We start from the raw sequence: 57,671 nt of genomic DNA, 5'->3' as shown, positions 1-57,671 counted from the left end.
TGGGGTAAATAATTAAATTATAATTTTATTGTGTTAATTAGTACTGTCTACTATTTTAAACGTATGTCTATACTTCACGCTACAATCTTAACAGTTTTTCCTGAAATGTTTCCTGGTACTCTGGGGTATTCTTTAGCAGGGCAAGCCCTGCATAAAAATATTTGGTCATATGATGTTATCAATATTCGGGATTTCGGCCTAACTAAGCATAAAAATGTCGATGATGAAGCTTACGGCGGTGGTGACGGGCTTATAATACGTCCTGATGTTTTAGGCAGTAGTATAGATCATGCCCTTTCTTTAAATCCTAATGCTGAAATTTACTATCCTTCACCTCGCGGTAGAGTTTTTACTCAAAGCTTTGCTAAGGAGATGTTAAAAAATAAAAACCTTATATTCTTATGTGGACGTTACGAAGGGATTGACGAACGTGTGATTGAAGAGTATAATGTTAAAGAAATTAGTGTAGGCGACTACATTTTGTCCGGCGGAGAAATACCTATCCTTACCATTCTCGATTGCTTAATTAGACTACTGCCAGGTGTTTTAATGAACCAAAATACCTTATCTTCCGAGTCTTTTGAAGAAGACGGGGAATTTAAGGGCGGGCTTGAATGCGGTCTATATACAAGACCTGAAATTTGGCGTGATCGAGCTGTACCGAGTGTTTTATTATCTGGTAACCACAGGCTAATTAATGAGTGGAAAAAAGAGCAATCACGTATGATTACTAAATTACGCCGTCCGGAATTACTTAAAGATTTATAGAGTTAAGGAGTTAAAAAAATGAATATTATTGACCGCTTTGAACAGGAAAATATTTCAAAGCTTACTGCAAATAAAAAAAATCCTGATTTTGAAGCCGGTGATACAGTTAAGGTAACTGTTAAAATTATTGATAGATCGATTGAGAAAGACGGTAAGGAAAAATTAACGGAAAGATTTCAAGCTTATGAAGGTGTAGTTATCGCAAAAAGAAATCGCGGTATTACTTCATCTTTCTTAGTACGTAAAATTAGCCATGGTGAAGGTGTCGAAAGACGCTTTATGACTTACTCGCCGATAGTACACTCTATTGATGTAGTAAAATATGGGGTAGTTCGTCGTGCTAAACTTTATTATTTAAGAAATAGAAGCGGTAAGTCTGCTAGAATTAAAGAGAGACATATCCCTATTGCTAAAACTAAGGCAGCAAAAGCTTAAGTATAATGGGTGTCATACCGTGGCTTGACCACGGTATCCAGAAAACAATAAAAAATACTAATAATTTTAGTATTTTAAACTGGAATCCATGATCGAGCCGGTGTTGTTGCATGGATCGTTTTATGTTATTCCCGCGGAAGCGGAAATCCAATAAAACCTATAAAAAACTTGTTTTTTTAGGTTTATTTTTATAAGTTATTTTTCTGGATTCCCGCTTTTAGCTAGGAATGACATTGGCAGCTGAGCATAATTCTACATTTTCCTCGCAATGACATATGACTCAAATCCCTAAAGTATCTCTATAAAGTTCAAGCATAGCATCCTGCTCGGCAAGTTTATCTTTATCCAATTTCTTTAGTTTCAATATAGATTTCATAGCTTTAACATCAAATCCATGTGAATAAGCATCTTGGAAAATATCTTTTACTTCTTGAGATAAATCAGCTTTTTCTTGTTCTAATCTTTCTATTTTGCTTATATATTGCTCTAATTGTTCTTTTACTACTACTTCTGACATAAAAAATCGTTTAACCTTTTTGAATTTACTATATAATACAAATATACTGCTTATCTTTCAAGAATTGTTCTTTCATTTTATCAAGGATTCGCATCCTCACCTATTAAGTATAGGCTGCGGGTGCTCACCTCTCAAAATAAAATGATGATTCTTGAAATACAAGCAGTATATAACTTTTATTCAACGAAATATTAATAATGCAAATTTATCCTTTAAGACTTTTACCTAATAAAATCGATTTTGATTTTATGAACTTTAAAAAAGTCAGCTACACTTTCTCAATTATTTTATCACTCATTAGCTTTATTTGGATCGGTATATATAAATTTAATTTCGGTATTGATTTTGCCGGCGGTATAGTTATTGAAGTAAGGCTTGATCAAGCTCCTGATTTGCCAAAAATGCGGTGGGTTCTAGGTGAGCTTGGAATAGGTGAGGTGGTCTTACAGAATTTCGGTAGTGAGCGTGATTTATCGATTAGATTCGGTAGTAGTAGCGAAGAAAATCTCATGAAAAATATTGAGTTAATTAAAGCATCTTTGCAAAGTAATTTTCCGTATAAGTTTGAATATCGTAAGGTAGATTTTGTCGGTCCGCAAGTCGGTAGGCAGCTAATAGAAGCGGGGGCTATGGCGATGCTATTCTCTTTCTTAGCTATTATGGTTTATATTTGGGTGCGTTTTGAGTGGTATTTCGGTCTTGGTATACTTATCGCCTTAGTGCATGACGTAATACTCGCTCTTGGGTTTATGAGTATGACAAAGCTTGATTTTAACTTAAGCACTATTGCCGCAGTGTTAACTATTATAGGTTATTCCGTTAATGATTCGGTAGTAATATATGATAGGATTAGAGAAAATTTATGTAAATATCATAAAAAAAATATCATGGAAATTATAAATTTAAGTATCAATGAGACTTTATCAAGAACTATTTTAACGGTAATTACTACACTACTTGCCAATTTAGTCCTTATTCTTTTTGGTGGTGAGGCAATCCGTAGTTTTAGCGTCCTTGTATTTTTGGGGATAATAGCCGGTACTTATTCATCAATTTTTATATCCGCTCCAATACTTACAATGTTCGCTAATAGAAAGTTTGATAAGAAGAAATAAAGAGTGTTATATGTCATTCCCGCGTATGCGGGAATCCAGCATAAAGCGAGACAAGTCGAGATTTTAATTGTAAAAGCTTACAGTGTTTATGCTTTTTATTACTGGATTCCCGCATACGCGGGAATGACATAAACGTACATACCGTAATTTCTAAGAGAGTTTATGCTAAAAGAAGAAGACAAAATTTTTACTAACCTACATGGGCAGCAAAGCCATGATTTGAAATCTAGCAAGAAGCGAGGCGATTGGGATAATACTAAAGTTTTGCTTGATAAAGGTAGAGAGTTTATTATTGAAGAGGTCAAGAAATCAGGGCTTAGAGGGCGAGGCGGTGCCGGGTTTTCTACAGGCATGAAATGGTCGTTTATGCCCAAAAATTCAGAGAAGCTTTGCTATTTAGTAGTAAATGCTGATGAGTCTGAGCCAGGTACTTGCAAAGACCGTGATATATTAAGGTTTGAGCCGCATAAATTAATAGAAGGTTGCTTGCTTGCAAGCTTTGCTATAGGAGCAAATAATTGTTATATCTATATTAGAGGTGAGTTTTATAATGAAGCTTCTAATATTCAGTGTGCCTTAGATGAAGCTTATAAAGACGGGTTAATAGGAAAGAATGCTTGTGGTTCGGGTTTCGATTGTAATATTTATTTACACCGCGGGGCGGGGGCTTATATTTGCGGTGAGGAAACTGCATTACTTGAAAGCTTAGAGGGTAAAAAAGGCATGCCTCGTTTAAAGCCGCCTTTTCCTGCCGGATTTGGGCTATATGGCTGCCCGACTACTATAAATAATGTTGAGTCTATTGCAGTAGTGCCGACCATTTTAAGACGAGGAGCTAGTTGGTTTGCTTCTATCGGTAAGCCTAACAATACCGGTACTAAGATTTTCTGCATATCGGGGCATGTTAATAAGCCTTGTAATGTTGAAGAGGCAATGGGAATTTCGTTAAAAGAATTGATTGAGAAATATGCTGGCGGTGTTCGAGGCGGTTGGGATAATCTTAAAGCCATAATTCCGGGCGGTTCTTCCGTACCTTTACTTCCTAAGTCATTATGTGAAGTAGATATGGATTTTGATAGTTTGAGAACCGCAGGTTCCGGACTTGGTACAGGTGGTATTATAGTTATGGATAAATCTACCGACATTATTTATGCAATAGCAAGGCTTAGTAAATTTTACATGCATGAATCATGCGGGCAATGTACTCCTTGCCGTGAAGGTACGGGCTGGATGTGGCGAGTTATGATGCGGCTAGTTAAAGGTAATGCCCAAAAATCCGAGATAGACGAACTTCTTAATGTTACGAAAGAAATAGAGGGGCATACTATTTGTGCCTTAGGTGATGCAGCAGCTTGGCCGATCCAAGGGCTGATACGCCATTTTAGAAGTGAGATTGAGGAGAGAATTAGTGTGGGTGTCGTCTCGTAATGTCACCCCGTGGCTTGTCCACGGGGTCTAGTTAAAAATACTAATATTATTAGTATTTTTAGTTATTTTTCTGGATACCGTGGTCAAGCCACGGAATGACACCGAACAGGTTTTTCAAGCCACGTACAAATATTTAAAAATAATTAAGAGATTATGCAAACAGATAATACAAAATCAAATACTAATAAAACAGCTAAGCAAGAGTGGGGGTCTTTTGCTTTTGTAATATGTATCACTTTACTTATTAGAATACTTATTATGGAACCATTTACCGTTCCGACCGGTTCTATGAAAGCAACCATACTTGAGAATGACTATATATTTTCTACGAAATATAGTTATGGTTATAGTAATTATTCTTTATCTTTTTTTGATTTTATTCCTCTTTTTAAAGGACGAATATTTGCTTGTGAACCGGAGCGTGGCGATATTGTAGTTTTTCGTCCGCCTAACGATATGAATGTTAGATATATAAAGCGTTTAATAGGGCTACCCGGCGATAAAATTCAATTGATTGATGACGTAATATATATTAACGATAAAAAAATAGAACGCACGGAAGTTGGAACTTATATAAGCGAAGAGGGAATAAAATATTTGAAGTTTAAAGAAACCTTGCCAAACGGTAGAACATATTTTTCTTATAAGCTTGCTCCTATTTTTGGCGTTATATATAATGATAGATACGGTAACACGGATGTTTTTTATGTACCTGAAGGAAAATATTTCTTTTTAGGGGATAATAGAGATCAGTCAAATGATAGTAGAGTAAATCTTGGATTTGTACCGTTTGAAAATTTTATTGCTAAAGCACAATTTATTTGGTTCTCAACAAAAATAACTTGGTGGGATAATGATATAGGAGTTATTAATCTAGTACTAAGGTTAAAACCATGGGTTGAATCTGTTAGGTTAAATCGAATTTTCAGAAATCTTTATAACACGGATTAGTATACTCGTTTAATTTGAAAAATTGGCGGCGTTACTTTTCGCTTATAATCCTCACGTATTATATATACGCTGCGGTTATAAGCTTCAAAGTGCCTTGCTCTTTTCCAAATTAAATCTCGTCTACATCGGCGTCACATTTATCAGAGGTTTAATGGTAGCATTTGAGAAGTTAGAAAAGCTGCTTGGCTATAGTTTCAAAAATAAAGAGCTTTTAATAGAAGCGTTGAGTCATCCGTCTTTAAGACAACATCATGAGTATAAGGATGATAAAGATTATGAACGATTAGAGTTCCTAGGTGATGCTGTATTAAATTTAGTAGTCACGGAAATTTTATTTAGAAATTTTGCAAATTATAATGAGGGAAATTTAGCTAAAATTAGATCATATTTAGTTTGCAAAGAAACAATATGTGTGGTTGGGACCAAGCTCACTTTAAAAGATTATATAATTATGACTCATGGTGAAGAAGTAGCAGGAGGGCGGGATAATCCTAATAATATAGAAAATGCTACGGAAGCTTTGATTGCAGCTATATATCTTGATAGCAATATTGAAACAACCCGTAATATTATCGGGAAATTATGGGCAGAATTTATAAAAATTCAGAATTTAACGGATTATGATCCAAAAACTGCTTTACAAGAATGGGCTCAAGCGAGTAGCCATCACCTACCTATATACCGTCTGATAAAAAGAGAAGGAGCAGTCCATTCATCAACTTTTACGGTGCTTGTGAAAGTAAAAGATTATGAACAAACAGGCACGGGGCATTCTATAAAAGAAGCAGAGAAAAACGCAGCACGAAGCTTACTGCACAGGCTTAAAAATGACTAATAGACATCTTTCCAAACCAGCTTATAGAGAGGAATTTAAAGGAGACACGGAAGCGCTTGCCACCGCAGCGTACACTTTAGTACGTGAGGATGCGAGTACTGGATCGACGTCTAAATTACCTCTAGAAGCGAAGTGTGGGAAGATGTCTAATCAGAAAACAATTTCGGTTTGTATAATAGGGCGACCTAATAGCGGAAAGTCGACTTTGTTAAATAGAATAATCGGTGAGAAGCTTTCAATCGTTACTCCAAAAGTTCAAACGACTAGGTCAATTATTACCGGTATTATTACCTTAAAAGATACGCAGGTGATTTTATACGATACGCCCGGTATATTTGAGCCGAAAGGGAGCTTAGAGAAAGCAATGGTCAGATGTGCGTGGTCTAGTTTGCATAGTACGGATTTAGTAATGTTAATTATCGATAGTTTAAAACCGTTTGATGATGTAACGCACGATATTTTAGATAAGCTTTGCTCACTTAATATTGTTCCGATATTTTTATTGAATAAAATAGACATCGAATCAAAATATCTAGATGATATTAAAGCTTTTTTAACGGAAAATCATTCTGATAGTTTGCTTTTTCCTATATCTGCTTTATCGGGCAAAAATATTGATGGATTACTTGAATATATAACAGGTAAGGCAAAAATTTCTCCTTGGCTTTATGCAGAAGACGACATAACGGATTTACCAATGCGTTTTATTGCGGCAGAAATTACAAGAGAGCAATTATTTTTTAATTTGCAGCAAGAACTACCTTATAAATTAACCGTACAAACCGAAAAATGGGAAGAACTCAAAGATAAATCCGTAAAGATTAATCAGGTTATAGTAGTTTCAAGAGAGAGCTATAAAACTATAATACTTGGTAAAAACGGCTCTAAAATCAAAGAGATAGGAGCAAAATCTCGAATGCAAATGGAGCGGTTTTTTGGATTTCCTGTTCATTTATTTTTATTTGTTAAGGTACGTGAACTGTGGGAAAATAACCCGGATTTTTATAAGTATATGAGAGTAAAGTGATATGTGGAAATATTCTAAATTTATTCTTTTTATTTTATTATTTATTTCTTCAATAATTACTGAAGCTAAAACGGTTTCTTATACTGAATATTATAATAAAGGTGTCGAATTTTATCAGATAGGTCAATATGAATTAGCTCTTGAGACATTTAGTAAGGGTATTAAGATAAATCCTAATGATACAAATTTATACAATAGTAAAGGAGTTGTTTTAAGTGATTTAGGAAAATATGATTTAGTACTTGAAGCATCTAATAAAGCTATAGAGATGAATTCTAATAATTCAAATTTATATAGTGATCGTGCTAGTGTTTTCGCTGGATTAGGTAAATATAATTTAGCTCTTGAAGATATTAATAGAGCAATAAAATTAAACTCTAGTAATAATCTTGATTTTTATTACAATAAAAGTTTAATTTTACTTAAATTAGGCAAACGGTGATGAAGCACTTAAGGCGATTAATAAGGCACTTGAGCTAAATCCTGATTACGCTGAAGCACAGGGAATGAAAAAATCTTTATTAAAAGAAAAAGCTAAATAATTGTGGTGTTTGCTTGGTACTGGAGTGTGGATAGTATGTCATTCCCGCGTAGGCAGGAATCTAGAAAAAAGCGAAATTATTTGAGCTTTTAATTTTAAAAATTTAGTGTGTTTATATTTTTTAATAACTAGATTCCCGCCTTTGCGGGAATGACATAAAAGCCATGCAATGACGATTTTAGAAAAATAAAATAATAACTATGATAGTACTTGGGATTGATCCGGCACTTGGGAGTCTTGGATGGGCGGTGGTTGCAAAGGATACCGCAAAGCTGAAATATTTAGCTAGCGGTATTATTAAAACAAATAGTAAGGATGAAATTCATAATAGACTTGCCTTTATTAACAGTACATTAGAAAAAGTAATATTAGAATATCAACCAAATATGGTAGCGATTGAAGAAACATTTGTTAATACTAATAGCGTGACTTCGTTAAAGCTCGGCTATGCTAGAGGGGCGATAATGTCGCTAATCGGTAGATATAATTTGGATATGCGGGAGTTTAAGCCGAATACGGTAAAAAAAAACGTGACTGGTTATGGGCATGCAGAGAAAGACCAAATTTTGCATATGATAAAGTTACTTTTGCCTGGAACTTCTATTATTACTAACTCTGATGAAGCTGACGCAGTTGCAATCGCTTATACTTGTCATGTTATGAGGGTTTAAATGAATCCGGTTATAATGTTAGTTGCCCCGCAAATGGGTGAGAATATTGGTGCTACTGCAAGAGCAATGAAGAATTTCGGCTTAAATGAGCTTAGAATCGTAGCTCCAAGAGACGGCTGGCCTAATGAGCAAGCACGTAGTAATGCAGTCGGAGCGGTTAATATTATAGATAATGCAAAAGTTTATGATAGTCTTGAGGATTGTATTAAAGACCTCGAATATTTATATGCTACTACTTGCATTAAAAGGGTTATGAATAAAGATTATGTATTTTCACAAAATTTACCTTTAGATTATCCAAATTCTGCAAAAGTTGGGATAATGTTCGGGAGGGAAAATAACGGGCTTAGTAATGAAGAAATCTCACTTTCCAATAAGATTATCACTATTAATACAACCGAATTTAGTTCATTAAATATTGCTCAAGCGGTTATTATTATATGCTATGAATTATTTCGTAATTCTACGCCTAGAGAAGATATATACAATATTCAAAATTAGCTACTAAAGAAGAAATAGAGCATTTTTTAGCAAATTTATTCGGCAGACTCGATAAAGCCGGCTTCTTCAAAGCTCCTGACAAAAAGCCCGCTATGCAGCAAAATATCACTAATATATTTACACGTACCAATAGCCTCTCTTCCCCTGAAGTTCAAACACTGCAAGGCATTATAAAGTCTTTGAATCAATAGCATCTAGTAACTTCTTAAGTTCAGGAACATAATTTCTTATCCGGCTATAGATTTCATCGGCAAGTTTTTTATCGTAAGTATGAGATGTCATATTACGATCAGTAAGCATATAAATCCATAAACTCTCATCATTTATAATACCGGTAACAAAAGCTTCCCTTATCACTTCTTTAGGATAGTGAAGAACTGTGCCTTTTTGAGAAAAATATTCTTTTAAAAACTTCTAAGCGAGTTCAAAAGTAAATTCAAATCTTTGTATAGTGGCATCAATATAAGCCCTATCTGCTGTGACTGGTTTTAAATAGATATCTTCAAGTGTCATAAAAGCTTTACGAAATTTTTCAAGCTTAAGGTTTATTTTTGACATATATAATTTTTTTCTCTTTTAATATATTTTCATAAAGTTCAGAGCTTGTTTTAGTATTTTCAAACCTTACACAATCTATCTTTAAAAGGGTGTCGGCATTCTCTATAATATCCATAACTTTTAGCCATTCTTGATCTGTAATATTAGGGCAGATAATTGCAATATCAATATCGGAACGCTCATCGTTATCCCCTCTAGCACGAGAACCGAAAAGCCATATTTCTTCAACGAATGATAAAGACTTTAACTTCTCAATAAATATATATGATTTTATATCTTTATCCATATAATTACCAGCTTTTGGTTAAAGATTTAATAATTTTAGCTACTCTTTCTGCTTCATTTAAAGGTTGATAGCTATATTCTTCTAGCATTGTTACGGACTCATCAAAAGTTTTTGCTATTTTCTGCTCTACTAATTGCTTTATAAAAATCTTATGCTTTGAGGAATTAAAATTTGATGGGCAGAATATATAAAGAGGCTTGCCGCTTGATGCTGCTTCACTGCACATTGAAATCGAGTCGGCTGTAGAGATTATATATTTTGCATTGGCAAGCATAGCTATATAAGGATTATAGCCTGTGTCTTCGTTCGGGTCATAAATAATTGTGGAGGATGACATATTATTTTTAATAATTGATTTTACGGCTTGTGGTGTACGTCTACTAAAACTAATAAAAAACGGTATTTGTTGATTAGTATATATTTTATTTAATAATGAAGAAAATAAAACAGCTTCCTCTTCGTTGAAATTAAATTTTTTATTATTCCCACCGATTATCACGGCAATAAAATGTTTAAGATCAGAATAATGTTTTTGGAGTTCCAAGTTCGCCGCAGCGAACTTTTCGGTTACGTTGTTGATAGCTCCGTTGATAGGGATGATGTTTTTGTGCTCGGTGTCATCCCATGGCTTGACCACGGGATCCAGAAAATAACTTATAATACTAATTATTTTAGAATTTTTACTGGATCCCGTGGTCAAGCCACGGGATGACAAGTGACGGCAATCATGATAAGGCAGAATAACGGCATCAAATGTATTATAGGGAAGATTAGGTTGCATTATTTGGATTAGCTTAATATCTTTAAATTTCTTTTTTAAATAAAATGCTAAAACTGCCGTTCTTCTGCCGGCGGTAATTATCATGTCAGGTGAAGGTTTTGCCATAATATCTTGCAATAGTTCACTTTTTATATGAATAGGATAATATTTTAGTAAGAAATTCGGTAGCTTAGCTAAGCAATTATATTGCAATTTAATTAAAGTGTAATCTGTAGCTAATTTTGATATTGTTGCATGGCTCGATTTTTCAGTTGTCATCCCGCGAGCTTGTAGCGGGATCCAGTCTTCTTTAATTTTTTTTTGGATACCGTGGTCAAGCCATGGGATGACACCGAGAGCGTTTTTCGATCCATGCAATAATACCGTTAGTTTTTCTGCAAGTGCAATAACCTGATGCGTGTTGCCTGTTCTATCATCTGCCAATACGTATATTCTCATGATAAATATTCTTTTAAAGGTAATGTTAATAAATCTGTTAGAGGTAGTGATTTATCGCAAGCATAGGCTATTTGCGGCATAATCGGGATTTGAGCGATTAGTGGGATATTATATTTTTGCGATAAATGCCCGCCGCTATTATTTTCAAACATATAACTCATATTCTCAATTATTCCCAAAATAGGTAAATTTAGTTTTTGATATAAATCTATAGAACGTATTACGTCTATTTCCGATATTTTTTGTGGCGTAGTTACAATTATTACGCCGTCTAAATGATAATTCTCTAAAAGGCTTAAATGAATATCACCAGTTCCCGGTGGCATATCGATAATTAGATAATCTAAATTATCCCATTTTGTTACTGATAATAATTGATAAATGGTCTTACTTGCCATAGGACCGCGCCAAATAATTGCCGAATGGTCTTTAACAAAAAAGCCTATAGAAATAACTTGGATGCTTTTTACCGTTATCGGTATTATTCGTCCATCTATTGTTTTCGGTACTTCGTTAATGCCGAATATATACGGAATTGATGGACCGTAAATATCCGCATCCACTATTCCTACTCGGTATTTTTCTAGACTCAATTGCTGAGCAATAAGAGCCGATATTGTAGATTTTCCGACTCCGCCTTTACCTGACGCTACTAAGATAATTTTTTTTACGTTTTCTATAAAATGTTTTGGTTTTTGAGCTTTTTTCTCCATCGGTTTACTTTCGGTAAAAACAATTGTTATTTTATTTATTTCCGAAATCTCATTAAGCTTATCAATTGCTTTAGTTTTTATTTCTTCGCCTTCTAACTTGTTTTTACCTGATATATCTATGGAAAAACCTATATTATTACCCTTAATTATAATATCCGATATAACTTTATTTAAAAAAGTACCGTCTTTAAAGATAATATGCTGAAGTTTATCGATAATTTGCTTTTGGTGTAAATCCGCCATAATTAAATTTCCTTTTTAAGGCTGTTTTAAGTTCGTAACTTGACGTTATATGCTATAATATATATAATCACTTAATCCTTAAAATAATATAAAAAAGCAAATGCTTAGTAAAAAATATAGCTCGATTTTAAAAAAATCCCCATGGAAAGATTTTGATTCTAATAAAGACGATAACATATTCACAAGACCGCGTAAAAATCAATTTAATTTTGATAAATTTCAATTCCAGTTTAATTTCAATGCTAAAACAATAATTTTAGCTGTTGTCGCAGTGATTGCTTTATGGCTTGCTTCGGGTATTTATGAAATAAAAGAAGGTGAAGAAGCAGCGGTAATAAGATTTGGGCGTTTTGTGCGTAAGGGCTACCCTGGGCTTAATTATCATTTGCCTGCCCCTTTTGAAAAGATAATAGTTGAGAAAGTTAAACAATCACGCCGAATTGAGATTGGTTATCGTACAAATAGCTCGGCACGTAGCGGTGGTGATAATACTAAAAATATTGTCGGTGAAAGTATAATGCTTACAGGTGATGAAAATATCGTTGCTTTAAATTGTGACGTAATGTGGCATATTAATAACCTTGAAGATTTTATTTTTAACGTACAAAGACCTGAAGAAACAGTAAAAGCAACGGTAGAAAGTGCTGTTAGAGAAGTAATAGGTAATACTCCTATTTCGTGGGTATTATCTGATCAAAAGCAGGAAATTACTTATAAAATAGAAAAATTAGCACAGAAGATACTGGATAGTTACAATGCCGGTGTTATGATTGAGAAAGTACAATTATTAAAAGCCGAACCGCCTGCCGAAGTAATAGACGCTTATAGAGATGTACAAACTTCAAAAGCAGATAAAGAGAAAGAAATAAATCAAGCTCAAGCCTATAATAATAAGATTTTGCCGGAAGCTAGAGGAGCAGCAGCAAAGATTATACAAGAAGCAGAAGGTTATAAAGAAGAAGTTATATCAAAAGCAGAAGGTGATAGCCAAAGATTTAATGCTATTTATAAACAATATACTATAGGTAGGCAAGTAACTAGAGATAGGTTATATTTAGAAGTAGTCGAAGAGATATTAGGCGGTTCAAATAAAACGATTATTAATAATGCACTACTGCCGCATATGGCTATTACTCGATGAACTTCAAAAATTGGCTGCGTCGTTCTACAAAATCTGCGGTACTCACGTATTAAGTATACGTTGCGTTTCTCGACTTGTGAACTCCTTGCTCTTTTTGAAGTTGATCTTCGTAATATTCATTTTACATAGTGTTCTTTTAAGAATCACTTAATAAGACTAAACAACAAGGAATATTAAATGCAACAAAAGATTTATTATATAATTTTTACAATTGTTTTTGGGCTGATACTGATTTTTAGCTCCTTATTTTCGGTGGACCAACGCCAATCTGCTGTAGTATTCCAGTTTGGTGAAGCAGTTAGAACTATAGAAAATCCAGGGCTAAATATTAAAATCCCGTTTATTCAAAACGTTGAATTTTTTGATAAACGTCTTTTAGATGTTGAGGTTGAGGCAAAAGAATTAACGGCTGCCGACGGTAAACGAGTTATTGTTGATGCTTATGCCAAATTCCAAATTAATAATCCCGTAATGTTTTATAAAACGGTACATGATTATCAAGGCGTGAAAATCAGATTGACTCGTAATCTTGAATCGTCGATGCGTAAGATGATAGGTAAAGTTTCGCTTAGCAGTCTTTTAACACAAGAACGTAGTGATATAATGCTAAATATCTTAAATCAAGTAGACGTAGAAGCTAAAAGCTTTGGTATTGATGTGGTAGATGTTAGAATTTTAAGAGCAGACTTACCGAAAGAAAATAGTGCAGCTATTTATCGTCGTATGCAAACGGCACGTGAAAAGGAAGCAACCCAAATTAGAGCAGAAGGACAAGAAGAAAGCGTGCGTATTCGTTCAAAAGCAGATAAAGAAAGTAAAATAATACTTGCTAAAGCTTATCGAGATGCACAAATTATCAAAGGTGACGGCGATGAGAAAGCGGCAAAAATATATAATTCTGCTTATTCCGTCGATCCGGAATTTTATAAATTTTATAGATCACTTTTAGTATATAAAAATTCTTTAAAGAAAGAAGATACTAATTTTGTAATTTCACCTGAGGCTGAAGTTTTAAAATACCTTAATTTAACTAAGTAGTATAATCGTTTACTTACTGTTCATTTTACTTTGGAGTATATGATAGACCTAAAAATAGTTCTTGTTATAATAGTTTTAATATCAAGTAATATTGTTCTAGCAAAAGAAAATAGTAAATCTTTAAAAGTAGCGGAGCAAGATGAGAATGAATTTACGGCAATAAATTCTGCTCCTTTAAAAGTAAGTGAAGCTGCCCGTTATAGCTTTGCTGATATAGTTGAGCCGTTAATTCCTGCAGTCGTTAATATTTCAACAATAGAATATGTTAATAGTAAGTCGGAAAATGCTAAGAAAGATCCACTGCAAGAAAAAAAGCCTTTAGACTTCATTAATGATTTTTTAGAAAAGCTTAATATACCGCTGAATTTGGAAGAGGTCGATCAAACTCCTAAAAGCGTTCCGCTTGGTTCAGGGTTTATTATTGAGCCTAACGGTTTAATAGTGACAAACTATCATGTAATTGCAAATGTTGATAAAATTAATATAAAACTTGCAGATAATACCGAATTATCGGCTAAATTAATAGGTAGCGATACTAAAACCGATTTAGCGCTCTTAAAAATAGATAGTGAGGAACCGTTACCGTTTGTTGAGTTTGGAGATTCAAATGATGCAAGAATAGGAGACTGGGTTATTGCAATCGGTAATCCATTCGGTAATCTAGGCGGTACGGTGACAAGCGGTATTATTTCCTCTAAAGGGCGGGATATCGATATAGATACGGATAATATAGTCGATAATTTTATTCAAACGGATGCTGCAATTAATAACGGTAATTCCGGCGGTCCTATGTTTAATTTGGATCAAAAAGTAATAGGCGTAAATACGGCAATTTTTTCACCGCTCGGTACTAATATAGGTATTGGTTTTGCAATACCGTCAAATACTGCAAAGCCCATAATCGAACGTCTTAAGAAAGATGGAAAAGTAAGTAGAGGACGCCTTGGAGTAACAATACAAGATTTAACCGAGGAAATTTCTGAAGGGTTAGGGCTTAAAGATACTAGGGGGGTGTTAGTAGCTAAAGTACAAGAAGATGGTCCAGGTGATAAAGCAGGAATTAAAACAGGTGATATAATAATAGAGTTTGCAGATATACCGGTTAAAAATACTAAAAAATTGCGTGTAATTATTGCAGATGCTCCTATTGATCAGGAAGTAAAAGTAAAAATACTTCGCGATAAAAAAGAGCTTGAATTACCTATTAAAATTACTTCAGATAATGAAGAAGTTACCAAAGATTCTACAGAAGAGACCAATAAAGAAGAAATAACAAACAAAGAAGAAAGTAATTTATCTATTACTAAAAATAATATTACTTTTAGTAATTTGACTGAAGAATTAAAACAACAATATAATATTCCGAGCGATAAGGCGGGAATAGTTATAACCAATATTGATGAAGAAGAAAGTAGCTTCAAAATTGGCGATCTGATAACCAATATTAATCAGGAAAGCATAGACAATATAAGTAAGCTAGAAGAATTATATGAAAATGCAAAAAAATCGAATAAGCAAAATATTTTGCTCTTGATTGAAAGGGGCGATACAAGTGTATTTGTACCGTTATCGGTGGTGTGATTAAATGTCATACCGTGGCTTGACCACGGTATCCGATATTTTTTAATTTTTAACTAGATACCGTGGTCAAGCCACGGTATGACACCTAAATAATTTATGAATGAAAAAATAGCAATTTTAAGTGCATATAGTTTTGTTAATATAGAAGAACCGGCGAATTTGATACCGAAACTTTTGCTTATCGGTAAAAAAAAATATGTTAGAGGTACTATTTTATTAGCTAACGAAGGTTTTAACGGTTCTTTTTCAGGCTCATATGAAAATGTAAATCTTGTACTTGAAGAACTAATAAAACTAACCTCTCCCAAAGATGTTAACGTTAAAATAAATTATAGTGATGTTCATCCTTTTCAAAAGCTGAAGATAAGGCTTAAGAAAGAGATTGTAGCGATGAATGTTGAAGATTTGAATGTTGATTTATTTAAAGGTGAGTATATAGAGCCGAAAGATTGGGACGAATTTATCACCAAACAAAATGTTATAGTAATAGATACTCGTAATGATTATGAAGTAGAGGTCGGTACATTTAAATCGGCAATTAATCCTAATACTAAAACATTTAAGCAGTTTCCTGCTTGGGTTCAGCAGAATCAAGAATTGCTCAAAGGTAAAAAAATTGCTATGGTTTGTACAGGTGGTATTAGGTGTGAAAAATCCACCAGTTTACTTAAAAGCATAGGTTATGATGAAGTGTATCATTTAAAGGGTGGTATATTGCAGTATTTAGAAGATACGCAAAATAAGAATAATTTATGGCAAGGTGAATGTTTTGTCTTTGATGATAGAAGAGCAGTTGTGGATGACTTATCACCCGCTGAAGGGCATTGGTTACAGAGATAGATGTCATTGACCTAGTGGTGTATGAACGTATAGGATGTCATTCCATACCTAATCGTCATTGCGAGCAGTCATAGGCTGCGTGGACCATAAAATACATTCGGTGTCATCCCGTGGCTTGTCCACGGTATCCAGTAAAACACCTAAGAATACTAATAATATTAGTATTCTTAACTAGACCCCGTGGACAAGCCGCGGGGTGACAATGGTTGGTTTTACCAGTCCACGCGGGAATGACATAGCCCTTTTTTATTTATTAGAAATATATGACTAAAACTAAACAAGAAATTTATAATAAGCGTCCGACTTCGCCGCATTTAAGCATATATAAGCCGCAAATTAGTTCTACTTTATCGATTTTGCATCGTATGACCGGCGTAGCTCTATTTTTTGCAGTATCGATTTTGGCGTGGTGGTTGATTCTTAGCAAATATGACAATAATTATTTACAACTTGCTAATTGCTGCATTATAAAAATATGCTTAGTAGCAGTAAGCTACGCTTGGTTTTATCATTTATGTAACGGTATTCGGCATTTATTCTGGGATATCGGTTACGGCTTTTCTATAAAAGCAGTTAATATCACCGGTTGGTGTGTAGTTGTATGTTCTATATTATTAACTATGTTACTATGGGTATAAAAGTATAAATAAGAATAATGAAAACCACTTTACCTGAACGTTCTTTAAAGATTGAAGCAAGGCTTAATTTTATAGTGCAGCAAATTTTAGATATTGTACAAGATAAAATTGCCATGATTATCTTGTATGGTTCGTTTGCTAGAGGTGGTTGGGTACGTGATTTACCTAACGGCTATCATAGCGATACCGATATTTTGATAATTCTAAAAAAAGGTAAATATAAAGGACATGTTGCTTTAAGGTTAGAAGATAATATATATAAAAGATTAGAAAAGACGGGCATAATAAAAAATCAGATTATTCCATATGATTCAGAGATATCCATAATTCTTGAATCAATAGACGAGGTAAATAGGCAGTTAGAGAAAGGGCGTTATTTTTTCACTGATATTAAGAAAGAAGGAATTCTTTTATATGATAGCAGCGAGTTTGTTTTAAGCGAAGCTAAAGATTTACCTTGGAGCGAGGTAAAAGAAATTGCTAAAGAAGATTATGAGCAATGGTATGAAAGAGGATATGGTTTTTTAGATGGAGCATATAACTTCCTCGAAAAACAAAAACATGCATTAGCAGCTTTTATGCTTCACCAAGCCACGGAAAGTTTTTATAGTACAATTTTATTAGTTTTTTCTCGTTATAAGCCAAAGTTGCATGATATAAAAAAATTAGGGGGCAAAGCAGAAAACTACAATAGTGAGTTATTGCAAGTATTTCCTATAGCAACGCCGGAGCAAAAAGAATGTTTTGAGTTGCTTCAAAAAGCATATGTTGATGCAAGATATAATAAAAATTATAAAATTACCAAAGAACAGCTTTTATATTTGATTGATAGAATTGAAAAGCTAAAACAAATAACAGAAAAAATATGTTTAGAGAAAATTAATGGTATATGATTTTAAAGCAGAAATTGTAAAAGCAAAAAATAGCGGTTCTGCTAAAAGTGGTTCTCATCATTGGTTATTGCAAAGAGTAACGGGGATTATATTAGCTTTATGTTCTATATGGTTAATATATTTTACGCTAACTAACAAAAATAATGACATAAATATTATTATGTGGGAGCTTAAAAAGCCTTTTAACGTAGTAGCATTGTTAATTACGGTGGCTATTTTGTTGTATCATGCAATGCTTGGTATGCGTGTAGTGATTGAGGATTATGTAAGTTGTCACAAATTACGTAATATATTGATTATAATAGTGCAATTATTTTGTATTGTGACTATTGCAGCTTTTGTAGTAGCGATGTTTTATAGGGGGTAAAAATTGTCATACCGCGGCTTGACCGCGGTATCCAGAAAACAGTTTATAGCATTATTGTGTATTGAATTACTGGACCACGTGGTCAAGCCACGGGGTGACAGGAATATGCAATTCACGTATCAAAATAATAAAAAATTAATTTAATGACCAAAGCGTATAATATCATACATCATAAATTTGATGTAGTAGTTGTAGGTGCGGGCGGAGCTGGGCTTCGTTCTGCATTCGGTATGGCTAAAGAAGGTCTAAATACCGCCTGTATAACTAAGTTGTTTCCAACCCGTAGTCATACTGTGGCTGCTCAAGGTGGAATCAGTGCAGCTCTTGGGAATATGGGCGAAGATGATTGGTATTGGCATATGTATGATACGGTGAAAGGTTCAGACTGGTTAGGTGATCAGGATGCCATCGAGTATATGTGCAAGAATGCTCCCGATGCGATTTTAGAACTTGAGCATTACGGGGTACCTTTTTCAAGAACCGAAGAGGGGAAAATTTACCAACGCCCTTTTGGTGGTATGACAACAGAGTACGGTAAAGGAAAAGCGGCTCAGCGTACATGTGCTGCGGCAGATCGTACGGGGCATGCCATACTTCATACTTTATATCAGCAATCACTGAAGCATAAAGTGCAGTTTTTTGTTGAATATTTTGCTATTGATTTATTGATGGAAGACGGCGAATGTAGAGGTGTAGTTGCGTGGAATTTAGATGACGGTAGTCTGCATTGTTTTAGAGCTCATAATGTAGTGCTTGCAACGGGCGGATACGGGCGTGCTTATTTTTCAGCAACGTCTGCTCACACTTGTACGGGTGACGGAGGTGGTATGGCGATTAGAGCAGGTTTGCCGCTGCAAGATATGGAGTTTGTACAGTTCCATCCAACAGGCATATATTCGGCAGGCTGTCTTATTACCGAGGGAGCTAGAGGTGAAGGTGGATATCTCGTTAATGCAAACGGAGAGCGTTTTATGGAGCGTTACGCTCCAGCTGCAAAGGATTTAGCTTCAAGAGACGTAGTTTCAAGAGCGATGACTATCGAGATTCGTGAAGGGCGAGGAGTCGGCGAGCATAAAGATCATGTATTCCTGCATTTAAATCATTTATCGCCTGAGATTTTACATAGCCGTTTGCCAGGTATTTCTGAGACGGCTAAAATTTTTGCCGGTGTTGATGTCACTAAAGAGCCGATACCGGTACTTCCTACAGTTCATTATAATATGGGCGGGATACCGACTAATTACCACGGTCAAGTCATTATTAAAGATGGTACTAATCATAATAGCGTAGTAAAAGGCCTTATGGCAATTGGTGAAGCAGCTTGCGTATCGGTACACGGTGCTAATCGATTAGGTTCAAACTCTTTACTTGATTTAGTAGTATTCGGTAGAAGTAGTGCTTTAAAAACAGCTGAGCTTATTAGTCCAGCGAGTCCCCATAAGCCTATAAAAGAAGAAAGGCTTGAAAAAATTATAAATAGATTTGATAAAGTCCGTCACGCTAACGGTAATATTTTAGTTGCAGATTTAAGGCTTAAAATGCAAAGAACTATGCAAAGTCACGCTTCGGTATTTAGAACTCAAGAAGTACTAGATGAAGGAGCAGGAATGATTAGCGAAATAAGAAGCGGCTATAAAGATATAAAAATTAACGATAAATCTTTAATTTGGAATAGTGATTTAGTGGAGGCTTTAGAGCTAGATAATCTACTTGATCAGGCTTTGGTAACGGTATATTCGGCAGCTGCAAGAAAAGAAAGTAGAGGAGCTCATGCTAGGGAAGATTATCCTGATCGTAATGATGGAGATTGGATGAAACATACTCTTAGCTCTATCGATGAAGCAGGTAAAGTAGTTCTTGATTATAAACCTGTAACGCTAACCACTTTAACCGATGAGATAAGTGCAATTCCACCGGCAAAAAGAGTGTATTAATGTATATACTCGGTGAATTTCAAAAATTGGCATCGTTGTTTCGTAGATACCAAATCGTCATTGTGAGGAGGCATTGTTGCGTAGACTCCCAGTCGTCATTGCGAGAAGAATTACGTAGTAATTCGACAAAGCAATCCAGTTAAAAAATACTAATTTATAGCATTTTTTGTTTTTTTCTAGATTGCCACGTCGCTTCGCTCCTCGCAATGACGAAAACACCGATCCAAGCAGGAATAAATCTATAATAATTTATGTTTGAGTATTTAATAAAATTTTATCCAAAAATCCTTTTTATTGTAGAGGGGACTTTAGTAACTTTAAAATATAGCGTTATTGCTGTTATATTCGGTTTAGTAATAGGGATGTTGCTCGCTATTTGTAAGGTAAATAAGAATCGTGCTTTAAGGCTTTTTGCAAATTTCTATACTTCTATTTTCAGAGGTACTCCTTTATTAATTCAATTAAGTATTATTTATTTTGCTTCACCTTATATCATAGGCGTTAAATTTAGTGTGTTTATGGCGGGAGCTATTTCTTTTTCCCTTAATTCGGGAGCATATGTTTCCGAAGTAATCAGGGCGGGGATTAATGCAGTTGATAAAGGGCAGTTTGAAGCGGCTGAAGCTCTTGCTATTCCAAAGTTTTTAATAATGAAAGATATAATTCTGCCGCAAGCAGTTAAAAATATTTTTCCGTCATTAGTAAATGAGCTTGTAAATTTGGTTAAAGAATCAGCCATTATTTCTATGCTTGGAGAAATGGATTTAATGCGGAGAGCACAAATTGTATCAATTGAAACATATAATCATTTTTTTCCAATGTTTATTGCTGCGTGCTGTTATTATATTTTAGTGATGTTAATCAGCTTTATAGCAAAAATAATTGAGAAAAAAATGATTGTTAATTAAAACATACTTGCTTTTATGGAAAAAGTAATTATAATTTAAATTTAGTGTAGTTTACAAATTCTTATAATTTGTATTTAGAAATGATTTAAAATAAAGGGTGGAAGTATTTTTTTTCACCCTTTAATTATCGTATATATAAGTTTTTTTTGGAGTATTTTTTTTAATGCCGACATATAATCAATTAGTACGTTTTGGGAGAAAGTCAAAAACTTGTAAGACCAAGTCTCCTGCCTTAGAATCTAATCCTTTTAAAAGTGGTGTTTGCCTAGTTGTAAAAACCGTTACCCCTAAAAAGCCTAACTCTGCACTTCGTAAGATTGCAACGGTGCGTTTAAGTAATAAAAGAACAGTAAATGCATATATTCCCGGTGAAAAGCATAGTGTAAAGGAGCATGATAGGGTATTAGTAAGAGGCGGTCAGGTTCCTGATCTTCCGGGTGTGAAATATCATATCGTACTCGGTGCATATGATATTGCTGGAGTTAAAGGACGTAAGCAAGGTCGTTCACGTTATGGTGCTCCTCGTAAACAAGTTGCAGTTACAAAAAAATAAATTATTAGTTAGAGAGAAAAAATAAAATGTCACGTCGTCACGCCGCCGAAAAGCGAGTAATTTTACCTGATATGAAATATAACAGTATTTTACTGTCAAGATTTATCAATAATATTATGAAAGAAGGGAAGAAAGCCCTTGCAGAGAAAATTGTTTATTCAGCCTTTAATAAAATTGAAAAGAAGCATAGAGTCGATCCGTATCAAACCTTTAATAATGCTATGCATAACGTGAAGCCGTATTTAGAAGTAACTTCAGTTAGGGTTGGAGGAGCTAATTATCAAGTTCCTACGCATGTTGATGAAAGAAGAGGATATGCTCTTGCTAGCCGTTGGATTATTAATGCTGCGTCAAAACGTTCTGAAAAAATGATGATTGATAAACTTGCCGAAGAGCTGTTTGAAGCTTCTAATAATAGAGGCGTCGCGATTAAGAAGAAAGAAGATACTCATAAAATGGCTGAAGCTAATAAAGCTTTCTCTCATTTTAGCCCTAAAAAAATGAAATAAGGTAGGGTATATAATGAGTAAAATAAATAAACTTGAGCATATTCGTAATATAGGGATATGTGCTCACATTGATGCCGGTAAAACCACAACTACCGAACGTATTTTATATTATACCGGTAAATCGCACAAAATAGGTGAAGTTCATGAGGGCGGTGCTACCATGGACTGGATGGAGCAGGAGCAAGAACGCGGTATAACCATTACCTCAGCTGCTACTACTTGTAGATGGCAAGATAAGATAATTAATATTATCGATACTCCTGGACACGTTGATTTTACTATCGAAGTAGAACGTTCACTTCGTGTTCTTGACGGTGCGGTTGCAGTATTTGATGGTGTAGCAGGTGTTGAACCTCAGTCTGAAACGGTTTGGAGGCAAGCAGATAAATATAATGTTCCTAGAATGTGTTTTGTCAATAAAATGGACAGAATGGGAGCAGATTTTTATAGATGCGTTGAAATGATCAAAGATCGTTTAGGAGCAAAACCGCTTGTTATTCAGTTGCCTGTAGGGATTGAAGAAAATTTTAAAGGTATAATTGATCTTGTTAAAATGAAAGCAGTGATTTGGAAAGATGAATCACTTGGTGCTGAGTATTTTGAAGAAGATATACCTGCCGATATGAAAGACAAGGCTGAAGAATATCGTGCTAAATTACTTGATACGGTCGTTGAGTTAGATGATCACATTATGGAAAAATATTTATCAGGTGAAGAAGTAACAGAAGAAGAAATTAAAAGATTAATCAGAAAAGGTACTATTTCAGCAGCATTTTATCAGGTTTTATGTGGTAGTGCTTTTAAAAATAAAGGAGTACAGCCTTTACTTGATGCTGTAGTAGATTTCCTACCTTCGCCTATTGATATAGGTATAGTAAAAGGTATGGAAGTAAGTACCGGTGAAGAAAAAGATTTGCCTATTTCAATAACTGAGCCTTTTTCAGCTTTAGCATTTAAAATTATGAATGACCCGTTTGTCGGCTCATTAACTTTTATTAGAATATATTCAGGGAAAATTACTTCCGGATCAACTGTTATTAATACTGTAAAGAATAAAAGAGAAAAAATCGGCAGAATGCTATTAATGCATGCTAATAATCGTGAAGACGTAAAAGAAGCATCAGCAGGCAATATAGTAGCTTTAGCAGGGCTTAAAGATACTACTACCGGTGATACGTTATCCGATATGGATAAGCAAGTAATCTTAGAAAGAATGGAATTTCCGGAGCCGGTAATTGAGCTTGCGGTAGAACCTAAATCAACAGCCGATCAAGAAAAAATGGGTCTCGCACTTTCTCGTTTAGCAGCTGAAGATCCATCATTTAGAGTTTCAACGGATCATGAAACAGGACAGACAGTGATAAAAGGAATGGGAGAACTCCATTTAGAAATTATCATTGATCGTATGAGAAGAGAGTTTAAGGTTGAAGCAAATATTGGAGCTCCTCAAGTAGCATATCGTGAAACTATAACAAAAGCTTGCGAAATCGATTATACCCATAAGAAACAATCCGGCGGTGCAGGACAATTTGCTCGTGTAAAAATTATTTTTGAGCCTCTAAAAGAGGTAAAAGATCTAAAAGATGAAGATAAAAATAAAACTTTTGTCTTTGAAAGTAAAATCGTCGGTGGTGCCGTGCCTAAAGAATATATACCGGGTGTTGAAAAAGGTTTAAATAATATTAGAGAAACCGGTGTTATTGCCGGTTATCCTATGATTGATTTTAAAGCAACTTTAGTTGACGGTGCGTTTCATGATGTAGATTCTAGTGTACTTGCGTTTGAAATTGCTGCAAAGGCAGCCTTTAGAGAAGGGATGCCGAAAGGTAATCCTAAATTACTTGAGCCTATTATGAAAGTTGAAGTTATCACTCCTGATGAATATATGGGTGATATTATAGGTGATTTAAATAGTCGTAGAGGGCAAATTCAAAGCATGGATCCAAGAGGAAATGCTCAAGTAGTTACTGCGAATGTTCCTTTAGCGGAAATGTTTGGTTATGTTAATACGCTTAGGTCTTTATCTCAAGGTAGAGCTCAGTTTAGTATGACGTTTTCTCATTATGATCAAGTGCCGAGTCAGGTAGCTGATATTATTAAAGCTAAAAAATAATTGATGGATCTAATTAGATATAATTAATGTCATGTTTTGCAAAGATAAATGTTGTTTTACTGTGACAGCTTATAAATTAGAAGTACCGATTATTATAGTAATTTTTTAATAATAACAAATATTTTTAATAAATTTATTGATTTTTTATTAAAAATATGATAGGAGTGTAGCTCAATTGGTAGAGCGCCGGTCTCCAAAACCGGAGGTTGCGGGTTCGATGCCTGTCGCTCCTGCCATTATAGGTTTAGAGCTTTTTTGCTATAAAATATAGAATTTTTACAAAATTTGCTTATAGAGAAAAATTTAAAAGAGATACTTCACCTCGAATCACAACGTACATGCTAGTATGTGAGAATTCCATTGTTGGATCATTGTCTCTAGAAGTAGAATTTTGTAAGAAGTCTAATAAATTACCTAACAAAAATATGTTTAAAGAATATAAAATTTATAAGTTTTTTGAACAAGTTAAACAAGAAACTTATAAGGTAGTTTGGCCAACTAGAAAAGAGCTTGTTGCTTCAACATTAGTAGTGGTAGTAGCAGTTTTTATTTTTAGCCTAATTTGTTTGGTACTTGATTATAGTATACATAACATAATGCAGCTTTTGCTTAATATCGGCAAATAGTATAAGGAATAAATTGTGACAGAACAGAGTATAGATAATATATTGCCTTCTTCTGAAAAAAATGTAAAGCAGTGGTATGTAGTACATACCGCATCAGGAGCAGAGAAACGCATTAAAGAAGATATGCTTAGAAGAATTGCTAAACAGAAAATGACGGATTTTTTTGAAGATATATTAATACCTGTTTTTGGAGTTTCTGAAGTTAAACGCGGTAAAAATGTCAAGGTAGAAAAAAAACTAATGCCGAGTTATATCTTGATAAAGATGAATATGACTGATAAATCTTGGCATTTAGTAAAAAACATACCAGGAGTAACCGGCTTTTTAGGAAGCAAGACCACACCAAAAGCTCTTACGGAAAGCGAAATACAGAATATTTTTAATAATTTGGAAGCAGAAGCTAAAGAAGCAAAGAATTCTAAATTGTATGAAGTTGGTGAAATAGTGACTGTTACAGACGGTCCTTTTGAAACTTTCAGCGGTACGGTAGAAGAAATAGATCAAGAAAAAAATAGGTTAAAAGTTTCAGTATCAATATTTGGTAAAGCAACTCCAATAGAACTAAATTTTAACCAAGTAAAGAAAAACAATTAAAGGTAGTTAGATTTTTATACTAATCAATATATTGTTGCTATTAGCCTAATAAAGATCGCTGATGTCATTCCTGCGAAAGCAGGAATCCAGCACAACTTATAAAACACTTGTTTTTTTAAGATATATTTTATTTTAGATTCCTGCTTTCGCAGGAATGACAAGTTTATACACTATTAATTTAAGAGAAAAATAAGGATATTTATAAATGTCTCAGAAAGCAATAAAAGGTTATATTAACTTGATAATTCTGGCCGGCGGAGCCACTCCTGCTCCTCCTATAGGACCGGCTCTTGGGCAAAGAAAAGTTAATATTAAAACATTTTGTGATGAATTTAATAATAGTACAAAAGATACGGAAAAAGGAGTACCTTTGCCGACTTTAATTACTGTTTATGAAGATAGTAGTTTTTCTTTTAAAATAAAAACTCCTCCTGCCTCTTATTTTTTAAAGAAATATGCTAAAATTACTAAAGGTTCTAGTGCTACTAAGAAAGAAGCCGTAGTAGGTAAAGTTACTATGGATGATTGTCGTGAAATTGCAAAGTTAAAAATGCCTGATTTAAATACAAAAGATATTGAAGCAGCAACAAAAATTATTTGTGGTAGTGCTGCATCTATGGGGCTTGAAGTGGTAGGGAATTAATTATTATGTCAAATAAGAAAGATGTTGCCGTAAAAATTAGCGGCGGTAAAAAAATAAGAGAAGCTAGAGAAAAAGTAAAATCAGATACTTTATATAATTTAACAAATGCAGTTGAACGATTAAAGTCAGTATCATATGTTAAATTTGATCCAACCTTAGAAATAGTTATGAAGCTTGGAATTGATCCTAGGCATTCCGATCAAATGGTACGAGGTGTAGTTAATTTACCTGCCGGTACAGGCAAAACCGTAAGAGTTGCCGTTATTTGTAAAGAAGAAAGAGAAGAAGAAGCTAAAAGTGCCGGGGCAGATTTAGTAAGTTCAACAAATATTATTGATGAAATTAAAGCAGGGAGAATTAATTTCGATGTATGTATAGCTACTCCCGATATGATGGCAGTTATAGGTTCAGTTGCAAGAATTTTAGGGCCAAAAGGTTTAATGCCTAACCCTAAACTTGGTACCGTAACTTTAGATATTAAAAATGCTATTAAAAATGCTAAAAGCGGTCAAGTAGAATATAGAGCAGAGAAAGCAGGTATAATTCATGCAGGGCTTGGAAAATTATCTTTTTCAGACCAAGATTTATTAAAAAATTTAAATGCGTTTATTGAGGCAGTAATTAAAGTGAAACCTGCCGGATTAAAAGGAAGTTATTTAAAAGCAATGTATTTATCTTCTACTATGGGAGCATCGGTACAAATAGATTTAACTAGTATAGCATAATTTTTATAGCCGTTTAACGGTAGCTATTAGTAATAATAAAAAAGCTTTGTTATTTTAAGCATTTGTATCAGTTTAAATATATTAAACTGTGTTATAAAAGGAGAATTAAAAGGTGTTAAGATCAGAAAAACCGGTAGCAGTAGAGGGGATTGTAAATATTTATAAAGAATCGCCCTCCGTAATTATTACTCATTATCATGGGTTAACCGTTAGTCAAGTGAGTTCACTTAGAGAATCACTTAAATCTAAAGAAGCAGGTTTTAAAGTAGTTAAAAATACTTTAGCAAAAATAGCTGCAAATCAAACAGGGCTTGATAGTATTGCTAATTTATTTGCAGGTCCTACTGCTATTGTTTATTCTAAAGAACCGGTTGAGATGGCAAAATTAGTAGTTAATTTTGCTAAGGCTAATGATAATCTTAAGATTATTGGTGGAATAGTCGATAATCACGTATTAGATGAACATTCAATAAAAGAATTTTCTAAGCTACCTTCACTTAATGAGCTTAGAGGTAAAATTGTTGGGTTATTACAAGCACCGGCTACTAAGGTTGTAGGTGTTTTACAAGCCCCGTCTTCGAGTATGGCGAGAGTAATACAAGCACATGCTAGTAAAAATTAATTTAAAGGTTACTGCACTAGAGATTTTAATTGATAATTAAAGAGCTTTTATAGTGAAAATTAATAAGGTTTTTTATAGTAGATTTTCTTATTTTAAAAAAATCTTATAATTTGTAGCAAAAAAGAATTTAATTAACTTTGAAATACCTGATGCAGTAATCTCTCAATATAAAAAAAGTAAAAAGGAAAAAATTATGGCAGATTTAGTTAAAATTGAAGAACAATTATCATCATTAACATTAATGCAAGCAGCTGAGCTTGTGAAAATGCTAGAAGAAAAATGGGGTGTATCTGCAGCAGCACCTGTAGCTGTAGCGGCTGCCGGTGCAGCAGCTCCTGCGGCTGAAGCAGCTGCTGAAAAAACTGAGTTTGAAATAGTTTTAATGGCTGCAGGTGATAAGAAAGTTGAAGTAATTAAAGTTGTAAAAGATATTACGGGTCTTGGTTTAATTGAAGCTAAGAAATTAGTTGATGAAGCTCCAAAGCCTATGAAAAGCAATGTAAAAAAAGCAGAAGCTGAAGAAATCAAAGGTAAGTTAGAAGCTGCTGGAGCAAAAGTTGAATTAAAATAATTATTTCTGCACTAGGTTCTGTAAAGAAAAATTAAATTATTCGTATTTTTAGATATTTTTAAGTAAAAACTAATAAGATTCTTGTTGGAACATTTATCTTTATTCCAAAAAAAATCTTGTGGTTTTCAATCAAAAACAACTAAATATAGATTAATTTTTTACAGGACCTAATATTTTTTGCATTACATGATGAAATATTTTATAGCTTTAGATTAACTTCTTAAAATCTAAAAAGCCTTATTTTAGTAATTAAATTTGAATAAGGCTTTTTTGTTTAAAAATTATTTTAAAGCTAATGTAAGTTATTTTTTTGAAATAGGTTAAAACTATTACATTGAAAATTTTATTGATTAAAATAATTTTGTTAACGTACCATACGTCTAGAAATTTAAATTATTAAAATTTTCTAGGTTCTGTGAACATTTATAATTGATTTTTAATGAAAATTAATAAGATTTTTGAAGGAATAATACCTAATTTTAAAAAAATCTTATAATTTTTTGTAACAAACAAATAACCAAAATCAAATCTTTTTGGAAATGTTCGCAGAGCCTACACAAGATCTAAATAAGAAACTTACTAGGTTTCTTTAATTTAAGTTCTATGTAAAAAAATTTAAAACAGTATATATTTTACTGCAAATTATAAGCATTTTATTGAAATAGGTAGCTATTCCAATAAAAATTTTACTGTTTAAAATATAAATAATTTAAATTTTATATACAGAACCTAGGTTTTGAACACTTTTTATTAATGATTATAATTAGGATATATTTTTAAGCAAAAATTAATAAGATTTTTGAGAGGAGAGTTTATTACTATTTCAAAAAACCTTATGATTTACAGCTAAAAAGAGCCATAATTATGATTATTCTATTAAAAATGTATAGGACCTAATCACTTCAATACGGGCAGTAATTTTATCAGTCAGGAGATTATATGGTTTCATTAAGGGATAATATAGAAGCACAACCCTTGTCACATAATAGAAGAATAAGAAAAAATTTCGGTCACATAAATTTAGTAGCAGATATACCGAATTTAATTGAAATTCAAAAAAATTCATATGAAAAAAACTTTCTACAGTTAAATATTAAAGATTCTGAAAGAAAAAATAAAGGTTTACAATCTATATTAAACTCAATTTTTCCTATTTCAGATTCCTCCAATATTGCTAATTTAGAATTTGTAAAATATGAATTCGATACTCCAAAATATGATGTAGAAGAGTGCAGTCAAAGAAGTTTAAGTTATGCTGCTCCTCTTAAAGTTACTTTAAGATTAAGTATTTGGGATATAGATGAGGATACCGGTACTAGAGAAATTAAAGGGATTAAAGAGCAAGAAGTATATATGGGTGATATCCCATTAATGACTAAAAACGGTACTTTTATCATTAACGGTACAGAAAGAGTAGTTGTATCGCAAATGCATCGCTCACCCGGTGTATTCTTTTATCATGATGAAGGAAAAGTCCACTCTTCCGGCAAGCTTTTATATTCTGCTCGTGTTATTCCATATAGAGGGTCTTGGCTTGATTTAGAATTCGACGCTAAGGATGTTATTTATTTTAGGATTGATAGAAAAAGAAAGCTTTATGCTACTACTTTGCTTAGAGCTATAGGTATGAGTACTGAAGAAATTATAAAATTTTATTATAATTCAGTAACTTATAAGTTTGTTAAAAATAAAGATTGGGCGGTTAAATTTATACCTCAGCATATTACTGCTCATCGTTTAACAAGTGATTTAGTAGATGCAGATACCGGAAATGTTTTACTGAAAGCAGGGCAAAAAATTACTCCACGTTTAGCTAAAAAATATTTTGGGGAAGGGCTTAATAATATTTTAGTAGCTCATGAAACTTTAATCGGCAAATATCTATCCGAAGATTTAAGGGATCCTGTAAGCGATGAAGTATTAGCAAAAATTGGTGAAATGATAACTAGCGATATGCTAAATGTTATTAATGATCTTAAAATTAAAAATGTTAATGTATTAGTAATCAATCCTCAATCCGGTCCATATATAAGAAATACCTTATTTGCTGATAAGAATCAGGACCGTGAGGCAGCATTATGTGACATTTTTAGAGTTTTAAGACCCGGTGAACCTGCTAATATAGAAGCGGCTGAAAACCTGTTTTATAATTTATTCTTTGATGCGGAAAGATATGATCTTTCAGAAGTCGGACGAATAAAAATGAATTCTAGGTTAGAGCTGAATATTTCTGAGGAAGTTACGGTTTTAACAATTGATGATATTAAAAATATCGTAAGAGTTTTAGTAGAGCTTAAAGACGGTAAAGGTATCATAGACGATATTGATCATTTAGGTAATAGAAGGGTTAGATCGGTAGGTGAATTGATAGAAAATCAATTTAGAATAGGTTTAGTCCGAATGGAAAAATCTGTAATTGAAAGGATGTCGGCAGGTGATGTTGATACCGTAATGCCTCATGATTTAGTAAATTCCAAGATTTTAGTTTCAGTCGTAAAAGAATTTTTTAGTACCTCCCAATTATCCCAATTTATGGATCAAACAAATCCATTATCGGAAATAACTCATAAAAGAAGGCTGTCGGCACTCGGTCCCGGAGGTCTTAGTCGAGATCGAGCAGGTTTTGAGGTGCGTGACGTACATCCGACTCATTACGGTCGTATTTGTCCTATTGAAACACCTGAAGGTCAGAATATCGGGTTAATTAACTCTATGGCTACTTATGCTAGGATAAATAAACACGGTTTTATAGAGAGTCCGTATAGAAGAGTTAAAGATGGGCATGTAACTGATGAAGTGGTATATCTTTCTGCTATTGAAGAAGGTAAATACAAAATTGGACAAGCAAATTCTAAAGTTGATAAAGACGGAAAGTTGCAAGGAGAGTTTATTAATTGCCGTGTTGAAGGCGGTAATTTTGTAATGGTAGAACCGCATGAGGTAGATTTTATTGATGTGACTCCTATGCAGGTAGTATCGGTTGCGGCTTCTCTTATACCTTTCTTAGAAAACGATGATGCTAACCGTGCTTTGATGGGTTCAAACATGCAAAGACAAGCCGTTCCTTTAATTAAAACAGATGCACCTTTTGTAGGTACCGGAGTTGAAGGGGTAGTAGCTAAAGATTCCGGAGCATCAGTACTTGCATTACATGACGGTATTGTTGAGCAGGTAGATTCAAATAGAATAGTGATTAGAACTCTAGAACAAAAAATTGACGGTTCTCCTTCTGTTGATATTTATAATTTATTAAAATTCCAAAAATCCAATCATAATACTTGTATAAATCAAAAGCCTTTAGTTAAGGTTGGTCATTACGTTAAGAAAAACGATATTATAGCTGATGGTCCTAGTACTGATAACGGTGAAATTGCTTTAGGTAGAAACGTGCTTGTGGCTTTTATACCTTGGAACGGTTATAATTTTGAAGATTCAATTTTAATATCTGAACGTATAGTAAAAGAGGATGTATTTACATCTATTCATATTGAAGAGTTTGAAGTAATAGCTAGAGATACACGCCTTGGTCCTGAAGAAATTACCCGTGATATACCGAATGTAAGCGAAGAAGCGTTGCGTCATCTTGATGAAGTCGGAATAATTTATGTAGGTGCAGAAGTAAAAGCCGGTGATATTTTAGTCGGAAAAGTAACACCGAAAAGTGAATCGCCTATTACTCCTGAAGAGAAGCTACTACGTGCTATTTTCGGGGAAAAAGCTTTTGACGTAAAAGATTCATCTCTGCATGTACCTTCTGGAGTTAGCGGAACTGTAGTAGAAGTAAGGGTATTTTCTCGTAGGGGTGTAGAAAAAGACCAGCGAGCTATTGCTATTGAAAAACAACAAATTGAAAAATTAGCAAAAGACAGAGACGACGAATTAGAAATTATTGAGCATTTTGTGTTTAGTTGGCTTGAAAAGCTTTTAATAGGGCAGGTGATTGTTAACGGTCCTAAGCAAGTAAAAGCAGGACAAACAATTACTAGTGAAATGCTAAAAGCCTTATCTAAAGAACAATTTTGGCAGCTTACTGTGGAAGATGCAAATGTAATGAATGAAATAGAGCAGATAAAGACTCATTATGATGAGAAAAAAAATGCTCTTGATAAAAGATTTGCTACTAAGGTGGAGAAGCTGCAAAGCGGTGATGATTTACCTCAGGGAGCTTTAAAAGTAGTAAAAGTGTTTATTGCAACTAAGCATAAATTACAACCCGGTGATAAGATGGCAGGAAGACACGGTAATAAAGGTGTTATTTCACGTATTGTACCTGAAGAGGATATGCCGTTTTTAGAAAATGGAAGAGTAGTGGATATTGTTCTTAATCCGCTTGGTCTTCCGTCTCGTATGAATATAGGGCAGATTTTAGAGACGCATCTTGGGTGGGCATCAATAAATTTAGCACAAAAAATATCTGAATTAGTCAAGGAATATCAAAATAAACAGATCGGTATTGAGCAGATTAAGAAATTCTTAATTGAGTTGTACGGAGAAGATATTAATTCTATACTTGAAAGATCGGAAGAAGAGATTATCTCTTTCTGTAATAAAGCAAGTAAAGGAGTACATTTTGCAACTCCTGTATTTGACGGAGCAAAAGTTCAGGACGTTAAAGATATGTTAAAACTTGCCGGTCAAGATCCTTCAGGACAAGTAAAATTAATTGACGGTAGAACTGGTGAATATTTTGACCGTCTAGTGACCGTTGGACAGAAATATTTGCTGAAGCTGCATCACTTAGTCGATAATAAAATTCACTCTCGTTCTATAGGACCTTATAGCTTAGTAACTCAGCAACCGCTTGGAGGTAAGTCTCATTTCGGTGGACAGCGTTTCGGAGAAATGGAATGCTGGGCATTACAAGCTTACGGTGCGGCTTATACGTTACAGGAAATGTTAACGGTTAAGTCGGATGACGTAAACGGTAGGATCAAAACTTATGATTCTATAGTACGTGGTGAAAATAATTTTGAATCAGGCATTCCTGAATCATTTAATGTTATGATAAAAGAATTTAGATCTTTATGTCTTAACGTAAAGCTTGAAGTAACTTCGAGTTAGTTATTCTGTGATTTATGGATACTAAAGCGTCATGAGCTAAGCGACTAAAAGGAGCATGGCAATCTCAGGGTTTTGGTATAAGATTGCGGGCATACAATTGCTCTGCAATTTCCTCGCAATGACGAAAACCATACAATGAGAACTTTAAATAAAGAAGTATATGAGTAATTTTTAAGGAAAAGTATTTATGAGCGTAGTAAATTTTTACGGACAATTAAGTAATACTCAACAATTTGATCAAATAAGGATTAATATAGCAAGTCCTGATCAAGTACGTTCGTGGTCTTTCGGTGAAGTAACAAAACCTGAAACAATTAACTATCGAACCTTTAAACCTGAGAAAGATGGTTTATTTTGTGCAAGAATTTTTGGTCCGGTAAAAGATTATGAATGTCTCTGCGGTAAATATAAGCGGATGAAAAATCGTGGTATTACATGTGAGAAATGCGGCGTTGAAGTTACGGTTTCTAGAGTAAGACGTGAAAGAATGGGGCATATTGAACTTGCTGCTCCCGTTGCTCATATTTGGTTTTTAAAGTCACTACCTTCAAGAATTAGTACGCTTCTTGATATGACAATGCGAGATGTAGAAAAGATTCTTTATTTTGAAAATTATGTAGTAGTTGACCCAGGGTTATCGATTTTACAAAAAGGCGAACTCTTAACAGAGGAAGAATTACAGAAAGCAAAAGATAAGTACGGTGAAGATGCATTTACTGCCTCTATAGGTGCAGAAGTAATACAACAAATGCTTAAAGAGCTTGATTTTTTAAAGTTAAAGCAAGAATTATACGAGGAATTACAAACCACTTCCTCAGAAGTCAAAAAGAAAAAATTAGTAAAGCGTTTAAAATTAGTAGAGGATTTTTTAGAGTCGGAAAATAAGCCGGAATGGATGATTATGGATGTTTTGCCGGTTATTCCTCCTGAAATTAGACCGCTTGTTATGCTTGACGGCGGAAGATTTGCTACTTCGGACTTAAATGAACTTTATAGAAGAGTAATTAATAGAAATAATCGTTTAGAGAAACTAATAGAGTCAAAAGCTCCTGATATAATAGTCAGGAACGAAAAAAGAATGTTACAAGAAGCAGTGGATGCGTTATTTGATAACGGTCGTCGAGGTAGAGCAGCGAAAAATGCTAATAAGCGTCCATTTAAGTCATTAAGTGATATGCTTAAAGGTAAGCAGGGTCGTTTCCGTCAGAACCTACTTGGTAAAAGGGTTGACTATTCAGGACGTTCGGTTATCGTGGTTGGACCTGAGCTTAAGCTTCATCAGTGCGGTTTACCTAAAAAAATGGCATTGGAGCTATTTAAGCCGTTTATTTATTCTAAGCTTGAGTTGTACGGTATTGCTACGACTATTAAAGCCGCAAAAAGAATGGTGGAAGCTGAAAAGCCTGAAGTTTGGGATGTGCTTGAAGAAGTCATAAGAGAGCATCCGGTTTTACTTAATAGAGCTCCGACATTGCATAGATTAGGTATTCAAGCATTTGAACCGCTATTAATCGAAGGTAAAGCGATTCAGCTTCATCCGCTTGTTTGTGCTGCGTTTAATGCAGACTTTGACGGTGATCAGATGGCGGTACATATTCCGTTATCGATTGAAGCACAGCTTGAAGCTAGGGTATTTATGATGTCTACAAATAATATCTTAAGCCCTGCAAACGGACGTCCTATTATTGTACCGGATAAAGATATAGTACTTGGTTTATATTATCTAACCATTGCATTTGATAATGAAGTAGGCGAAGGGATGATGTTCTCAGATTTAGCTGAGATGGAGCATGCTTTATATAATAAATTTATAACTATTCATACAAAGATAAAATATCGTAGAAATCAGCTAAATGCCGAAGGTAAAATGGTCCCTGTTATCATTGATACTACTTACGGTAGGTTAATGGTCGGTGAATTATTGCCTTCTAACCCTAATATAGAATTCAAGTTTATTAATAAACAACTAACTAAAAAAGACATATCATTAGTTATAGATTTAGTTTATCGTCACTGCGGTCAAAAAGCTACAGTAATTTTTGCCGATCAGCTAATGAAACTAGGTTTTAAATATGCTTGTTCTTCAGGTATTTCTTTTGGAATGGACGATATGGTAGTACCGGAATCTAAGAGTACTCATATCAATGAAACTCAGCTTGAAATAAAAGAATTTGAACAACAATATTCAAACGGTTTAATTACTTATGGAGAGAAATACAATAAAGTAGTTGATGCTTGGTCAAGATGTACCGATAGAGTAGCAAACGACATGATGAAAGAGATTGCTACGCCGCCGGTTAGTGATGATCCGAATCATCAAAAAATAAATGCTATATATATGATGGCTATCTCCGGAGCAAGAGGTTCTTTCCAGCAAATTAAGCAGTTAGGCGGTATGCGAGGTTTAATGACTAAATCAAACGGTCAAATTATACAAACTCCTATTATCTCTAACTTTAAGGAAGGATTAACTGAATTTGAGTGTTTTAATTCTGCTAACGGAATGCGTAAAGGGCAAATAGATACAGCTTTAAAAACAGCAAGCTCAGGTTACTTAACAAGAAAATTAGTAGACGTTGCACAAGATTGTATTATTACCGAAAAAGATTGTGGAACTGATAAAGGGATTGAAGTTAAGAGTGTTATTGAAGGGGGAGAAGTTATAGTACCTTTAGCTGAAAAGATTTTAGGTCGTACTGCTGCTATCGATATATTTCATCCTGTAACTAATGATCTAATTCTCAATAAAGGCGAGCTTATTAATGAAGCAAAGTTAGAGCAGATTGAGTCGGCTGGACTCGACAGAATTATGATAAAATCCGTATTAACCTGTGAAAGTACTACCGGTATATGTAGCATATGTTATGGTAGGGATCTTGCTACCGGTACGTTGGTATCGGAGGGTGAGGCAATCGGGGTTATTGCTGCTCAATCTATCGGTGAACCGGGTACGCAGCTTACAATGAGAACTTTCCATATCGGAGGAGCGGCAACAAAAGGTGCTGAAGTTTCTTCCGTAGAAGCTTCCTATGACGCAGAAGTGAAAATTGTAAGTCGTAACGTTGTTATTAATTCCGAAGAACGTAAAATTGTTATGAGCCGAAATTGTGAATTATTATTACTTGATAATAACGGTAATGAAAAGGCTCGTCATAAAATTCCATACGGTGCTAGATTACTTGTTGATGACGGTGATATGGTTATTAAAACTCAAAAACTAGCGGAGTGGGATCCTTATACTATACCGATTATCACGGAGAAATCAGGTAAAGTTTTATTCAAAGATATGGTTGAGGGTATTTCTATTCGTGACGTAACTGACGAAGCTACTGGAATACCGAGTAAAGTTATTATTGAATCAAAGCAATATTCACGCGGTGCAGAATTACGTCCGCGTATACAGCTTTTAGATGCTAAAGGTGAAGTTATAACCTTATCAAACGGTTTAGAAGCTAGATATTACTTGCCGGTTGGAGCAGTTTTAAGCGTAGAAGACGGAGTACAAATATCTGTAGGTGATATTATTGCACGTATACCGAAAGAATCGACCACTACTAAAGATATTACCGGTGGTTTACCGAGAGTTGCCGAGCTTGTAGAAGCAAGACGTCCTAAAGATCATGCAGTTATTGCTGAGGTTGACGGTAGAGTAGAATTCGGTAAAGACTATAAATCTAAGAGACGTATTATTATACATCCAATTGATGAAACAATGTCTATTGAGTATATGGTACCAAAAGGCAAGCATGTTGTAGTTAACGAAGGTGACTTTGTTAAAAAAGGCGATTTATTGATTGACGGTAATCCAGTACTTCAAGATATTTTAAAAGTAATGGGTGTAGAGGTTCTTGCAAATTATATTGTTAAAGAGGTTCAAGCCGTTTATCGTCTACAAGGTGTAAAGATTGATGATAAGCACATAGAAGTTATTATTCGTCAGATGTCACAAAAAGTAGAAATCACGGATTCAGGTGGAACTACCTTATTAGCAGGTGAAAAAATAGATAGACATGAATTCGAGGAGATAAATGAAAAAGCTATTAAAAACGGTTTAAAACCTGCTGAAGCACAATTAATATTACAAGGTATTACTAAAGCTTCTCTGCAAACTAGATCGTTTATCTCTGCGGCATCATTCCAAGAGACTACTAGAGTTTTAACAGAAGCAGCTATTGCCGGTAAAATAGATAAGCTACGAGGGCTAAAAGAAAACGTGATAGTTGGACGATTAGTACCCGCTGGAACCGGTTACTTTATGGATAAAATGCGTAAAGCAGCCGTAAAGCTTGATGAAGAAAATGTATAAATATACTTGATTATTGTAAGGCGTTATTGCGTGGATACTGAAAGTCATCATTGCGAACGATCTAAGCGTTGTTGCATGGCTCGATTTCACCACTGTCATCCCGTGGCTTGACCTATAGTACCGGACATTTTTCGTTCCATGTCGTTTCCCGCGTAGGCGTGAATCCAGTAAAGTAAAGCTTTTTTTAAAAGCTTTACTTTAAAAAAACTATGTAATAAAAAATCTTTAATTTTAAAGATTTTTTAATATGGATTCCCGCTTTCGCGGGGATGACATCGAGATTTTTTAAAAAAATGTCCGGTACTATAGGTCAAGCCACAGTATGACACCGAACGGATTTTCCGATCCACGCAACAAGACCTCCTCGCAATGACGACCTTTAGCATCCACGCGGGAATGACATAAAGAGCATTTATTAGTCCACGCAACAATGCTTTCCTAGCTAGAAGTGGGAATCCAGCAAAATAACCTTTTCTTATTTTGTAGGAATGATTCTTTAATAACAAGAATCGGTGCTGTTAAATATGCTCGTAGGTTTGACCTAAATAAGATACTGGTTGTTCAAAGATATACGTATTATTGTTATCATAATTATAATTACCGTATAATTGTAATCTTGCTAAAGAATCTTCATATCGGAAGTTTTCAAGTATTTCTTGATTTTTAGATATCTGAATTTCTGCTAAACAATGTTCAACATAAGTTTTCAGTACCTCTTGACAAATTCCATCATCTAAAGCTTTTAACATGAGTAAGTTTACTAATGGGTTAATACCATTATTTGCATTAGTAGTAATCGTAGCTTCCTCGTGTTTTTGATCAATAGACATCTTTCCAAACTTCGTTTCTAGAGGTAATTTAGGCGTGGAGCCTAGACTTGCATCCTCACATATGTCTATATACGCTGCGGTGCTGCATTTCGTATCTCCTTTAAATTCCTCTCTATAAACTGGTTTAGAAAGATGTCTAACAGGTAATTCAGAAATTAAAGGCTCTTCATTGATTACTTCTACTTTCTCTATTTCAAGATTTTCTGATTCAGCATTGATTTTTTCTTTAAAGTTTATCTCTGGGAAAAGTGCTTTCACATCCGTTATTTCAAGCTTTTCTCCTTTTTTACCTACTTCATAAGCTTTAGAAACAATTTGTTTATAAATAACGTCAATTAATTCTCGTTTTGTTTGCATTTCATCAGAATAATTAACTCCTCCTTCATTCCAAAACTTTACTATTTTAGAAAAAGCAGGAATATATTTACCGGTCTTTGCTAAAAATTTTTGTATAAATGTAGGTTCAACAAGAGGTGCTAATGTAGGGTTTCCTTCATATTTTTTAAATACATACTCAACAATTTTAGGTATATTTTGATCTGTTTCTATTTCGTCAGGTAAGCCGTGTAATATTTTTTTGGCTATTGCTTGATCCATCTTCTTATACAAAATATTAATCCCTATCCATGTCCATACAGGATTAGCCGTAAAACAAAGCTTTGTTACATAAAATGCTAGCGATATAGGTAGAGATAATAACTTTAAATAGTTAAGGCAAGTATATCGTATTGGATGAGGCGTGAGGCTATAAATCTTATCCATATCTTGGTTTAGCTCACATGATGTTTTAATCATTGTATACTTCTGTTTAATTATATGAGAAGTGATGTCATATACTGGCATATTATTACTTAAATTTAACTAATTCGTCAGCAGAAAATATAAAAAACATTAACATTTGTCAAATGCTATTTAATGAGATTTTGTTTTAAATCAATTATAATACTTGCAAAGTTTTATCAAGATAAATAGAATTATCTAAAGTCAAAAGTAATATAAGGAATGATTATGCTTAACATAAATTTTGTGAATGAAGAATCATCTACTAATCAGGGTCTAGTAGTTTTTATTGATGAACAGTTAAAGCTTGATAGTAATTTAATAGGACTTGATCAACAACATCACGGATTAATTTCTAAAACTATTCAGAATAAACTGCAGTTTACCGGTAAATATGGACAGATTAAAGTTATTCCGTCTGTCATTAAATCAGGCGAGGTTAGATATTTGATAATAGCAGGTCTTGGGAATGAAGAAAAATTAACTGAAGCAAAAATTGAAGAGTTAGGTGGTAAAATCTTACAAAATGCAATTTGTGCTAAAATTTCTACTATCGGCTTAAAACTTACAAATAGAATTAGCAAGTTTACATCTCAAACATTTGCATCTTTAGTTGCTAGTGGTGCGTTTCTTGCTTCTTACAGATTTAATAAATATAGAACTACCTTAAAAGAAGCAGAGAAGTTTGCAGTAGAGTCAATTGAGATTTTTACCGATAATAGTACTGAAGCAGCAAAATTATTTGAAGTCAAAAAATTAATTGCTGAGGCAGTATTTTTTACACGAGATATATGTAATGAACCGTCAAATATTAAAACTCCGCAAGTTTATGCTGAAAGAATAGTTGATATACTTGAACCGTTAGGAGTGGATGTTGACGTTATCGGTGAACGTGAGATGAAAAATCTTGGTATGGGTGCATTACTTGGAGTCGGTCAAGGTTCACAAAACGAGTCAAAGTTAGTAGTAATGGAATATAAAGGCGGCAGTAAAGATGTTCCGACTATTGCTTTGGTTGGTAAAGGAGTGATTTTTGATACAGGCGGTATTTCCTTAAAGCCGTCAAGTAATATGCATTTAATGAGATACGATATGGGAGGTTCTGCAGCAGTCGTGGGTGCTATGATTGCGGTTGCCGGTCAAAAATTACCTGTAAATATAGTCGGTGTTGTAGGGCTTGTTGAAAATATGCCGTCCGGTAATGCTCAGCGTCCAGGGGATGTGGTAACTACTATGTCAGGGCAAACTGCCGAAGTTTTAAATACCGATGCAGAAGGGCGTTTAGTACTTGCCGATGCCGTTTGGTATGCACAAGAAAAATTTAAGCCTAAATGCGTGATTGACGTTGCAACTCTAACAGGAGCGATAACCGTAGCACTCGGTAGTACATATGCCGGTTGTTTTTCCAATAATGATGAGTTAGCTAATAAGTTAATAAAAGTAGGGGAAGAAGTTAATGAAAAACTTTGGAGAATGCCGCTTCATGATGAGTATGATGCAATGATCAATTCCGACATAGCCGATATGGCAAATATCGGTAACGTACTGGGAGCTGCCGGAAGCAGCACGGCTGCACATTTTATCAAACGCTTCATTAAAGACGGGGTAGATTGGGCTCATTTAGATATAGCAGGCGTTGCAAATAGTAATAAAGCTTCAGCACTCGGTCCTAAGGGAGCAGTTGGATATGGTGTTAGATTACTTGAAAAATTTATCAAAGGATATACTTGATGCCATTTTTGTGTGGCATTGCTTGCGTGGATACAGAGTCGTCATTGCGAGGAGCGAAGAGCGTTGTGGCATGGATCGTTTTATGTCATTCCCGCGAAAGCGGGAATCTAGTAAAACCTATAAAAAACTTATTTTTTTAGGTTTATTTTTTAAATAAATAACTTTTTTATCTATATTTCAAAGTTATTTTTCTGGATTCCCGCCTACGCGGGAATGACATCGGGTTCATCTGACAATGCTTAGCTAAAAATGACATTAAACTTCATCTATTTGCTATTTGTTTATTCTGAATATAATTATGAACACAATAAATAAACCTTATATATTTGTTATAGGTAATGAAAAAGGCGGGGCAGGTAAAACTACCTGCTGCATGCATCTAATAATAGCTTTGCTTTATCAAAATTGCTTGGTAGTAAGTATTGATACCGATTCAAGGCAAGGTTCTTTAACAAGCTATTTAAAAAATCGAGATTTATATAATAAACAAAATCCTGATAAACCTGTATTAGTACCAAAACATTTTCATATATCTGAAGGAGAGATAGAAGAGCAAGTCAAGAGTTTTGAGGAAGTACTAGAAAATAATCAAGATGCCGATTATATAGTGATTGATACCCCAGGCAGTCATACTCCTTTATCAAGAGTTGCTCATTCTTACGCCGATACAATTATTACACCGATTAATGACAGTTTTCTAGATTTAGACGTAATAGCAAAAATCGATAGCAAGGATGAAATTATTAGCCCATCAATATATAGTCAAATGATTTGGGAGCAGAAAATGGAGCGTGCTAGTCGTGATAGAATTAGTATAGATTGGGTAATACTTCGTAATCGTTTAAGTAATCTTGATGCATTAAATAAAAGACGCGTAGGGAATGTATTAGCTAAACTTGCTAAAAGAATTAACTTTAAATTCGCAGAAGGATTTAGTGAACGTGTAATATATAGGGAGTTATTTTTACAAGGTCTAACATTATTTGATCTAAAAACTGCAAAATATGATAGAGCATTTAATAGCTCACACGTGCTTGCACGTCAAGAATTACGAAATTTTTTAGACTTTTTAGGTATTAAGGCTGCGTTCAAAGGTTAATTTCTATTAAAGTTTTTCTTGTATAAAGTTAAAAAATATATATAATACGCAAAATTAATATGTTTTAACTTTATAAGAGAAACAAATGCCAAATATTGCTGAAAATATTTCAAAAATACCGGAAGAGCAAGAAAAAGTTAATAAGCTTGTTGATCAATACAAAAATTTAACTCCGGAAGAACAAAAAATTGTTGATAGAAAACTTAAGTCACATTTTACAAAAGAAGAGCTAGAACAAGATGAGCTTAAATCAAGAATGAATAACATACGTAGTAATTTGTCCAATAAAGACCAAGAAAAACTACAAGCAGGTAATAATTCTATAGGTGAAATAGCAAAAGATGTATTATCGTTAGTTAAATGAATAATAAATCTAGTAGAAAATGTTGCAGAGATAATTAAAAACCCTAAGAAAGCAATATATGAATGGATTAAAGGTGAATTAAATCAAGTAAAACCGGAGCAACAAAATTATCAGCAACTCCCATCAAAGCCAAAAGCTGCTGCAATATCAAGATAAAACTTTAGTTTTTATTTGCGAAATTTACGATTTTATGTATATATATACGTAAAGAAATCGTATATATACGTAAAAAATGCATAAATATAGAACTCATAATTGTAATGAATTACAAATATCCGATGTCGGAATAGAAGTTAAACTATCCGGCTGGGTACATAGAAGAAGAGATCACGGCAATCTAGTTTTTATAGATTTACGTGATCATTACGGCATAACTCAAATCGTTTTTACCGATCAAAACCCTCAGCTTATGGAAGACGCAAGCCGTTTGCGTTATGAATCGGTAATTACGGTCAAAGGCACGGTAGTAGCAAGGTCAGAGGACACGATTAATAATACGCTTCCGACAGGTCATATTGAGGTCTTAGCAGGTGAATTTATTGTTGAATCGGCTGCAGATACTCTACCTTTTGTTATTAATACCGAAAAAGATGCTCCGGAAGATTCAAGGCTTAAGCATCGTTTTTTAGATCTTAGACGTGAGAAATTGCATAATAATATAATACTCCGCTCACAAATTATTTCTCATATTCGTCATTTGATGACGGGAAGAGGTTTTACTGAATTTCAAACACCGATTTTAACGGCAAGTTCACCTGAAGGTGCTAGAGATTTCTTAGTACCGAGTAGAATGCATCCGGGTAAGTTTTACGCATTACCCCAAGCACCTCAGCAATTCAAACAGTTATTGATGGTATCAGGCTTTGATCGTTATTTCCAAATTGCTCCTTGTTTTCGAGATGAAGATGCAAGAGCCGATAGATCACCAGGCGAGTTTTATCAGCTAGATATAGAAATGTCGTTTGTTACACAGGAAGACGTATTTAGTACTATTGAGCCTGTGATGTATGATTTATTCACTAAATTCACGGATAAAAAAGTATCAGAGACTCCTTTTGTTCGTATTCCGTATAATGAATCTATGCTAAAATACGGCTCTGATAAGCCTGATTTACGAAATCCTATTATAATTGCTGATGTAACTGAGATATTTAGAGATTCCGATTTTACGATTTTCAGAGAGAATATCAAAAAAGGTAGTATTGTTCGTGCAATTCCTGCCTCTAAGGCAGCTGCACTGCCTCGTAGTTTCTTCGATAAAATGATAGAGTTTGCGATATCGGAAGGAGCAGGTGGACTTGGCTATATTCAGTTTAGTGAAACCGGTGAAGCAAAAGGACCGGTAGCAAAATTCTTAAGCTCGCAGCAATTAGAGAGTCTAAAAGCTACAGCTAGTATTAGTAACGGTGATGCCGTATTTTTTGCTAGCGATAAAAAAGATAAAGCTGCTAAACTTGCGGGTAAGGTTAGAATAAGACTTGGTGAAGAGCTTGATTTACTTGAAAAAGATTGCTTTAAATTCTGTTGGATTACTGATTTTCCATTTTATGAATTAAATGAAGAAACAGGAAAAATCGATTTTAGCCATAATCCGTTTTCTATGCCGCAGGGTGGAATAGATGCTTTAGAGCAAGCTAAAACTACTGAAGAGTTATTAGAAATTAACGCCTATCAATATGATATTGTTTGTAACGGTATAGAGCTTTCTAGCGGTGCTATTAGAAACCATAAGCCTGAGATTATGTATAAAGCATTTTCCATAGCAGGCTATAGTGAGGAGGAAGTTGATAAGAGATTTGGCGGTATGATTAGAGCGTTTAAGTTTGGTGCTCCACCACATGGCGGAATAGCTCCCGGTATTGACAGAATCATTATGCTACTCGCAGAAGCTACTAATATAAGAGAAATAATTGCATTTCCTTTAAATCAGCAAGCTGAAGATTTACTAATGAACGCTCCAAGCTATGTAGAAGATAAAGTTCTAAAAGAGCTAAGCATTATGCTATCACCGTCAGCTAGAAAAAATGTAGAGAAAGAATAAGAATTTATAGTTGCTGTTAAGCTACCCCTAAATCGTCATTGTGAGGAGCGTAGGGTCTTTTTGCATGGATCGGTAAAACCCACTGTGTCACCCCGTGGCTTGACCATGGGGTCCATAAAAATAATAAACAAATACTAATAATTTTAGTATTTTAACTGGATCCCGTGGTCAAGCCACGGGATGACAGAGGTGAAATTGATCCACGCAACAATGCCTATCTTTGTTTCTGATTTTCCCTTTTAGCTTGTAATTTAGAGAATGCAATTTCTTTTACCGCTTCTACTCTTTTTGGCTGAATGCCTTGATTTCCTTTTTGTTTTAATATGTTGCCAATTTTTATACTTTCTGCTATCAGCTTCTGTGTATCACATGAATTTTATTTAAATTTTCAGGAGAATTTTTTTTCATAAAATAGTTTGAAACGTTAGATAAACCTATCTTTTCACAAAAATTTCCTACCTTGTAATATATAGTATCTTTGGAATTTAATTTGAAAGATTTAGCATTTAATAAGTTGATCGTATTTTCGATATTATCCTGATATTTTAAATCTTTCTTTATACCCTCAATATCCTGCTCGGTAAGATAATTTTCTTTTTTTAGCTCTTTACATTATATTGTCGTAGAATTTTGTTACTTCTTTATCGGTTACGTTTTTAGTTGTTGCCTGCTTTGTAAAATCAACGATTAGTGACTCCAACTTTTCGCCTGTAGATTTATCTTGTGTACACATTGATTTTACAGGATCAGAAATTTGTACTTCTACTTTATCTTTCTTAACCTCAACTTCTGTTTCTTTCCATTTTCCTTCTAAATCTTTGCTCCATTGTTGTTCCTTGATTATTTCTTTTTTCAAGCCTATAGAAGTTTTAATTTGGTAATTATTTTCATACGCCCACTCTTTAGCATCTATACCTTCAATTTTAATGTTATTATTTATTGCATAGAGTACCGGGTCTTTTACAGGTGAGTAGCGAAAGCCTCTAACCAACCACCATTGTTAAATTCAGGTAAAACATTACTAAATTTTGTTACTATCTCAGCTCCTTTGGCAACTTCTTGCATATTAATAAGATTTTCTTTTATACTGCCTTTATAGTGTTTCCTCAAATCATCAAAATTTTTAATATTAGTGGATAACACAATATTTTTTGGATCAAACCCAGCTTTTTTTAATTCATCAATTTTTTGATCAACTATTGCTTCCATCTGTTTCTCATCAAATTGACTTATCATTTGATTTAACGATTCGCTATATTTATCGATATTAAATGAGAAATTACCTGCTTTAATAGCAGCACTGTAGCCGACTCCAGGATGTGCAAACATTTTATTTGTTGATTGAATCATACTGCCAAAATCCTTATGAAATGCTAAAAAATAGCGACCATGATCAATTTTGGTTATTGTTTTACCATCCTGCACCATTAAATTACCAGCATGATAATCTACTTCCCCCAGCATATGACAAGCAGCTATGGCTTTTTCAAATCCTTTCAGCTTTTTTTAATTTTGATCATTAGCTCTGACTCTAGTTTGACCTGATAAACCGGAAAATTCTGTTAGTGTTACAGCATTATCAAAAAATTTAGAACGTACATAAAGTGAATCAGGGTGTTTTTCATCTGCTTTTACCAGCCCTTCTTTTGGTGCTCGATCATGTAATAAAAATTGATACATGGTAGAGCCTATTAATTCTTGTACACCATCTCTTCGGTCAGTAATAGCCTGTTCTTGTGCATTATTATCTTGTATTTTTTGGCATGCAGCATGAGTTTTATAAAAATGTTTTAAAATAAAAGTATTTCCTAACTCATCTTTAGCAATATAACCGGCAGAAACTCCTGCTGCTTTTTTCCTTTCTTCTCAAACTCAGTTTGCTGGCCACCATCTTATCACGTAGCATAGCATCAATTGCTTTTTTATGGTCTATTTCTTCAAGTTTTCTGTAATCTGCATTATATCGGCTATCATCTAATCCAACTTGTCGTTCAATTGCCTCTTCCATAACTAAATGCTGTAAAAGAGGTGCATCGATTATTTCTCTGAATTCCCTGTGTTTATCTCTTGGAAATGCATTTTTTATTATTGTTGTGGCTTTAGCCAAACCCCGACTATCCAAATTGGCTAATTCCATTTGACTAACATATAGACTTGCAGTAGTAGGGGATTGGTCATTAGAAAGATCAATAGCAGATGAGGCAATGGCTTCGCAGGCTCTGGATATTTTGGCATTCAATGCTGTATCTTCTGTTTTTAGGGCTTTAAAAAGTTGCTCTTGTAATAATAATTCCTGTTGAGTTTTTTCTTTAAACATAAAATAACCTGATTATATTAACTAATGCTTCAAAAATTTATTATATAAATTAATTAATTATTATTAATTGCAGGGAAGAAAAAAATTCTGATTTACAGAATTTTTTTATTATTTTTTCTGGATTGTCGAACTAGCTTGGCATTGTTGCGTGGACCGGTAAATGCTCTTTATGTCATTCTTAGCTAAAAGCGGGAATCCAGAAAAAAGTATAAATACAGAAAATTTTTGAAATTAAAAGCTCGATTTATCTCGCTTTATGATGGATTCCTGCTTTCGCAGGAATGACATCCGTATCCATGCAACAACGCCAACTCGCTTAGACCGTTCACAATGAGGAGTCGGTATCCATACAACAAAGCCCCGTTTTTGTGGGGATATAACATCGAGGTCTTTTTAAAAACTATTCAGTACTATAGATTTGATCGTGATGTGACAATGAAAAAACCAAAGCCATGAATAAATCATGACTTTGCAGAAAGGATACCAATTAATCTCTTCTATTGCCTAAAAATCTCATTAAATATAGGAAAAGATTTATAAAATCTAAGTATAAAGTAAAGGCTGCCATAATAGAAAGCTTTTGTCCTACTTCATCGTTTTCTGCCATGTAATACATAGACTTAATCTTTTGAGTGTCCCAAGCAATTAATCCCATAAATACTACTATTCCAATAAGAGAAGTAGCAAAAGAAAGAGCCGAGCTTTTTAGAAACAAGTTGACTAATGAAGCAATGATAAGACCTATAAGACCCATTGCAAAAAATGAACCCATAGATGTTAAATTTCTACTTGTACTATAACCGTATAAACTCATTGCTCCAAAAACGGAAGAGCAAATAAAGAAAGTACGAGCTATCGAGGCACCGGTATAAATAAGAGCTAAATATGCAAGCGACATACCGGTTAAACCGGCATAAACCCAAAATAATATTTGTGCTGTTTTCAGGTTCATTCGTCCGAAGCCCATAAAGAAATATAAAGCGATACCGAGCGGAGCAAACATTATAATAGTGCCGAATCCTGTTTGAAACATTAAATTATAAATAGGTTCAACTGATATAGTCGTTACGGCTGCTACACCGGTTAGTAAAAGTGCTAAAGCCATATAATTATATACTTTAAGCATGTATTTTCTTAAGCCTTCATCAAAAGTTTTATTCTTTGAGGTGGCAGTTAAAGTTTTTGTATAATCGATCATAAGTAACCTTAGGATTATGTTATTTACATAATAAAATATAGTCTGTTAGAGCTGTTTTTTCAAGCTATAATTATAAATATTTTGCATTGAATATAAAGCCGGTGATTTATCTTGTAGCCAAATAGCAGCTTTAATTGCACCAATGACAAAAGAGTTTTTATTCAGAGCTTCGTGTTTTAAAGTGATTATTTCATCGTCACCTAGGAAAGATATTTCATGTATACCGTGAACATTTCCACCACGAAGCGAGGAAATACCTATTTCTTTTTCGCTTCTTGGTCTGTTACCACGATTAAATTCTATATTTAATCCTTTTTCGCTTGCAATTGTTTCAGCAAGCATAATAGCAGTTCCTGAGGGTGAATCTTTTTTATTACGGTGATGGGTTTCTAGAATTTCAATATCGTAATCATCTAGTATTTTTGTTGCCTTTCTTGCTAAATAGCTGAGCAAATTAGCCCCGATACTCATATTTGCAGAATATAAAATAGGTAAAGTTTGAGCTGCTTTTTCTAAAAGCTTAAAATGTTGAGGCTGAAGTCCTGTGGTTCCGATTACTAATTTTGTATTATGTTTTAATGCATAATTAATTAATTTTTCTAATATTTCAGGAGTAGAAAAATCAATGATTACATCAGAATTTTTACAAAAATTATCTAAATCATCTAAATTATTAGTACTATTAAATTTTGCTGAAATTTTGCAATCTTTAAATTTATCTATTCTCTCTGTAATGGTTTTTCCCATTTTACCGGTAGAACCGCTAAGACCGATATTAATCATGTTTGATTTATTGTAAATTTGTATAAGATTTATGAAAATATAATAGAGGCTTTAAATCATTTTTAATAGCAGTATTTATTACTTCACCAATAAATATAACATGGTCACCGGCATCATAAGAAGCATATTTATTACATTCTATATAACAAGTTGCACCGTTTATTAAAGGACAATTGGTTTTATTGCCAAGCTCATAAGCAATTTTTGTAAATTTATTAGGTTGTGATTTAGCAAAATGTTTTGAGATATCAATTTGATTCTCTGCTAAAATACTAACTGCGAATTTATCACTTTTCTGAAAACTGTTTATACTAAAAGAGTTTTTATTGAGGCAAAATAATATTAACGGTGGTTTTAAAGATACAGAAGTAAGAGAACTAGCAGTAAAGCCAAAAAGCTCGTTATTACAATTTGTTGTTATAATAGTCACTCCCTGGGGGAATCGACTCATAGTATCTTTAAATTGACTTTCTGTTACTGTCCCAGCCATTTTTTCATAATTTTGTTAATGGTTCCGTCTTTTTTTAATGAATCGATTGCCTCATTAATTTCATTAATTAGTCCTGAGTTTTTAGACATACCTATAGCAAAATCTGATGAAAATTCTTCTAAAGTACTGCTTTCTAAATTTGAATTATTTTCTTTTAATTTTTTGCCTTGAAATTCCTCAGAAATAATAGCATCTATGACTCTGGCTTTTAACTCTTCAACTAACATTAAATGATTTGCTAAAGAATGAACTTTAATATTCATTGTCTGTGATAGATCTTGTGCTTTTTTTTCTAAAACACTACCGAGCTGTACCCCTACTATTTTATTCTCTAGATCTTTGCTATTTTGTATATTATCGCCTGTTCTATATATTATGGCAAATCTTGCAGTAGCGTAATTATCGGAAAAGCTGATATATTCGGAACGCTCCAGTGTTACGGAAAGCTCCGCCACCGCAACATCAATATTTTCACTAACTAAAGCTGCAAGTAAACCGTTAAAGTCGAAGTTTTTTATGATAACTTTTTTATTTAGACGCTCACTTATTGCTTTTACAATATCAATATCAATCCCAACAATCTCTCCGTCTTGGATGAATTCATAAGGAGGATTATCTGCGGCAGTACCGACTATTAAAGTTTTTTCCATTTCTTTTTTTTCACAAGAAACTAGTAAGAAAGATAGTAGAAATATTTTTAGAAATTTCATAAAAATAATGTTTTAAGTTTTAGTGTGTTCTGTGTCATTTCCGTAAGGCATTGGTCTTGTTGCATGGCTCGATTTTCCTCCTGTCATCCCGTGATTTATTCACGGGATCCAGTTAAAAATATCAATATTATTGATATTTTTAGTTATTTTTCTGGATACCGTGGTCAAGCCACGGTATGACATCGAGGGCGTTTTTTGAGCCGTGCAACAACGCCGGTCAAGCCATGGGGTGACACAGTGGATTTTACCGGTCTACGCAACTGCCCGCTCGCAATGACAATGAAACCAAGCCACGCAATAATGTCTTTAGCTAGGAATGACATAGAAGCCATGCAGACAACATCAGTAAACATCAAGAATCCAGCTTATCCTTTAAAAGCTGATTCACAAGAGTTGGATTAGCCTTACCGCCGGTTTTTTTCATTACCTGGCCTACAAAGAAACCGAATAATTTATCCTTACCACTTTTATAACCCTCTACTGATTGAGGATTTTTAGCTATTACCTCGTCAATTACTGTGTTTAGCACGTTATTATCCGAAACTTGTACAAGTCCTTTTTCCTCTACTATTTTATCAGGTGCTTTACCGGTTTCAAACATAATTTCAAAAATGGTTTTTGCAATTTTACCAGAAATAGTATTATTTTCTATTAATTTTACCAGTTTTGCAAAGTTACTAGGAATAATTTTACATTCATTTATTTCTATCGATGCTTTGTTTAATTGTCCAAATAACTCACTAGTTAGCCAATTAGTAAGCATTTTAGGGTTACATTCATTTGCTGCTTTCTCAAAATACTCAGCAACCGATTCATCGGCTACTATTACTTCGGCATCATATTTACTTAAGCCAAATTCTTTCGTATATTTTTCAATCTTTTGATCAGGTAGCTCAGGTAAGTTTGCTTTTAGTTCATTTATTAACTCATCAGAAATAACAAGCGGTAATAAATCAGGATCAGGAAAATATCTATAATCAAGTGCTTCTTCTTTTAAACGCATAGTTCTAGTGATGCCGCTATCGGCATTAAATAAGCGTGTTTCTTGAATTATTGCTTCACCGCTTTCAAGCAAATCTACTTGTCTTTTAGCTTCAAATTCTATTGCTTTAATAATATTACGAATTGAATTAATATTTTTAATTTCGCATCTTGTGCCTAGTGGTTCGCCGCTACGTCTTACTGAAATATTAGCATCGCAACGCATTGAGCCTTTTTCCATATCACCGTCGCAGCTGCCGATATAACGTAACAAATTCCTCAACTTTTTTACAAATTCAGCCGCTTCTTCCGGCGAAGATATATCAGGCTCGGTTACAATTTCCATAAGCCCAATACCGGCACGATTTAAATCGATAAAGCTGTAATGTGGTGATTGATCATGCATAGATTTACCCGCATCCTGCTCTAAATGCAAACGGTTAATGCGAATAGTTTTAAGATTGCCGGTACTAGTCGGTATTTCCATAGTTCCGTTTTGTACTATAGGATAGTAAAATTGTGAGATTTGGTAACCTTGGGGCAGATCAGCATAAAAATAATTTTTACGATCAAATACCGAATATTTATTTATTTTAGCTTTAAGCCCAAGCCCTGTTTTAATTGCTTGGTGTACGCAATGCTTATTTAATACCGGTAACATCCCGGGCATTGCTGCATCAACATAGGAAACCTGCGAATTTGGACTTGCTGCAAAAATAGTACTACTTCCTGAAAAAAGCTTAGATTTTGAGGAAATTTGAGCATGGACTTCAAGCCCTATTACATATTCCCATTTCCCCGTATTACCTTCAATATATGCCATAATTAAAAACCCTTTGGCTCAAATTTAATATGTTTTACACCTGACTCAATTGTCGATGCTACTTTCAAAACATTATATTCGTCTAATTGTTTACCTATAATCTGCATCCCTAGAGGTAAACCTCGTGCCGATAATCCGGCAGGAACCGATGCACAAGGTAAACCGGCTAAACTTGCAGGAATAGTAAATAAATCGTTTAAATACATAATAGTCGGATCATTTTGTTTTTCATCGATCTTAAAAGCTTCGGTCGGTGCTGCAGGTAACAAAATGGCGTCAACTTTTGCAAAAGCATTATTAAAATCGTTTGCAACTAAACGACGTACTTTTTGAGCTTTTAGATAATATGCGTCCATACAACTAGATGAAAGCACATATGTTCCAATCATAATACGACGTTTTACTTCCTCCCCAAATCCGGCTGATCTAGTCATTTCATACATTTCGTCAAGCGTCATATTTTCACGTTCTACTCGAAGACCGTATCTAACGCCATCATATCTAGATAAATTTGAAGAAGCTTCAGCCGGTGCTATTACGTAATAAACGGCAACACCGTATTTAGCATGCGGCAGCGTAATATCAACTATTTCAGCACCGGCGTTTTTAAGTAGCTCTATGGTATCCTGCCACATTTTTATAATATCAGGTTCAATAATACCGCCTTCACCAAGGCTAAGAGGTACGCCTATCTTCATATTTTTCATAGAACTTCCGATAGCGGATTGTAGTTCTGGAACTTCTGCTTTAATCGAAGTAGAATCTTTTTCATCAAATCCCATCATCGCTTCAAGCATAATGCTACTGTCTAAAACGCTTCTAGTAAATATCCCTGCTTGATCAAGTGAGCTAGCAAACGATACCATTCCGTATCTTGAGCAACGACCATATGTTGGTTTAAACCCGACTAAACCCGTAAAGCTTGCAGGTTGACGTACCGAGCCTCCAGTATCGCTACCAAGAGCAGCAGATGCCATAAACCCGCTAACTGCTGCAGCTGAACCGCCTGAAGAACCACCCGGAACTAAATATGCATTATCATCATTTGCTTTCCAGGGGCTAATTACATTTCCAAAACAACTAGTGATATTTGTCGAACCCATAGCAAATTCATCCATATTGGTTTTGCCGAGCATCACACCGCCCTTATCAAAAATATTTTGTGTAACGCTTGATTCATAATTAGGTATAAAATTTTTCAGTATATTAGAACATGCCGTAGTTCTAATCCCTTTCGTACAGAAAAGATCTTTAGCGGCAAATGGTATACCTTCAAGTGTTCGCGGTTGACTTTTAGCATAATTTTGATCGGCTGCTTCAGCCTGTTTTAAAGCTAAATCAAAAGTTTCGGTAACATAAGCATTTAGGTTTTTATGTTTCTCTATTTGTTTAATATGTGCATTAACTAATTCCTTACTTGTAAAATCTTTATTTTTTAGACCTTTTACACTGTCTGCTACTGTTAATTTGTTTAGTTCCGTCATAATTATTCAACAACCTTTGGAGTGATAAAATATTTTACTTCTTTAGCAAGCTGGGCACTATTTCCGCTTACATTATCAAATAATTTATTTGATAAATCAGAACTCGTAACGGCGTCCTCTCGCATTCTAGCATTCATATTAGAAACCGAAGTTAAAGGCTCTATATCTTTGCAATCTATTTCATTTAAAATATCAATCATATTCATAATAGTACTAAGCTGAGCAGAAAATTTTTCTACAGTATCTTCTTCAAATTTTAATCTAGCTAATTTTGCTATTTTCTGTGCTTCTTCTTTTGTAATCATAGTTTTATTATTTTGAGTGGTATAGTCTAATGTTATTTCCGTGAGGCATTGTTGTGTGTATTAATTCCATCTCTGTCATCCTAGCTAACTTAATCGCGGAATCCAGTCTTTTTTAATTTTTTCTGGATACCGTGGTCAAGCCACGGTATGACACAGGAAAGAGGTGTATCCCTGCTTTTGCAGGAATGACATAGAAAATCAAACAGTCATTATCTCTTGTTCTTTTTGTTTTATTGCCGAGTCAACTTTACTACTATAATTATCGGTTAGTTTTTGTACTTGTTCGGATAAGCTATGATGCTCATCTTTTGCAATAATATTATCCTTTTCTAGATTTTTAAGTTCTTCATTGCCGTCTCTTCTAATATTACGTAATGAAATTTTAGTATCCTCACCGTATTTATGAGCAAGCTTTACCAGTTCTTTACGTCTTTCTTCAGTTAAAGCCGGTATCGGTAGTCTGATTAATTGACCGTCCGTTGCTGGAGTTAAGCCAAGATTTGCTATCGTAATTCCTTTTTCTACCGAGGACACCATAGATTTATCCCAAACCTGCACGTTAATTGTTCGTGCATCAGGGGTGGATAGAGAAGCAACTTGTGAAAGCGGCATTTTACTCCCGTAAGCTTCCACGGTTACGCTATCAAGCAAATTAACCGAAGCTCTACCGGTACGTAGCCCTTTAAGCTCATGATCTAAAACTTTCAGAGCTTTATCCATCTTTTCTTGTAAGTTTTTCTTTAACGTTTCTGTGTCCATATTTATTCATCCATATATTTATTTTATCTGTATATTATTATTAGTACATGAACCAAGTACATTGTTGCGTGGATCGGTTTTCTATTGTCATCCCGCGAGCTTGTAGCGGGATCCAGTTAAAATACTAAAATTATTAGTATTTGTTTATTATTTTTATGGACCCCGTGGTCAAGCCACGGGGTGACACAGGGGATTTTACCAGTCCACGCAACAAGGCCTCCTCGCAATGACGATTAGGTATCTATACAATAGCACACTACAATAATATTATTCCTCAATTGTCGTATATTCGCCTTTATCTTGTATTACTCTAGCAAAATTTCCCTGTTCTTTTATTGAAAATACTCGTATAGGTAATTTATTTTCTCTTGCGACTGCAATAGCTGCCGTATCCATGACTTGCAGGTTGTTAGTTATAACATCTTTATAGCTAATAGTGAAATATTTTTTAGCATCAGGATTTTTTTTAGGGTCGGAATCATATACGCCGTCAACCTGAGTTGCTTTTAATAAAATATCGCAATTCATTTCGATTGCACGAAGTACTGCGGCACTATCGGTTGTACAAAAAGGGTTACCCGTGCCGCCAGCAAAAATTACTACACGCTTTTTTTCCATATGTCTTTTAGCTTTGCGGCGAATATAAGGTTCACACACGCTCATCATAGGAATAGCCGATAGAACTCTTGTATAGATATTGAGGCTTTCCATAACGTTTTGCAATGTTAAAGCATTAATCACCGTTGCAAGCATACCTATATAATCCGCTGAAGCTCGGTCCATACCGACAAGTGCTGCATTGATCCCTCGATAAATATTCCCGCCTCCGACTACAATAGCGACTTCTACTCCTAAATCAATGACCTCCTTAATATCGCCGGCAATCTTTTTTATTACCTCATATTCATGTCCAAATTGCTTGTCTCCCATTAAAGCTTCTCCTGAAACTTTAAGCAAAACTTTTTTACACTTTAGAGCGTTTATATCTGATATCATTTTCTATTTCAAGTTGTTTTTAATATTTGCTTAATTTTTTTAATCATTCTACCTCGTTGTAGGTCGGTAATCGATGATTTATTGAGTGCATGTACTAATAGCATATTATTATTTATATCAAGTGTTACCGTACCAGGTGTTAATGTAATCGAGTTACTATAAATTACTTCACTGATTTCTTCTAGCCCTTCTGTGTCAATCCATTCAAAAAACGGCTCTATCTCTATCTTTCTTTGCCAAATTATTTTGATAACCGAGAAAGCAGATTCCCATATTTCTAATAATAACCAAGGAAAATATAATATAAATTTAATTTTAGTGAGCATTAACATTTCCGGTTAATTTGATATTTGAAGTAAAAGGTATTAGTAGCATTATAAATACAAATAACAGCCCTATCATATTAAATATATTATTTATTGCAATTACAAAAGCATCATTATTTAATTTGTTTGCTAATAACAAATAGGATGCTTTTTCAGGATTAAGGACTTTCCCGCTTAATAATTCAGTGTAAGAATCTAGTTGTTCTAATGCCATTATAGAAGTAGACGAGATATTTTCCGATAAATATTGCATAAAGATTTTAGTATCATTAGTAAGTATAGTACTAATTACCGCAAGTCCTACAGCTCCTCCTAAATTACGATTAAGATTATAAAGCCCGCTAGCGTTACCTACTCTTTCTTTTGGCATATTGCTAAGAGCTATATTATTAGTCGGTATAAAACAAAACATTAGTGAAAGCCCTCTAACAAATTGAGGAATCATAAATGCAGCAAATTTAGAATCAGGCGTTAGAAAACTATTCAAATGACATCCGAGAGCAAACCCTCCAAGCCCTATAATAAGCATCAGGCGTAAATCTACCCCTAGCCCTAGCATCCTACCGGCAAGTGGTGCAGATAAAAATTGTGCTCCGCCCGTCACTATCATAGTAGCTCCGATTTGTAATGTATCATATCCGGCAATAGTAAAGAGAAATAGCGGTAATATATATACTGCCCCGTATAATCCGATACCCATAACGAACGAATAAAGGCAACCAAAAGTAAAGTCTTTATAAAGGAATGTTTTTAAATCTAAAATTGGATTAATAAAGGTTAGTTCTCTAATGATTAATAAAACAAAACCTAAAGCTACTGCAATACTTAAGAATAGTATTAAACTATCCTCAAGCCAACCTTTTTTGTTTCCTTCTTCTAAAACATATTGTAATAAGCCGAGCGTTAAAGCCATTAATAATATACCGAGAAAATCAAAATTTTTTAGTAATTTATAATTCGGTTTATCAAAATCCCCATATAAAAAAACTACCGTGCATACGAAAATACCAGGTATGACGTTTAATAAAAACATAAAATGCCATGATAAAATCTCCGTAATATATCCACCGAGTGTAGGTCCTAAAGTAGGGGCAACGGTTACGACAAGTCCAATTAAGATAGTAACGGTAGGACGTTGTGATGCAGGAAAAATTATAAAAACGGTACTAAATACCGTCGGTATCATAGCACCGCCAAAAAATCCTTGTAATGCTCTAAAGATAATCATTGATTCAATATTAGTTGCGAGCGAACATAATACGCTCATAACCGTAAATCCTAGAGCTGCAATAAAATAAGAAATTCTGGTAGAAAGTAACCTTGCTAAAAAGCCGGTAATAGGAATAATGATAACTTCAGCTATTAAGTAAGATGTTTGAACCCAAGAAAGCTCATCTCTTGATGCAGCAAGACCTGCAGCTATTACGGATAATGAGCTAGCGACAATCTGAATATCAAGTACCGACATAAATATCCCGACAACCATACCAAAAAAAGCAAATAATTGCTTTTTAGAAAGAGCAGGCGGTTGTAAATTATCATTTGACATAATTAAATTATACAGTTTAAATTAAATAAAGTTAATAAGTGAAATAAAAATATATGTTTAAAATAAAAAATTGTTGTACAACTTTTAATTTTTAATTAAACTATTTATTAGGATATAAGTAGACAAGACCTAATATATGGTAATCATTTTATTTATATTTAGCAAATAATAAATATGTGATTGATTTATTAAAAAATATTTACTATAATATTAACATTTATTAACTATAATTGATTTATCAATATGCAAAATCCAGCACAAAAAGTTATATCTTTTTCAGAGCATAAATCTGATATAGAACGCATAAAGAAATCAATAGAAGAAGGGTGGGCAATAGTAAAGCTAGTACCTAATAAAGGCCGTTTTATCGGACTTTTAGAAAAGATTTCGCATGCTGAAGATGAAACAATCTATATTCCTCCAAGAAAAAAGATAATAGTTAATTAACACGAATAGCGAATTATTACATAATCTGCTATTCGGCTTAAGAAGTTGAATATAAAAGTGCAATAAAGCAATATTCAATGGTTTAAGGCTTGTATTTCTTTTAGATAAGGTGATTTTGCTTTTTTCAAAAAAGGTATTACTTTTTCTCTTAAATCAGGTATCATAATTGCTATGTTGGGAGTGTTGA

Annotated in this window: 57 protein-coding genes, 1 tRNA gene and 6 pseudogenes (1 of these 64 running past the window's edge); 40 read left to right on the top strand and 24 right to left on the bottom strand. The window is 34.0% G+C overall.

The features are described 5' to 3' along the window. The 3 genes in view from SB78_RS00395 to rplS are tightly spaced (at most 51 nt apart) and all read left to right on the top strand, a layout consistent with a single transcriptional unit that may run on beyond the window. A protein-coding gene (locus SB78_RS00395) for a hypothetical protein (protein WP_041077567.1) crosses the window boundary here: on the top strand, positions 1-12 show its end. The gene continues 282 nt to the left of window position 1, outside the view; only the last 12 of its 294 coding nucleotides appear in the window; its start codon lies beyond the left edge, outside the window; its stop codon occupies positions 10-12. A 51-nt stretch (positions 13-63) separates the two neighbouring features. Next, positions 64-768: a tRNA (guanosine(37)-N1)-methyltransferase TrmD gene (gene trmD, locus SB78_RS08695; RefSeq protein ID WP_041077565.1), complete on the top strand. Its 705-nt coding sequence runs from the start codon at positions 64-66 to the stop codon at positions 766-768. Between the two features lie 18 nt (positions 769-786). After that, a complete protein-coding gene (rplS, locus tag SB78_RS08690) occupies positions 787-1,203 on the top strand; it encodes a 50S ribosomal protein L19 (RefSeq protein ID WP_041077563.1) in 417 nt (138 codons plus the stop codon). Here the strand turns inward: rplS and SB78_RS10435 are convergent. Together SB78_RS10435 and SB78_RS00380 are read right to left on the bottom strand one after the other, a co-directional pair. Beyond that, positions 1,184-1,354: a hypothetical protein gene (locus SB78_RS10435; RefSeq protein ID WP_241773629.1), complete on the bottom strand. Its 171-nt coding sequence runs from the start codon at positions 1,352-1,354 to the stop codon at positions 1,184-1,186. The two genes, rplS and SB78_RS10435, sit on opposite strands and share 20 nt — an antisense overlap. A gap of 129 nt (positions 1,355-1,483) precedes the next feature. Further along, on the bottom strand, positions 1,484-1,720 hold the full coding sequence (locus SB78_RS00380) for a DUF2312 domain-containing protein (RefSeq protein WP_041077561.1): 237 nt from the start codon (positions 1,718-1,720) through the stop codon (positions 1,484-1,486). Positions 1,721-1,917: 197 nt separating this feature from the next. Here SB78_RS00380 and secF point away from each other — a divergent pair, with 197 nt between their 5' ends. From secF to SB78_RS00340, 8 genes and pseudogenes are all read left to right on the top strand, one after another. Then, positions 1,918-2,835 carry a protein translocase subunit SecF gene (secF, locus tag SB78_RS00375; protein ID WP_041077559.1) on the top strand — a complete coding sequence of 306 codons (918 nt, stop codon included), beginning with the start codon at positions 1,918-1,920 and terminating at the stop codon, positions 2,833-2,835. Positions 2,836-2,997: 162 nt separating this feature from the next. Beyond that, positions 2,998-4,263, top strand: coding sequence for an NADH-quinone oxidoreductase subunit NuoF (gene nuoF / locus SB78_RS00370; protein ID WP_041077557.1), 1,266 nt, complete (start codon positions 2,998-3,000; stop codon positions 4,261-4,263). A 153-nt stretch (positions 4,264-4,416) separates the two neighbouring features. Then, on the top strand, positions 4,417-5,214 hold the full coding sequence (lepB, locus tag SB78_RS00365; RefSeq protein WP_041077555.1) for a signal peptidase I: 798 nt from the start codon (positions 4,417-4,419) through the stop codon (positions 5,212-5,214). Positions 5,215-5,365: 151 nt separating this feature from the next. Further along, positions 5,366-6,049, top strand: a complete 684-nt coding sequence (rnc, locus tag SB78_RS00360) for a ribonuclease III (protein ID WP_041077553.1) — start codon at positions 5,366-5,368, stop codon at positions 6,047-6,049. Between the two features lie 142 nt (positions 6,050-6,191). After that, entirely contained in the window at positions 6,192-7,076 is an 885-nt protein-coding gene (gene era, locus SB78_RS00355) for a GTPase Era (protein ID WP_041077605.1), read from the top strand. A 1-nt stretch (position 7,077) separates the two neighbouring features. After that, the gene (locus tag SB78_RS00350; protein ID WP_052458450.1) at positions 7,078-7,518 is read left to right on the top strand and encodes a tetratricopeptide repeat protein; all 441 of its coding nucleotides are present in this window, start codon (positions 7,078-7,080) and stop codon (positions 7,516-7,518) included. A gap of 299 nt (positions 7,519-7,817) precedes the next feature. Further along, positions 7,818-8,288 (top strand): crossover junction endodeoxyribonuclease RuvC, encoded by a 471-nt coding sequence (gene ruvC, locus SB78_RS00345; protein ID WP_041077551.1) that lies wholly within the window; start codon positions 7,818-7,820, stop codon positions 8,286-8,288. Continuing rightward, positions 8,289-8,980, top strand: a pseudogene (locus SB78_RS00340) (RNA methyltransferase). Here SB78_RS00340 and SB78_RS10430 read toward each other — a convergent pair. Genes SB78_RS10430 through SB78_RS00320 form a run of 5 tightly spaced genes read right to left on the bottom strand, consistent with a single transcriptional unit; the run spans position 8,958 to position 11,808 of the window. Next, the gene (locus tag SB78_RS10430) at positions 8,958-9,146 is read right to left on the bottom strand and encodes an HI0074 family nucleotidyltransferase substrate-binding subunit (protein ID WP_041077549.1); all 189 of its coding nucleotides are present in this window, start codon (positions 9,144-9,146) and stop codon (positions 8,958-8,960) included. The pseudogene SB78_RS00340 and the gene SB78_RS10430 sit on opposite strands and share 23 nt — an antisense overlap. A gap of 57 nt (positions 9,147-9,203) precedes the next feature. Continuing rightward, on the bottom strand, positions 9,204-9,347 hold the full coding sequence (locus SB78_RS10425; protein WP_241773628.1) for a hypothetical protein: 144 nt from the start codon (positions 9,345-9,347) through the stop codon (positions 9,204-9,206). Then, positions 9,328-9,633 (bottom strand): nucleotidyltransferase domain-containing protein, encoded by a 306-nt coding sequence (locus SB78_RS00330; RefSeq protein ID WP_040256930.1) that lies wholly within the window; start codon positions 9,631-9,633, stop codon positions 9,328-9,330. The genes SB78_RS10425 and SB78_RS00330 overlap by 20 nt, the downstream gene beginning before the upstream one ends. 4 nt (positions 9,634-9,637) lie before the next feature. After that, positions 9,638-10,852, bottom strand: a complete 1,215-nt coding sequence (locus SB78_RS00325; RefSeq protein WP_041077545.1) for a mitochondrial fission ELM1 family protein — start codon at positions 10,850-10,852, stop codon at positions 9,638-9,640. Further along, positions 10,849-11,808 (bottom strand): Mrp/NBP35 family ATP-binding protein, encoded by a 960-nt coding sequence (locus SB78_RS00320; RefSeq protein ID WP_041077543.1) that lies wholly within the window; start codon positions 11,806-11,808, stop codon positions 10,849-10,851. Before SB78_RS00320 ends, SB78_RS00325 begins: the two co-directional genes overlap by 4 nt. A 100-nt stretch (positions 11,809-11,908) precedes the next feature. Here SB78_RS00320 and hflK point away from each other — a divergent pair, with 100 nt between their 5' ends. The 16 genes from hflK to nusG all read left to right on the top strand — a co-directional run bounded on the left by hflK (position 11,909) and on the right by nusG (position 25,543). Next, complete coding sequence (hflK, locus tag SB78_RS00315) at positions 11,909-12,949, top strand: FtsH protease activity modulator HflK (RefSeq protein ID WP_041077541.1); 1,041 nt, start codon at positions 11,909-11,911, stop codon at positions 12,947-12,949. Between the two features lie 177 nt (positions 12,950-13,126). Then, positions 13,127-13,987, top strand: coding sequence for a protease modulator HflC (hflC, locus tag SB78_RS00310; RefSeq protein ID WP_041077538.1), 861 nt, complete (start codon positions 13,127-13,129; stop codon positions 13,985-13,987). A gap of 39 nt (positions 13,988-14,026) precedes the next feature. After that, the gene (locus tag SB78_RS00305) at positions 14,027-15,568 is read left to right on the top strand and encodes a Do family serine endopeptidase (protein WP_041077536.1); all 1,542 of its coding nucleotides are present in this window, start codon (positions 14,027-14,029) and stop codon (positions 15,566-15,568) included. Positions 15,569-15,664: 96 nt separating this feature from the next. Beyond that, positions 15,665-16,408 carry an oxygen-dependent tRNA uridine(34) hydroxylase TrhO gene (trhO, locus tag SB78_RS00300; protein WP_041077534.1) on the top strand — a complete coding sequence of 248 codons (744 nt, stop codon included), beginning with the start codon at positions 15,665-15,667 and terminating at the stop codon, positions 16,406-16,408. Positions 16,409-16,671: 263 nt separating this feature from the next. Then, on the top strand, positions 16,672-17,046 hold the full coding sequence (gene sdhC / locus SB78_RS00295) for a succinate dehydrogenase, cytochrome b556 subunit (protein WP_041077532.1): 375 nt from the start codon (positions 16,672-16,674) through the stop codon (positions 17,044-17,046). A 17-nt stretch (positions 17,047-17,063) separates the two neighbouring features. After that, a complete protein-coding gene (locus SB78_RS00290) occupies positions 17,064-17,939 on the top strand; it encodes a HEPN domain-containing protein (protein WP_041077530.1) in 876 nt (291 codons plus the stop codon). Continuing rightward, entirely contained in the window at positions 17,929-18,306 is a 378-nt protein-coding gene (gene sdhD, locus SB78_RS00285; protein ID WP_041077528.1) for a succinate dehydrogenase, hydrophobic membrane anchor protein, read from the top strand. Before SB78_RS00290 ends, sdhD begins: the two co-directional genes overlap by 11 nt. Before the next feature lie 3 nt (positions 18,307-18,309). Continuing rightward, positions 18,310-18,450, top strand: coding sequence for a palindromic element RPE4 domain-containing protein (locus SB78_RS10420; protein ID WP_241773627.1), 141 nt, complete (start codon positions 18,310-18,312; stop codon positions 18,448-18,450). Further along, positions 18,450-20,240 carry a succinate dehydrogenase flavoprotein subunit gene (gene sdhA / locus SB78_RS00280; RefSeq protein ID WP_041077526.1) on the top strand — a complete coding sequence of 597 codons (1,791 nt, stop codon included), beginning with the start codon at positions 18,450-18,452 and terminating at the stop codon, positions 20,238-20,240. Before SB78_RS10420 ends, sdhA begins: the two co-directional genes overlap by 1 nt. A gap of 251 nt (positions 20,241-20,491) precedes the next feature. After that, the gene (locus SB78_RS00275) at positions 20,492-21,148 is read left to right on the top strand and encodes an amino acid ABC transporter permease (RefSeq protein WP_041077524.1); all 657 of its coding nucleotides are present in this window, start codon (positions 20,492-20,494) and stop codon (positions 21,146-21,148) included. 163 nt (positions 21,149-21,311) lie between these two features. Then, entirely contained in the window at positions 21,312-21,701 is a 390-nt protein-coding gene (gene rpsL / locus SB78_RS00270; RefSeq protein ID WP_041077521.1) for a 30S ribosomal protein S12, read from the top strand. A 26-nt stretch (positions 21,702-21,727) separates the two neighbouring features. Then, the gene (gene rpsG / locus SB78_RS00265; RefSeq protein ID WP_041077519.1) at positions 21,728-22,210 is read left to right on the top strand and encodes a 30S ribosomal protein S7; all 483 of its coding nucleotides are present in this window, start codon (positions 21,728-21,730) and stop codon (positions 22,208-22,210) included. A gap of 13 nt (positions 22,211-22,223) precedes the next feature. After that, the gene (fusA, locus tag SB78_RS00260; RefSeq protein ID WP_041077517.1) at positions 22,224-24,323 is read left to right on the top strand and encodes an elongation factor G; all 2,100 of its coding nucleotides are present in this window, start codon (positions 22,224-22,226) and stop codon (positions 24,321-24,323) included. Positions 24,324-24,483: 160 nt separating this feature from the next. Next, positions 24,484-24,559, top strand: a tRNA-Trp gene (locus SB78_RS00255). Between the two features lie 189 nt (positions 24,560-24,748). Next, on the top strand, positions 24,749-24,949 hold the full coding sequence (gene secE / locus SB78_RS09835; protein ID WP_004996644.1) for a preprotein translocase subunit SecE: 201 nt from the start codon (positions 24,749-24,751) through the stop codon (positions 24,947-24,949). 15 nt (positions 24,950-24,964) lie between these two features. Next, entirely contained in the window at positions 24,965-25,543 is a 579-nt protein-coding gene (gene nusG, locus SB78_RS00245; protein WP_041077515.1) for a transcription termination/antitermination protein NusG, read from the top strand. Between the two features lie 23 nt (positions 25,544-25,566). On the opposite strand, the gene SB78_RS09830 is transcribed toward nusG, so the two are convergent. Continuing rightward, the gene (locus tag SB78_RS09830) at positions 25,567-25,704 is read right to left on the bottom strand and encodes a hypothetical protein (protein WP_199402665.1); all 138 of its coding nucleotides are present in this window, start codon (positions 25,702-25,704) and stop codon (positions 25,567-25,569) included. A 44-nt stretch (positions 25,705-25,748) separates the two neighbouring features. On the opposite strand from SB78_RS09830, the gene rplK reads away from it, so the two are divergent. From rplK to rpoC, 6 genes are all read left to right on the top strand, one after another. Then, a complete protein-coding gene (gene rplK, locus SB78_RS00240) occupies positions 25,749-26,186 on the top strand; it encodes a 50S ribosomal protein L11 (protein WP_041077512.1) in 438 nt (145 codons plus the stop codon). Between the two features lie 5 nt (positions 26,187-26,191). After that, positions 26,192-26,911 (top strand): 50S ribosomal protein L1, encoded by a 720-nt coding sequence (rplA, locus tag SB78_RS00235; RefSeq protein ID WP_041077510.1) that lies wholly within the window; start codon positions 26,192-26,194, stop codon positions 26,909-26,911. Positions 26,912-27,023: 112 nt separating this feature from the next. Beyond that, the gene (gene rplJ, locus SB78_RS00230) at positions 27,024-27,533 is read left to right on the top strand and encodes a 50S ribosomal protein L10 (protein ID WP_041077508.1); all 510 of its coding nucleotides are present in this window, start codon (positions 27,024-27,026) and stop codon (positions 27,531-27,533) included. Between the two features lie 193 nt (positions 27,534-27,726). Further along, a complete protein-coding gene (gene rplL / locus SB78_RS00225; RefSeq protein ID WP_041077506.1) occupies positions 27,727-28,104 on the top strand; it encodes a 50S ribosomal protein L7/L12 in 378 nt (125 codons plus the stop codon). A 939-nt stretch (positions 28,105-29,043) separates the two neighbouring features. Further along, complete coding sequence (gene rpoB / locus SB78_RS00220) at positions 29,044-33,165, top strand: DNA-directed RNA polymerase subunit beta (RefSeq protein ID WP_041077504.1); 4,122 nt, start codon at positions 29,044-29,046, stop codon at positions 33,163-33,165. A gap of 187 nt (positions 33,166-33,352) precedes the next feature. After that, positions 33,353-37,471, top strand: a complete 4,119-nt coding sequence (gene rpoC / locus SB78_RS00215; protein ID WP_041077502.1) for a DNA-directed RNA polymerase subunit beta' — start codon at positions 33,353-33,355, stop codon at positions 37,469-37,471. A 242-nt stretch (positions 37,472-37,713) separates the two neighbouring features. Here rpoC and SB78_RS08960 read toward each other — a convergent pair whose 3' ends face one another. Next, complete coding sequence (locus tag SB78_RS08960; protein WP_146624979.1) at positions 37,714-37,899, bottom strand: hypothetical protein; 186 nt, start codon at positions 37,897-37,899, stop codon at positions 37,714-37,716. Positions 37,900-37,969: 70 nt separating this feature from the next. Beyond that, positions 37,970-39,144 (bottom strand): annotated as a pseudogene (locus tag SB78_RS00210) (palindromic element RPE1 domain-containing protein); the annotation flags it as partial. Positions 39,145-39,309: 165 nt separating this feature from the next. Between SB78_RS00210 and SB78_RS00205 the strand changes: the two are divergent. From SB78_RS00205 to SB78_RS11860, 6 genes and pseudogenes are all read left to right on the top strand, one after another. Then, the gene (locus SB78_RS00205) at positions 39,310-40,812 is read left to right on the top strand and encodes a leucyl aminopeptidase (RefSeq protein WP_041077500.1); all 1,503 of its coding nucleotides are present in this window, start codon (positions 39,310-39,312) and stop codon (positions 40,810-40,812) included. Positions 40,813-40,834: 22 nt separating this feature from the next. Continuing rightward, the gene (locus SB78_RS11375; protein WP_277813921.1) at positions 40,835-40,969 is read left to right on the top strand and encodes a hypothetical protein; all 135 of its coding nucleotides are present in this window, start codon (positions 40,835-40,837) and stop codon (positions 40,967-40,969) included. A gap of 141 nt (positions 40,970-41,110) precedes the next feature. After that, positions 41,111-41,911 carry a division plane positioning ATPase MipZ gene (locus tag SB78_RS00200; RefSeq protein WP_041077498.1) on the top strand — a complete coding sequence of 267 codons (801 nt, stop codon included), beginning with the start codon at positions 41,111-41,113 and terminating at the stop codon, positions 41,909-41,911. An 85-nt stretch (positions 41,912-41,996) separates the two neighbouring features. After that, a pseudogene (locus SB78_RS00195) lies at positions 41,997-42,431 on the top strand (DUF3106 domain-containing protein). A gap of 76 nt (positions 42,432-42,507) precedes the next feature. After that, a complete protein-coding gene (gene aspS / locus SB78_RS00190) occupies positions 42,508-44,316 on the top strand; it encodes an aspartate--tRNA ligase (protein WP_041077496.1) in 1,809 nt (602 codons plus the stop codon). 60 nt (positions 44,317-44,376) lie between these two features. Beyond that, a pseudogene (locus SB78_RS11860) lies at positions 44,377-44,532 on the top strand (MFS transporter); the annotation flags it as partial. On the opposite strand, the pseudogene risK1 reads toward SB78_RS11860, so the two are convergent. The 14 genes and pseudogenes from risK1 to SB78_RS00125 form a co-directional block, all read right to left on the bottom strand. Further along, positions 44,531-46,633, bottom strand: a pseudogene (gene risK1, locus SB78_RS00185) (T4SS effector phosphatidylinositol 3-Kinase RisK1). The pseudogenes SB78_RS11860 and risK1 sit on opposite strands and share 2 nt — an antisense overlap. A 487-nt stretch (positions 46,634-47,120) precedes the next feature. Continuing rightward, a complete protein-coding gene (locus tag SB78_RS00180; protein ID WP_041077494.1) occupies positions 47,121-47,831 on the bottom strand; it encodes a Bax inhibitor-1/YccA family protein in 711 nt (236 codons plus the stop codon). Positions 47,832-47,876: 45 nt separating this feature from the next. Next, positions 47,877-48,614, bottom strand: coding sequence for a 4-hydroxy-tetrahydrodipicolinate reductase (gene dapB, locus SB78_RS00175; RefSeq protein ID WP_041077491.1), 738 nt, complete (start codon positions 48,612-48,614; stop codon positions 47,877-47,879). A 7-nt stretch (positions 48,615-48,621) separates the two neighbouring features. Beyond that, positions 48,622-49,104, bottom strand: coding sequence for a flavin reductase family protein (locus SB78_RS00170; protein WP_011271442.1), 483 nt, complete (start codon positions 49,102-49,104; stop codon positions 48,622-48,624). After that, positions 49,089-49,814, bottom strand: a complete 726-nt coding sequence (locus SB78_RS00165) for an ABC transporter substrate-binding protein (RefSeq protein ID WP_041077486.1) — start codon at positions 49,812-49,814, stop codon at positions 49,089-49,091. The genes SB78_RS00170 and SB78_RS00165 overlap by 16 nt, the downstream gene beginning before the upstream one ends. Before the next feature lie 39 nt (positions 49,815-49,853). Continuing rightward, positions 49,854-50,022, bottom strand: a pseudogene (locus SB78_RS11855) (MFS transporter); the annotation flags it as partial. Continuing rightward, entirely contained in the window at positions 49,979-50,137 is a 159-nt protein-coding gene (locus tag SB78_RS09525; RefSeq protein WP_158510067.1) for a hypothetical protein, read from the bottom strand. The pseudogene SB78_RS11855 and the gene SB78_RS09525, both read right to left, overlap by 44 nt. Before the next feature lie 29 nt (positions 50,138-50,166). Then, the gene (gatB, locus tag SB78_RS00155; protein WP_041077482.1) at positions 50,167-51,618 is read right to left on the bottom strand and encodes an Asp-tRNA(Asn)/Glu-tRNA(Gln) amidotransferase subunit GatB; all 1,452 of its coding nucleotides are present in this window, start codon (positions 51,616-51,618) and stop codon (positions 50,167-50,169) included. A 2-nt stretch (positions 51,619-51,620) separates the two neighbouring features. After that, positions 51,621-53,102: an Asp-tRNA(Asn)/Glu-tRNA(Gln) amidotransferase subunit GatA gene (gene gatA, locus SB78_RS00150; RefSeq protein WP_041077480.1), complete on the bottom strand. Its 1,482-nt coding sequence runs from the start codon at positions 53,100-53,102 to the stop codon at positions 51,621-51,623. A 2-nt stretch (positions 53,103-53,104) separates the two neighbouring features. Beyond that, positions 53,105-53,407, bottom strand: coding sequence for an Asp-tRNA(Asn)/Glu-tRNA(Gln) amidotransferase subunit GatC (gene gatC / locus SB78_RS00145; RefSeq protein ID WP_041077478.1), 303 nt, complete (start codon positions 53,405-53,407; stop codon positions 53,105-53,107). 198 nt (positions 53,408-53,605) lie between these two features. Continuing rightward, positions 53,606-54,166 carry a ribosome recycling factor gene (gene frr / locus SB78_RS00140; RefSeq protein ID WP_041077476.1) on the bottom strand — a complete coding sequence of 187 codons (561 nt, stop codon included), beginning with the start codon at positions 54,164-54,166 and terminating at the stop codon, positions 53,606-53,608. A 267-nt stretch (positions 54,167-54,433) separates the two neighbouring features. Continuing rightward, the gene (pyrH, locus tag SB78_RS00135; protein ID WP_041077474.1) at positions 54,434-55,162 is read right to left on the bottom strand and encodes a UMP kinase; all 729 of its coding nucleotides are present in this window, start codon (positions 55,160-55,162) and stop codon (positions 54,434-54,436) included. Between the two features lie 8 nt (positions 55,163-55,170). Then, positions 55,171-55,494, bottom strand: a complete 324-nt coding sequence (locus SB78_RS00130; RefSeq protein WP_041077472.1) for a monovalent cation/H+ antiporter subunit E — start codon at positions 55,492-55,494, stop codon at positions 55,171-55,173. Further along, positions 55,478-57,037, bottom strand: coding sequence for a DHA2 family efflux MFS transporter permease subunit (locus tag SB78_RS00125; protein ID WP_041077470.1), 1,560 nt, complete (start codon positions 57,035-57,037; stop codon positions 55,478-55,480). The genes SB78_RS00130 and SB78_RS00125 overlap by 17 nt, the downstream gene beginning before the upstream one ends. Before the next feature lie 243 nt (positions 57,038-57,280). On the opposite strand from SB78_RS00125, the gene SB78_RS00120 reads away from it, so the two are divergent. Then, positions 57,281-57,484, top strand: a complete 204-nt coding sequence (locus tag SB78_RS00120; RefSeq protein WP_041077468.1) for a DUF2674 domain-containing protein — start codon at positions 57,281-57,283, stop codon at positions 57,482-57,484. The last annotated feature ends 187 nt before the right edge of the window (positions 57,485-57,671 follow it).

Source organism: Rickettsia asembonensis (assembly GCF_000828125.2).
Taxonomy (GTDB): domain Bacteria; phylum Pseudomonadota; class Alphaproteobacteria; order Rickettsiales; family Rickettsiaceae; genus Rickettsia; species Rickettsia asembonensis.
Note: the sequence above shows the minus strand (reverse complement) of the source record. Positions and strands in the feature narration are given on the sequence as shown.

Excerpts from the sequence above, each read along its gene's own strand:
- trmD (WP_041077565.1), top strand. The coding sequence starts at position 64 with ATGTCTATACTTCACGCTACAATCTTAACAGTTTTTCCTGAAATGTTT.
- rplS (WP_041077563.1), top strand. The coding sequence starts at position 787 with ATGAATATTATTGACCGCTTTGAACAGGAAAATATTTCAAAGCTTACT.
- SB78_RS00380 (WP_041077561.1), bottom strand. The coding sequence starts at position 1,720 with ATGTCAGAAGTAGTAGTAAAAGAACAATTAGAGCAATATATAAGCAAA.
- secF (WP_041077559.1), top strand. The coding sequence starts at position 1,918 with ATGCAAATTTATCCTTTAAGACTTTTACCTAATAAAATCGATTTTGAT.
- nuoF (WP_041077557.1), top strand. The coding sequence starts at position 2,998 with ATGCTAAAAGAAGAAGACAAAATTTTTACTAACCTACATGGGCAGCAA.
- lepB (WP_041077555.1), top strand. The coding sequence starts at position 4,417 with ATGCAAACAGATAATACAAAATCAAATACTAATAAAACAGCTAAGCAA.
- rnc (WP_041077553.1), top strand. The coding sequence starts at position 5,366 with ATGGTAGCATTTGAGAAGTTAGAAAAGCTGCTTGGCTATAGTTTCAAA.
- era (WP_041077605.1), top strand. The coding sequence starts at position 6,192 with ATGTCTAATCAGAAAACAATTTCGGTTTGTATAATAGGGCGACCTAAT.
- SB78_RS00350 (WP_052458450.1), top strand. The coding sequence starts at position 7,078 with ATGTGGAAATATTCTAAATTTATTCTTTTTATTTTATTATTTATTTCT.
- ruvC (WP_041077551.1), top strand. The coding sequence starts at position 7,818 with ATGATAGTACTTGGGATTGATCCGGCACTTGGGAGTCTTGGATGGGCG.
- SB78_RS10425 (WP_241773628.1), bottom strand. The coding sequence starts at position 9,347 with ATGTCAAAAATAAACCTTAAGCTTGAAAAATTTCGTAAAGCTTTTATG.
- SB78_RS00330 (WP_040256930.1), bottom strand. The coding sequence starts at position 9,633 with ATGGATAAAGATATAAAATCATATATATTTATTGAGAAGTTAAAGTCT.
- SB78_RS00325 (WP_041077545.1), bottom strand. The coding sequence starts at position 10,852 with ATGAGAATATACGTATTGGCAGATGATAGAACAGGCAACACGCATCAG.
- SB78_RS00320 (WP_041077543.1), bottom strand. The coding sequence starts at position 11,808 with ATGGCGGATTTACACCAAAAGCAAATTATCGATAAACTTCAGCATATT.
- hflK (WP_041077541.1), top strand. The coding sequence starts at position 11,909 with ATGCTTAGTAAAAAATATAGCTCGATTTTAAAAAAATCCCCATGGAAA.
- hflC (WP_041077538.1), top strand. The coding sequence starts at position 13,127 with ATGCAACAAAAGATTTATTATATAATTTTTACAATTGTTTTTGGGCTG.
- SB78_RS00305 (WP_041077536.1), top strand. The coding sequence starts at position 14,027 with ATGATAGACCTAAAAATAGTTCTTGTTATAATAGTTTTAATATCAAGT.
- trhO (WP_041077534.1), top strand. The coding sequence starts at position 15,665 with ATGAATGAAAAAATAGCAATTTTAAGTGCATATAGTTTTGTTAATATA.
- sdhC (WP_041077532.1), top strand. The coding sequence starts at position 16,672 with ATGACTAAAACTAAACAAGAAATTTATAATAAGCGTCCGACTTCGCCG.
- SB78_RS00290 (WP_041077530.1), top strand. The coding sequence starts at position 17,064 with ATGAAAACCACTTTACCTGAACGTTCTTTAAAGATTGAAGCAAGGCTT.
- sdhD (WP_041077528.1), top strand. The coding sequence starts at position 17,929 with ATGGTATATGATTTTAAAGCAGAAATTGTAAAAGCAAAAAATAGCGGT.
- sdhA (WP_041077526.1), top strand. The coding sequence starts at position 18,450 with ATGACCAAAGCGTATAATATCATACATCATAAATTTGATGTAGTAGTT.
- SB78_RS00275 (WP_041077524.1), top strand. The coding sequence starts at position 20,492 with ATGTTTGAGTATTTAATAAAATTTTATCCAAAAATCCTTTTTATTGTA.
- rpsL (WP_041077521.1), top strand. The coding sequence starts at position 21,312 with ATGCCGACATATAATCAATTAGTACGTTTTGGGAGAAAGTCAAAAACT.
- rpsG (WP_041077519.1), top strand. The coding sequence starts at position 21,728 with ATGTCACGTCGTCACGCCGCCGAAAAGCGAGTAATTTTACCTGATATG.
- fusA (WP_041077517.1), top strand. The coding sequence starts at position 22,224 with ATGAGTAAAATAAATAAACTTGAGCATATTCGTAATATAGGGATATGT.
- secE (WP_004996644.1), top strand. The coding sequence starts at position 24,749 with ATGTTTAAAGAATATAAAATTTATAAGTTTTTTGAACAAGTTAAACAA.
- rplK (WP_041077512.1), top strand. The coding sequence starts at position 25,749 with ATGTCTCAGAAAGCAATAAAAGGTTATATTAACTTGATAATTCTGGCC.
- rplA (WP_041077510.1), top strand. The coding sequence starts at position 26,192 with ATGTCAAATAAGAAAGATGTTGCCGTAAAAATTAGCGGCGGTAAAAAA.
- rplL (WP_041077506.1), top strand. The coding sequence starts at position 27,727 with ATGGCAGATTTAGTTAAAATTGAAGAACAATTATCATCATTAACATTA.
- rpoB (WP_041077504.1), top strand. The coding sequence starts at position 29,044 with ATGGTTTCATTAAGGGATAATATAGAAGCACAACCCTTGTCACATAAT.
- rpoC (WP_041077502.1), top strand. The coding sequence starts at position 33,353 with ATGAGCGTAGTAAATTTTTACGGACAATTAAGTAATACTCAACAATTT.
- SB78_RS00205 (WP_041077500.1), top strand. The coding sequence starts at position 39,310 with ATGCTTAACATAAATTTTGTGAATGAAGAATCATCTACTAATCAGGGT.
- SB78_RS00200 (WP_041077498.1), top strand. The coding sequence starts at position 41,111 with ATGAACACAATAAATAAACCTTATATATTTGTTATAGGTAATGAAAAA.
- aspS (WP_041077496.1), top strand. The coding sequence starts at position 42,508 with ATGCATAAATATAGAACTCATAATTGTAATGAATTACAAATATCCGAT.
- SB78_RS00180 (WP_041077494.1), bottom strand. The coding sequence starts at position 47,831 with ATGATCGATTATACAAAAACTTTAACTGCCACCTCAAAGAATAAAACT.
- dapB (WP_041077491.1), bottom strand. The coding sequence starts at position 48,614 with ATGATTAATATCGGTCTTAGCGGTTCTACCGGTAAAATGGGAAAAACC.
- SB78_RS00170 (WP_011271442.1), bottom strand. The coding sequence starts at position 49,104 with ATGGCTGGGACAGTAACAGAAAGTCAATTTAAAGATACTATGAGTCGA.
- SB78_RS00165 (WP_041077486.1), bottom strand. The coding sequence starts at position 49,814 with ATGAAATTTCTAAAAATATTTCTACTATCTTTCTTACTAGTTTCTTGT.
- SB78_RS09525 (WP_158510067.1), bottom strand. The coding sequence starts at position 50,137 with ATGTCATTCCTAGCTAAAGACATTATTGCGTGGCTTGGTTTCATTGTC.
- gatB (WP_041077482.1), bottom strand. The coding sequence starts at position 51,618 with ATGGCATATATTGAAGGTAATACGGGGAAATGGGAATATGTAATAGGG.
- gatA (WP_041077480.1), bottom strand. The coding sequence starts at position 53,102 with ATGACGGAACTAAACAAATTAACAGTAGCAGACAGTGTAAAAGGTCTA.
- gatC (WP_041077478.1), bottom strand. The coding sequence starts at position 53,407 with ATGATTACAAAAGAAGAAGCACAGAAAATAGCAAAATTAGCTAGATTA.
- frr (WP_041077476.1), bottom strand. The coding sequence starts at position 54,166 with ATGGACACAGAAACGTTAAAGAAAAACTTACAAGAAAAGATGGATAAA.
- pyrH (WP_041077474.1), bottom strand. The coding sequence starts at position 55,162 with ATGATATCAGATATAAACGCTCTAAAGTGTAAAAAAGTTTTGCTTAAA.
- SB78_RS00130 (WP_041077472.1), bottom strand. The coding sequence starts at position 55,494 with ATGTTAATGCTCACTAAAATTAAATTTATATTATATTTTCCTTGGTTA.
- SB78_RS00125 (WP_041077470.1), bottom strand. The coding sequence starts at position 57,037 with ATGTCAAATGATAATTTACAACCGCCTGCTCTTTCTAAAAAGCAATTA.
- SB78_RS00120 (WP_041077468.1), top strand. The coding sequence starts at position 57,281 with ATGCAAAATCCAGCACAAAAAGTTATATCTTTTTCAGAGCATAAATCT.